Here is a 57,671-nt window from a genome sequence, read left to right as displayed (position 1 = left end):
CCAAGTCTTTCATCAAAAACAAAGTTTTTTCCGATGAATTTATTTTTAATGTCTTTTTCTTTAACCTGGCGTGCGTATTCAATAATGCCACCATTCAGTTGGTACACTTCTTTAAATCCCTTGTATTTCATGTAAGCTGATGCTTTTTCACACCGGATGCCACCGGTGCAATACATGATTACAGGTTTGTCTTTTTTTTCTGCCAGCATATCGGCTACTATAGGTAGGGATTCTCTAAAAGTAACCACATCAGGAGTAATTGCATTTTCAAATTTGCCGACCTCACTTTCATAATGATTGCGCATATCTACCACAATCACATCTTCCTTATCGGTCAATTTGTTAAATTCTTCTGCATTCAAGTGCACGCCGGAATCAGTAACATCGAAACTGTTGTCATCCAATCCATCAGCAACAATTTTAGGTCTAACTTTAATTTTAAGTTTGAAGAAACTTTTTCCATCATCATCGATGGCATAATTTAAACGTATGTCTTTTAGAAAAGTAATTTCTGCTATGGCAAATCTAAATTGATCTAATAATTCATTCGGGACAGAAATCTGGGCGTTGATACCTTCTTGAGCTATATAGATTCTGCCCAATACCTTTAATTCATCAAAAACTAAATACAAGTGATCCCTAAAGAGTGTAGGGTTTGCAATCTTTACATAATTATAAAAAGAAATTGTCGTCCTGAGTTCGCGACTTTCCTTCATTTTTTGAATCAGGATCTCACGATTTACTTTGTTGTGCAGTTGTATGGCCATACAAAAATCAGTTTTTCAAAAACAATCTGGAACTTCCGGTTTCCCTTATCTTTAATAAATAGATTCCTTTCGGAAGGTCGGTAATTGAAATAATGCCGGTGCTTTGGATGAGAAATTTCTCCAAAATAGCATGGCCAAGAAAATCATAAATTTGGATGGTGTGCTGCAGGTTATCATTGAACGCTATCTTAATAAAATCCTTCGCTGGATTAGGACTTAAGGTAAAACCGGTTTTAATTCTTTGTTCTTCATCTGTCTTCAGAAGGAGTGCCATTTTGACAGCTGCATCAGCCTGAATCTTACCGTAACCATAAACATGATTTGGTCGTGCGGAATTCAATAAACCTTCACAATCAATGATTGCATCATCAGGTCTCGCGCTCTGCTCAATGATGGTTTCAATTTTTTCCACTTGTCCGGCCAATGCAGGATGTGCACTGATGATCAACGCAACTAATCCGGCAACATGGGGTCCGGCCATACTGGTCCCGTTCCAGCCTTGCAATTCTCCTGAAAGTGTTCTTGAAATGACGTAGGAGCCCGGAGCAACGACATTAGGTTTAATGCGGCCACTGCTGTCAATTCTAACGGGTCCTGCGCTGCTGAAGCCGCTAATGGTGTCATTTGAAGCAAATGAACCCACCGTGAAGCTATTTTCAAACATGGCGGGTGGATTACTGATGGTTCCACAACCAACTCCATCATTTCCGGCGGAAACAACCACAACAATTCCTGCTTTTTTTAAATTGTTGATCACTTCTTCCATATAAATGTAATTGGATGCATTACAGCCTTCCCCCTGACTGCAATACCAGCTGTTGTTGATTGCATGAGGCGCAAGTTCTGGTTTTGGATTCATGCCATCCAGGTCAGTTGGAGCCAGAAAGAATTGGAAACACTCTATATAAGTGGAGGGAGCACCATTTCCTCTCTCCATGTTCCTGCATCCAATCCACTTAGCTTTCGGTGCCACTCCGTATAAATTATCGGCGGTACTCCCCACCATTGTACCGGCGGTGTGAGTGCCGTGTCCATTGTCATCACATGGTTCTTTCAGACTTAAACCACACGGATTAAGACTGTCTGCACTCAAAACACTGATACTGTGTATGGCGTCATGCCACTGATAGTTATGGTCTACTGAACTTCCATTCCAACCTCTGTATTTATCCTTAATGCCTTCCAAATCCCATTTGTAACCAGTATCTTCACCTGCCAGTGTTACCCCTTGGCCTTCGAAACCCATTTGCCAGACTTTATCTGCACCAATTCTGTTTAAACCCCAAGTAATTTCCGGGGCCCTCTCCTGAAGTTTTTTAAGGCTATTATCCTGTCCTAATTTTAATGAAAACGGAACATCGTAATAAATCGCTTTAACCTGAGGGGACAAGGCAATTTCTTCAAGATTGTTACGATCTACATTAACCTTGATTGCATTAAGGATCCAAAAGGGTTGATATTCAAGGCGTTTTTTAATAAAATAGTCAATGAGTGATTTTTGACTTTTATATGCCACCGTTGAGAGTTGTTGATACACATAAGTGGATTTTTTTTCTTTTGACCAGCTTTCCTGGTAAAGCGGAAAGCCAGGCTTTTCCTTTAATTCTACCAGAATGGTCACTTCAGATTGCTGTTGTAGCTTTTCATATACTGAAGGATGAATAAAACACTTCTGACCGTAAGTAGAAGAACAAAGAATAATTGCAACCAAAATCATTTGAAAACGCATGAGCCAAATTTTGTGCAAAGTTAAGAAAGTCAAAGGCTAAATTGAAAATAAGAAAGGCCTGAAAGTTTCTTCAGGCCTTTCTTAACGAGGGTTCTCTTGGTGTGATTGGTGCTACTTTTTAGTGTTGAATCCCATCGACAATCCAAATCTTGGGCTGTCTTTTCTTAAGACTACATAGGCATTTACAGGGAAGTTTACATGTCCGCTTCTAAAGGATTTGCCAAAGCCAATGGCTAGTCCGCCTTCCAGTTTTACTTGTCCACCTTGTGTAAGTGCCTCTCGGGAGTTGCTTAATTCTTCCGCAGTTAATGGTCTTTTAGGTTTGCTGAGGGAGGTCCATCCTTCATTGATGTAAACTCCCTCGGTTCTCCTGGTCGCATTAAACGAAGGGCCAATGGTGAATTCAAGACCCGTCTTATTGGATCTTATCCCATGGAGGAAGGTAAAACTGGGAATGAGGGAGCCATATTCAACTCCTGAAATCAAAGGAAGAAATTCAAACAGGCCCTGAATACTTCCCTGATTCAAGTATGAAATTTCAAACTGATAGCCAAAATGGGAAAGGATTGGTGAATTTCCCCAGCCTCCTTCTTTCTCAGGTCTTCTAAAGTCTTTTCCATCCTGGCCCGCAATAAATCCAAATCCAAATCGCGGACCACTTAGATTGAGCCGGTTTATTTTAGGATTATTTAAGGTGCTTTCAAGACTTTGTACGGAGGTGAGGGATTTCAGTTTTGCTTCATCTACTTCCAGACTGTGCATTTTTCTTAAAGTAATTTCGATCATCTGTGGCAGCCGATCCGGATAGGCTATGAATTCCTGGCTATAAGTCTTTTCGATATTTCCGCCTGAAGCATTTAGCAAACGAAAGGATATGTATATTTTTTCACCAAATTGTTCAATGCTCCCTCCGATCACTTTTTCCACACCTAAAACCTTACCGATTTGCGCCATACATTGTTTGCTCATGCAATTGGTAAGATCAATGTGATTTTCTTTTGCAGAGAACTCTACATCTTTTTGGTTGAGCACATCATAGATGTTTAATTTTTTCAATTCATACATACAGATATTGACTAGTTGATTGGAGTCATTTGGAAAACCTTTAATTTCTATTCCTGCCATCAGGATACCCGGCATTGCTTCGGAAGCCTTTAATTTTGAAAACAAACTTGTTGAGACCATCAACATAATTGTCATGATTAATTTTGAATTCATACTAGAATATTTTTAGTTGATTAATGAATCAAAATTAGATTGGCCACAAAGGATATAATTATCCAAATTTGACAAAAACATATGTAAATTTCTATAATATGTATAAATTTTGCAAAAAACAAAACATACAGTTTGAATAAGGGATTATGCAATCCTCAATTACAACGAGTTTGATCTGTGCACATAATTCTGCATGATTACTGGAGAATGGTAAGATTCTTATTAACGGATAAGAGTCAGATCTCCGGAAATGGTTTTTTGAAGTACTTGATATTTGGTGTCATATCCTGTGTAAGAAAACAAGTAAATATAGACTCCCGGAAGCACAGGCTGACCATTTGCAGTGCCATCCCAACCAATGGATGGATCTTCCGTACTGAAAAGAAGCTCTCCCCATCTGCTAAAGATCTGAAGTTTGTAATTGTTCAAATACACTGTCTTGGGTACAAAGAGGTCATTGATTCCATCACCATTCGGTGAGAATATATTCGGAAAAAAGTATTCTGCAGGGCAGCGCTCTTCGATAAGAATGGTATCATTTCCCACACATTGATATTCATTGGTTACCTGAATACTGTAAAGGCCACCTTTTTCAACAATAAATTCCTCCTTCATTGATCCATCCTGCCAAACCAATCCTGAAGTAAATGTTGTTTTTAGAATGACACTTTCCTTTTCAGGGCAGAAATAGAGATCTCTTCCAAGGTCAGGTATTGGATTTTCATAAACCTGGATAAATAATTCTTTTGGATAACTTTCACAGCCGTAATAATCACTCACAACAGAGTAAGTTCCCGACTGTTGAACATTTGTTATGATCAATTTTGGATGCTGATTGTCAGAACTAAAACCATTGGGTCCATTCCACAAATAGGTACTTTCATCCCGATCAAGGGCATGGAGGTTTATTACAGAACCTAAACAGGCTGTTGTATCCGGATAGGCAGTCAATCCTTGTCTAAGGCTTATAAGAATCTTTTTATCCAAAGTGTCAAATGTATTCCTGCATAAATCATGGACAAACAGCTGTACGGTGTAGTTTCCAAGAGCTTTGTAACGGTGTTTAAATTCGTGGAGATTTGATAAAGTGCCATCACCTAAATCCCAGGCAACATTAAAGCGGGAGGGGGGAAATCCGGATTTCAAAAGAAGGCTGTCAGTGAGACAGGATCCATCCGGAATGGGAATCTGATTTATTTTATAAAAATTGGCACCTCCTCCATATGCATAGGATTCTGCCTGTCCATAGCCATAGGCAACAGCGATGAGACCACATCCCTGTGAAATAAGCGTGTGTGGTCCGTCTTTTACTTCTAATTGGACAAAAGCAAACTGGTTTGAGTCGCCCACTGTAGAAAAGTTTGCTCCCCATTGTCGGATGGTTTTTCCATCTACTGTAAGCTTTGTACTGTCACGTGATTGGATGATGATGTTTATAAAATTGTTGATGATATTTTCATAGGGCGAATTGTACAATGTTACTGTATCTCTGTACTGTTCAATGCTGTTAAGCAATACCATGGAGGGGTCTCCCAGTCCATTCAGTCCATTGCAATTTCCGCCCACGAGAAACTGTGCCAACATGATCGGACGGGTACTTTTAATATAGGCAGATTGTTTATTCAGTCTGAATTCCCGCCATTGTCCTTTATTTAGATAAATGGTTTGTTTGGAAGGCGGCAGATAAGTTTGGACAACTATTTCGGTAGCATCTTCAGCAGCCAGCACTCTAAACAAATCATAATCCACAAACTTGGAAGGGACAGCTATAAATTCTTTACCCCATGTTTCAATTGGATACATTTGTTCCAAAGTATTGTCTCTATTCCCACAACCTGTCGGGATCTGTGTCCACCGGTTGCCACTAAAAACTGCAAAATTTTTATTTCCTTTAACAAAGGTGCCGCTCAAATCATCTGTCACTCTTGCAGCCTGAACTTGATAGGTTTCACCTTCATTCAGGATGATCTGTTGAGTGCTTAATTTTTTCTGGCCACCCCGGGTATCAGCAGAAAAGTAGAGATCAAGTACTGTTTGGTTTTGTGTGGCAACTATTACGAATTCAGATGGGTAGTGGTCATCATTATTTTGGTAACCGGAGTAGGTCATCACATAATATTCACTCCCCAATGAACTTACAGGCAATACCAGTGCAGCATCAGAGCGGAATTCATGATATTGGTGGATGTAAACCGAACTTGGTAATTTGGTTACTACCCGCACGCCTTTATTCGCTTTAAATTCAGAACCAAAATTTTCGGCTTCAGGAGGGACTGAGAGGGTAAGGATTGTGTTTGCCTGTAAATTGAAATTGACCGACCACCCAATCGCATCCAAACTTATAGTTCCGGAGGTGTTGTATTTTGAACTGATCATGCATAATCTGGCATTACCCCTGTCCCTGTGCTCAAGGAAGCTAAACCAAAACTCAGTCCCTTCGTTGGATTGAGAAAGAATCCGGGGAATGGTAATAGCCATTAACATCAAGACCAGCAGACTTTTAATCATATAGCGAGCAGTACAGGATGCAGCATAATTAGATTTCATAAGGAGAGATGTTACCATAACGGAACAGTTGAGAGGCAATTGTTCTCAACACAACTTATATAAACCCGATAAATAGTCATGGAAGATCGTTCAAAAGGTAAGATAGATATCCAATCCAAATTAATATAAAATTGTTCATTTTCATAAATAACTATAATTCAATTATTTATGTGAGCCATTAATTTAATTCTTGATGAATATTAAAAAAAATATGATTTTTTATAAAATTGGCAAGGTTTCTGTACTAGATTAATTGTCGGAGAAATCCGGCAAGTATCCAAGAAATTAGATACAACAATTTCTGAGGTCGGTTCGCTGGGGGGTATGAACCGATCTCTTTTTTTTTTACCCAATTTTAAATATTTCCACAGGTTATTTTGGGAACATTAATGATAAGCCTACCCATTAAATTATAATTTGACAGCACAATTTGACAGCATAAATGAAATCATTCATTTAGCAAGTCAAGGAACAATAATCCTGCTTTTAATGAATTAGTTTTGTGCTCCTCCCCAGGTCTGAAGGTTTGGACAAATCGCTTTTAAGTCAGGATCTACCTCAGCATATATTTTTGGAATCTTCTGTTCCATCCATTTTTTGAAGTGATCATTCTTTTTCATTTCCTTAGCGGCAGTTTGAATTTTTGCATAATCCGCTTCCAGGCTTGCCTTGTGGGGATTGGAGCGAGATTGTAATTTAAAAATTCTGAAATACTTTTTACCCTCCTGATCATTGGAGCCTACGGGTTTGGAAATCTCACCCACTTTAAGCGCATCTATTGCAAAATAAACATCAGGTTCCAGATCTGCGACTTCAAAATAGTTGTTTCCTGTTTTGGGGTTTATCAACTGACCCCCGTTGTTATAGGTCTCAGACTTTTTATCCGAAAATTGCCTTACTGCAAATTCGAAAGGCAGGGAATCCTTTATGATTATTGATCTGATACTGTCCAAGTATTTTTCAGATTTTTGATAATCCTCCTCTTTAATTTCGGGTTTGATAAGGATGTGACGTGTATTGATATTATTGCCTCTTCTCCCAAGGAGTTGAATGATGTGGTAACCAAATTCAGATTCTACAATCCCGGAAACAGAATCTTTTTCAAGATTAAAGGCCGCCGCCTCATATTCCGGAACGAGATTCCCTCTTTTCATCCAGCCAAGACTGCCGCCCGCTTTTGCAGAACCAGGATCATCGGAATAGGTTTGTGCCAATTTTTCAAAACTTTCTCCACCTTTAATTCTCAGTAAAAGTTTGTTCAGTTTCTCTTTTGCATTTTTTACCGCTTCATTATTTGGTTTTGGCTTGTAGAGGATTTCAGAAATTTCAACTTCTGAACTGAAGTAGGGAAGGCTGTCCTTTGGAATTCTTCTAAAAAACAAATCGGTTTCTTGCGGACTTACACTCACATTACCAATCACTTTATTTTGGAGTCTTTCTGTAAGAAGTTGATTTTTCAGATCCTCTCTGAATCTATTTCTTACCTGAGTTATGGTTTGGCCGTAATATTCTTCAAATTTTTTGGTGTCATTGTTCATGTATTGCAGAATTTGGTCAATTCTTGCATCAAGTTGTTGTTCAACTTCTTCATCTCTTACTTCAATGCTGTCTAATTTAGCCTGATGAATCATAAATTTCTGAAGAAACAAATTTTCTAAAATTGCGCAATCATCTTCTTCATTCAATGCACCGCCTTGTCTTTCCTTCACGTATGCTTTCTGATCCTGAAGATCAGAATAGAGAATAATTTCTCCACCAATTTTGGCAATGATGCGATCCACATACAAATTGGTCTGAGAAAAGACCGGTCCGTTAAACACATTCAATAGAATGAGACCGAGATATATTTTAATTTTCATAATTATTGGCTGTTGTATTATATAGGATGTATGATTAACGCAAGAGATTAGATTTAATTATTTTACAAAATTCTGGATGGACTTATTCTTCAGTTCTCTTTCGTAGAGCTTTGATTTGGTTTGTTCGATCAGTTTTTCCTTTCGATCGTGCAGGATGGACTTTGTAGCCTGAATTTTAAAAAAGGACAATGGTGGCGTTTCATTGGGTTTAACCAATTCACGGATTTTTAGGAAATAATTATATTTAAAGTCTGCGAATTCTCTGTTTAGGCCGCTTTGCAGCGTATTTAAATTGACAAACTTAGAAGGCATAATGTCCTTAATGTCATTCCATTTATTCCATTTATCCATTTGAAGCAGACTTACTTCAGCGTTATTTTGACAAAATTTCTGAAGCTGAAGTAAACGTGCACCATCTGGTTTTTCCCATAGAGGCATAAATATTTTCTGATCAAGATTTTGTTTTAAAATTTTAACATACATCATCCTCAGAATTGGGCTCTCTAATTTGTACTCAGCCTTCTTTTGGTTGTAGTAATTAAGATATTCCTGATCCGAAATACTGCTGTCTATTTTTTGATTGAAAATATTTTCTTCATATGCATCCAAAATGAGAGAACTTCTGTAATCATCAACAAGTCTTTCGATTTCCTCATTGCTCTTGATTTGCATTTTGGCTTCTTCCAGATAAACCTTATTTCGGATCCACTTATCGACCATTACGGAAATGAATTGAATGCTGTCTTCTGGAGACTGAAAGACCGGAAGCAGGGGCTCGATATCAGCTAATACGAGCTTCTCATTTTTATATTTAGCTAAAAGAAATTCTGTCGAAATATCCTGTGAAGCTTCTGGTTTTGTGTTTTTGCACCCAAACGAAAATAGCAAAATCGAGTACAGAAAAAGTACTTTTGCAAGATCGATGGGTTTCCGCATATGATTTATTTTTTAACAAGACTATTTAAGACATCCTGATTGATTTCTACCTTGTATTTTTGTTTAAGTTCGTCAATCCATAATGCTTCCAGGTGATCCTGATAGTCAGCAATAATAAAACCTCTCGCTTCATCAAGTGATTTATTATCAACCGGCAGGATTTGTTCAATTTTTCTAAATACATAACCTTTTCCATTTTCATTTTTAGTCAATGGAGTAGTGAATCCGGTTGTAAATTGAAGTCCTTCGTAAGATTCTGTATTTTTCTTTTCAGTTGTATTCTTTTGGAAGGCAATGAAGTCTTTTTTCTTGTCAAATTTATCTATGCCTTTGCTGACACTTTTCTTTGACATAAACTTATATATTTTATTGGCAAGTTTTATGTCAGAAGTATCAATGGACACATAATATATGAGTGCCCTTTCATCCCATTTGTATTTCGATTTATTTTTTTCATAGAACATTCTTAATCCGGTAGTGTCCTCAGAAGCCCTGTCCCAAACTACATTTTTGGTTGCTTCAAATAAAAGGATTCCTTCTCGATACTCTCTCATCAGGGCTTTGAATTCCGGATATTTATCTTCCAGCCTTGTTTCTTCATACTGCAGACATTTTTGGGCTACATAATCGTTGAACATATTTTGGATGGTTGCCCTTACTTTTTGATCTTCCGCGCCTTGAATTCTTTGTCTGGTATTTGATTTAACGAACTCGGCGAAATCCTGGCTTTTTAGTTTAATGTCACCAAGACTTCCCAACTCTTCATTTTCAGAAAATTCGGGAGACTTCCACTTATAAGTAAAAAAGTTCGTGTCCATTTTGGCTGCAAATCGATCAAGCGCTGCCGAGTTTTCCTTATACTTTGATTCGATTTTAATTTTTTCGATCAAGCTGCCTTGTGCTTCTTTGAATCGGCTATCTCTGGTAATTTCAGACTGAATTTTTTTCTTGGCTCTTTCGTAAGGAAGTTCTTCTTCTTTACGCAGTCTTTTGATGATGTGCCAGCCAATACTCGTTTCTACAGGTGCTGAAATGTCACCATCTTTAGCCAGGGAGAAAGCGGCATCTTCAAAATTAGACTCATACTGGTTGATGCCAAAAAAACCAACATTTCCACCAATCATGGCGGTGGTTTTATCTTCACTGACCAATCTTGCCTGATCTTCAAAGCTTGCACCTCCTTTGAGGAGTTTATAAATACTGTCCACTTTAGCCTGAGCCAAAATATCTGGTTTCCCTTTTACTCCTTTTCTAAATAAAATATGGGCTGCTTCAATTTTTCTCCTTGCCGGGCGGACATCATTTACTTTAAGTATATGGTATCCAAGTCTGGTTCTTAAAGGAGTAGAAATTTGTCCTTTTTTCAGATGATAAATTGCATTCTCAAATTGGTAAAATCCATCCGGTAGCATGGCGGTAAACCAACCAAGAAAGCCTGATTTTTGTGCAGTGCTGATGTCATTAGAATATTTTTTTGCCGCAGCATCGAAATCATTATTTTTTTGGATAGCACGATATGCCTCCATGGCTATATTGTAGGATTTCAAGGTGTCCTCCGGCAAAGCATTTGGGCTTAAACTAAAGAGAATATGACTCACAGAAATGTCTCTTGTCTGACGTTCGAAAACTTCTTTGGCCAATTTATCTGTAACTTCTTTGTCGTTGAGGTAATTGGTGGTTAATTGTTGTCTGTAACCTTCCAGTTCTTTTATCAGAGCTGGGATGGTATCCAGTTTCATATCACGTGCAGCCTGCACTTTTAATTTAAATCGGGTATAGAGATTGAGGTATTCATCAAGTGATGCTTTGGTAAAATTGGCATCCTTGCCGTTGTTCTTGTTGTAGATGTATTCAAATTCAGAAACTTTGACAGGATTTCCGTTCACTGAAAATAAAACAGGATCACTGGTTTGAGAATAAACTAATTGAATGAGTAGGATGAATACCGTACTTAATACAGAAATTTTCAGTTTCATATAAAATGGATTATAACGGGCAAAAATAGTCAATTATAGAAGTTTTGGTGCTAATAATTGGTTAATGTTCTGAGGCTTAGGTCTATACGGAAGAAAATTTTAGGGTCCAAACAAAATTGTCAACGGAGCCCTATAAAAAGGAAAGCCTCCAAACCGTGATATAGGTGTGGAGGCTTATTTTTTTAAGTAGACAGGGACTAGTTAAGTTTATCAGAAAGACCTTTTCCGGCTTTAAAGCGAACCACTTTTTTCTTAGGTATTTTAATGGTTTTACCGGTTGCAGGGTTTCGTCCTTCTCTAGCTTTTCTCAAAGAAACAGAGAAAGTACCAAATCCTACGAGAGTTACTCTATCTCCTTTCTTAAGACTTTTTCAATTGATTCTAAAACAGAATCAACAGCTGCAGCAGCTTGAACTTTAGTTACTTCAGCGGCCTTGGCTACATTGTTGATCAAATCACCTTTGTTCATTTTGATAAGTTTAAATTATAAAATAATGAGACAAAAATATATGTTTTTTTATAATATTCAACATATTTAAAAATAATTTATGTTTCAAGAGTCCACATATATAAGCATTTTTTGCGTTTAAGCTGGGAAAACAGTAGTAAAAACGTTAACTTTGCAATTGATAATCAATAAATTGCCCATTAAATGGATAGATTTAGCAAATTAGCCCGTTTCATTTTTGTTGGAGCCTTTCTTTCAACAGTCTGTATGTTTTCTTGCAACAGGGGTACCGGGTGCCCTGCTGAAGATGCAAATGTAAAAGTAGATAAACATGGAAACCCAAAGCGGAAAGCTTCCTCGGGGCTGTGGGACAGCAAAAAGAGGATGAATTCCAGTGGCTCTGTTAAAAAGTCTGATAAAAGAAAGCCAATCAAGAAAACGAATTAACTAAACTCAGACAACCCATAAGAATCTGCTAATCAGTTACTTTTGACAATTCAGTCTTAAGAAAGTCAATCACCTTAACTTCTATGGCGTCTACCTTGTTGAGATCGGCTAGATAAACGCTTGCGTAATCCAACAGATGTACCAAATAAAGGGATCGTTCTATCAAAGTTTGTCCTTTTGAATACAGTTCAACAGTAGTGCCTGCATAGTGGGAGACCACTTCTTTAGTTAATTCAATTCTCAGTTCATTCCGAGGATGATCATCGTTGTTTCTAAGGAAAATGACCGCAAGTGACGGATCCGCCTTTCTCCAACCGACCAGTTCATTGTGATTCATCTCAGGGATGACGTGATGCCAGCAAAGTCTTTTGGCATTTTCATTGATTTGCTGACGAAATCTGATGGCAACCGGTTCGATTCTATCAGAAGAGTAGATCACCGTATTTTTTTGATAAAGTGTATTAGCCAAATGTTTGGCTTTTTCCTGGATCTGCAGGGTGTCCTCTCGAAGAGATTTAATAGATCTGGTTAGCTCAGACTCAAAATCATGCGACCAGAGCCCGAGGTGTTTCAGAATATAGAGTTGGGCGACGGTTGAGTATCCCAAACAGGCCCTTGGAGAAGCCCAATTGTCAGGTACCTGAATGTAGTCAAACCCCTTTTCCTTGGCCAAAGCTATCAGTTTGCCACCGGACGCAACACAAATGATCCGTGCTCCGGTATTTAAAATCTGGTTAATGGCTGCAAGGGTTTCTTCTGTGTTTCCACTGTAGGAGGATGCGATTACAAGAGAATGGCGGTCTATGTAGGCAGGTGCCTCGTAAGACTTTCCCACCAGGTAAGGCAAGCTGGCCTGAGTGGAAATAAATGAAGCCACAAAATCTGCGCCTATCCCTGAACCACCCATTCCTGCGACATATACCAGTTTTGGTATAAAGTCCAATGGCGTGAGTTTTGCATTGGCGCCAATGCTCATTGCCTCTTCTAACTGAGCGGGAAAACGTTTTACCATGTCAAACATAGGACGGAAGGAATTAATTTTGAGTGGCTAAATTACAAATACTTGAGCAACCATCTTGATTTAGGTAAAAGGGGAGAGGAAATTGCCTCCAGTTTTCTTGTGGACCTCGGTTATGAAATTCTTGAAAGGAACTGGAGGTTCAGCAGAGCAGAAATTGACCTCATTGTGAAGGATGGAGCTGTATTGGTTTTTGTGGAAGTTAAAACCAGAAGTTATGATTTCTATGGCAGGCCTGAAGAGTTTGTTTCGGAACGCAAAAGACAGCTGATAGAAGATGCGGCTTCCCAATACATGATTAAATCAGGACATGAATGGGAAATTCGCTATGATGTGATTTCTGTGTTGCTTAGAAAAAATGGCAAGGAGGAGGTGGAACATTTTAAAGATGCGTGGTTTTAGGAGAAAGTGATAATGAGTTAATGTGATAATGAGTTAATGAGTTAATGTGATAATGAGTTAATTAGCTAATTTGTTAATGAGTTAATGTTGAAGTGGGCCTCATAAAATAGATTAGAATGCAAATTCAGGAGATAAATCAAAATGAAGGTTTTTCTGACAAATGAAGTTTAAAGGTTATTTGATGTATTTGGAATTAGCCTTTATATTTACCGCCAACTAAAGAACTTTTGATGAGTAATAAGATTATGGCGGTACTGGCAGGAATTATTGCCGGTAATGTGGGCGTAATGGCGCTTGAATGGTTGGGCATGAAATTGTTTCCAATACCGGAGACCATCAATGTCAGAACTCCTGAGGGATTAAAGGAATACATGGCACAGGCCCCGATTGGGTCTCTAATATTGGTGGTGATCGCCTGGGTGTCAGGAGCATTTTTGAGTGCGTTGGTATGCACCATTCTGGCTAAAAGTGATCAACTCAGGCTTGGATTAATATTGGGAGGATTGATGTTGTTGTTCACTTTAATCAATTTAATAGGATTTCCTCATCCCTGGTGGATGTGGGTTTCCGCCATCATTGGAATTATGCCTGCCGCTTATTTTGGTGTTAAAGCAGGCATGAAGAGAACAATTGAAAATTAATTCAAGCAAGAAAGTACATCAATAACCCTATTGAGGTTTTCTAGAATAAATTGGTCCATGAAATTCTGGCCTCAATAGTTTTAACCAGGTCATCTATGGAAATTCTTTCCTGTTGAAGGCTGTCCCGGTCTCTCAAGGTAACGGTTCCATCACTCAGGCTGTCAAAATCTACTGTGACACAACATGGGGTTCCAATTGCATCCTGCCTTCTGTACCTCCTCCCAATTGCATCTTTGTCATCGTACTGGCATTGAAATGAAGATTTCAGTTTTCCAAGAACTTGTTTGGAGAGATCAACCAATTCGGGTTTATTTTTAACTAAAGGCAAAACTGCACATTTAACCGGTGCAAGTGCAGGATGTAATTTCAGCACAATACGAGTGGCATCTTGTCCCTCAGCATCCGGTACTGTTTCTTCCTGGTAGGCCTGGGACAAAATAGCCAGAAACATTCGATCACAACCAATGGAGGTCTCTACTACATAAGGGACGTAGTTTTCATTTTCTTCCGGGTCAAAATATTGTAATTTTTTGCCGGACAATTCCTGGTGACTTTTCAAATCAAAATCAGTTCTTGAATGTATGCCTTCTAATTCTTTAAAGCCAAATGGAAAATCAAACTGAATGTCCACTGCTGCATTTGCATAATGGGCCAAATTTTCATGGTCGTGAAATCTTAATTTTGATGCAGGCGTGCCCAGGGCTAAATGCCATTTCATTCGGGTGGACTTCCAATGATTGTACCAGTTCATTTCTTCTCCCGGTTTTACAAAAAACTGCATCTCCATTTGTTCGAATTCGCGCATTCTGAAGATAAATTGACGGGCGACGATTTCATTTCTAAAAGCTTTTCCAATCTGTGCAATTCCAAATGGAATTTTTTGTCGGGTAGTTTTTTGGACATTTAAAAAATTCACAAAAATACCTTGAGCAGTTTCAGGTCGTAAATACAACTTTCCTTCCTCTCCGGCGATATTACCCAGCTGGGTATTGAACATTAGATTAAACTGCCTCACTTCAGTCCAATTCCGTGAACCGGAATCCGGGTCAGTGATTTCAAGTTCGTCGATGATGGTTTTAAGAGCGACCATGTCATTTTCTGTCATGGCTTTGTTAAGTCGATCATTGTACTCACTGCTTTTTTTCAGGTATTCGGATACGCGGGGGTTGGTTTCACGGTATAATTTTTCATCAAAGCTTTCTCCAAACCGACTGCGTGCTTTTTCAACTTCTTTTTCTGCCTTAGCGGTTATTTTATCAATGGCATCCTCTATCAACACATCAGCACGGAATCTTTTCTTAGAGTCTTTGTTGTCCACCAATGGATCATTAAAAGCGTCAACATGGCCGGAGGCTTTCCAGATTTTAGGGTGCATGAAAATGGCGGCATCCAGTCCAACAATGTTTTCATTCATCTGGACCATGCTCTTCCACCAATAAGTTTTGAGGTTGTTCTTAAGTTCAACACCATATGGTCCGTAATCATACACAGCACTTAGTCCATCATAGATTTCGGACGAAGGGTAAATAAAACCATATTCTTTGCAATGGCTTACCAGTTTTTTGAATACGTCTTCCAGAGAAATTGCCATGTTTTTACATTTTGGAGGGCAAAGATCGAATTAAGGTGAATATAAACCTATGGAACGTAGTAAAATCTTACATAAAAAAAATCCGCTCCATGAAGAACGGATTTTTAAAAATCAAAAATTATAAATTTAAGCGATCGAACTTTCGAAAAATCCAGTAGTAATTAATACATAAAGGGTCTTGTTTGATCTGAATCTCCGTAATTCAGCCTGAATAAATAGATTCCTTTAACTTGCTGATTCCATTCTACAGAAAAAACTTGTCGTGCATCAGATTTAAAAATTTCCTTTGAAGTTAAAATATTTCCATTCAAATCTAAAATCTGATATTGAATTTTTCCTGTCCATGAATGGTCGATCAATAGATTCAGTGAGTGGTTGTCACCGTCCGGGGAGACTGACCAAAGTATTGATTTCTTTTCATCTTTTGTATTTATAAGCGCACCAAATTCGTGACAACCTTTATCAGGCATATTGTCTCTGATTCTGCCTTCAATATCATATTTGTAAACATCCGGATGGGAGATTCCTCTGTTAACGCAAGGACTTGCAGCCTTTAATTTAAAATCGTCATTTAGTTCATCCACAAATAAAGGATCTTTTTCGGTATCATCATTTGGTCCATTTAAATTAAAAGTTTTGTCAGAGGCCAGATTTCCTCCAAGACTTTGAAAAATGGGATCTCCTCCTTCGACTTCATAATTATTTCCATTTGGGTTATAGAAAATATTATTTAATGCCTGAATTTTTAACTCTGCACTTCCATCCGTAAAGGGAGAGATGGCAGATCCTACAACTGCCTGATTGAGTGCAAAGGTGTTGTTGATGAATTTTACTGTGGTATTGTCACCATCGGCCACATTAATTGAAAATGCACCACCGGCTCCTGTACCCTCCAAAGCAAAATTATTGGCGAATAAGCAATTGTTGACATAAGAATCAGCATTCTGAAGATTAACTGCACCGGCCTGTTCCAGTCCACTGTTGTAGATAAAACTTGAGTTGGTCAGGGTAAGTTGGGTCAAATCCAATGAATCTTCTACAATGTACATTCCGCCTCCCACTGTGGCAGAGTTACCTTCAAATTTACATAGGTCTACCAGGCATTTCATACCCGCATTGATGCAAAAACCTCCTCCGTTATCCGAAGCATTGTTGGTAATAAAATCAGATTCAATAAGACTTACTTCCGTTTCATCATTTTGAGCAAAAACTCCTGCACCAAAGCGAGCGGTATTTTCCGTAAATGTGCAATTTTTAAAACTTGCCTTTACTCTAAATCCATTGGAGACTGCCCCCCCGGAAGTGGAAGCAGTATTCTTAAAAAAACTACAATTTTCGTATTCTACTTTAAGAGCCAGAGGTAGATTGGCGGATGAGTTGTAATTGGTAATCGCACCTCCAAAATTCGCACTGTTGTTGTCAAACTTGCATCCAATAAATTTAGTAGTCACACTTTCCCCATTCACATGAACTGCTCCACCCGAATTAGTAGCACGGTTATCCGTAAATTCACAATCAGAGATGGTGGTATTGCATGAATTCACAAATAATGCGCCTCCTCTGATGCCGGAGGAACCTGTAATGGTATTCCCGATGAATTTTACATTTACCAAACTTGAAGTAGATCCTGACATGTAAATACCTGCTCCTCCGGCATTGGTGGTGCCAGTCATCACATTGGATTCAAAAACAGAATTTTGGATAATGGTTCCTGAACTGGCTATATATATACCGGTGCCGTAAGATGCAGATTGATTTGCTTCAAAACGACAATTGTCAACCAGTCCACCTGGTGTTACAATGTACATACCCCCTCCAAAATCAGCTGTGTTATCTGTCAGCAAGCAATCTTTCAAAATAAAATTGGCTACGCCACCGCGAGGATAGAATCCTCCACCGTAATATCCATAATTATTTTTGAAGACGCAATTGGTAATCGCCACTGCACCGAAACAAAGAAATCCTCCGCCACGTCTATCGTCATTGACACCAGTGCTCCCGGCAGTAGATCCACCAGAAATGGTCAATCCATCAAGGGATGTGTTGATGACTGCGGATCCGGCATAGAAGGTGTGTTTGGCATTATCGGTGCGATTTTTTTTATTGTCGGCAGGATCGTCATCACCATTTTTATCACCACTGATCGTCGTCAGATTTTTATTTACATCTCTTTGATTTAAATTGGTTTCTGTGCCTGCAAAACCACCATAAAGACTCAGGTTACTTTTTAGGGTGAATCCATTGGTGATGGGCACCGCTCCGGAAGGACGGTAGGTTCCTTTGGCAATCCAAAGTTCTGATCCTTCTGCTGCGACATCAATGGCTGTCTGCAGGTCTGTAAAAGCATCTTTCCAACTTGAACCATCTTTGGTTCCTGTAGCGGAAACATTCACATATACTACGGACTGTGCATTTAATCCGATGATAAAAGTTGAGATTATTGAAATAAAGCAGGTAAAAATTTTCATAAGCCGAATTGTTAAGTAATTATTTGAAACAATACTACGAAAATTGATTGGATTTTCTGCCATGCTAAGTGTTAAAGTTTCTGGAGGGGGAGTTGGAAGATAATTTGCAAAAAAAATATGATAGAGTATAAATCGTCTGTGAATGCAACTTACCCAGGTTAATCATTTTAGTAATTCCTTTCCTTACTGCAAATTATGCTTCGTGCAGGCTAATAAAAATAAATGGGCACTCCAATTTCATTTAAGTAAATCAATCTTTACAAACGAAAACACAAGGAGAATGAAAAATAAAAATTGTGTATAAAAAAAAGTAAGAAATAAGAGTGCATCAGTCCGGCAATGCACCATTAAATAACCAGTCAATGTCCGTTTTACCTGTTTTCAGATTCAAATAAAACGGGCATCTATCTTCTTGAATAATTTGGCGATTCTTTGGTAATCGTGATGTTGTGTGGGTGAGATTCTGTGATGCCGCTGTTGGTAATGCGTACCATGTGGGCTTTCTGAAGATCGGGAATGGTTTTAGCGCCCACATAACCCATGCTTGCCTTAAGTCCACCGATGTATTGCACCATGACCTCGGAAACTTTTCCTTTGAAAGGGAGTCGACCTTCAATTCCCTCCGGTACTAATTTTTTGATGTCCTCTTCCACATCCTGGAAGTAGCGATCTTTGGAACCTTGTTGCATTGCTCCCAATGACCCCATCCCGCGGTAAACTTTGAATTTACGTCCTTCGAAGATGATGGTTTCCCCAGGGGCCTCTTCCGTTCCTGCAAATAAAGAACCACCCATTACAGTGCTGGCACCTGCAGCAATTGCTTTTGGAATGTCACCGGTATATCTTATCCCTCCATCACCTATGACAGGTATCCCTTTTTTCTTAAGCGCCTGCGAAGTAAGCGCGATGGCTGTGAGTTGCGGAACCCCGACACCTGCCACCACTCTGGTGGTACAAATACTGCCCGGACCAACTCCCACTTTCACTGCATTTACACCGGCTTGAACAAGTGCAAGTGCTCCTTCACCAGTGGCCACATTTCCACCAATGATCTGAAGATGTTTATAATGTTTCCGTACTTTTTTTACCATATCCAAGACTCCTTTGGAATGCCCGTGAGCAGTGTCGAGACAAATCACATCCACATCCATATGTACCAGGGCTTCCACCCGTTCCATGGTATCGGATGCAATACCGACGGCGGCACCCACAACAAGACGACCTAATTTATCCTTACAGGAGTTTGGAAAATTTTCCAGTTTCATGATGTCCTTGTAAGTGATCAGTCCTGCTAAAGTGCCATCCTTTTTGATGACCGGAAGTTTTTCAATTTTATATTGCTGGAGAATGGCTTTTGCCTGATTTAGTGTGGTGCCAAGGGGAGCGGTAATCAAATTTTCGGTGGTCATGATCTCATGAATTGGCCGATTGGGATGGGCTTCAAACCTGAGATCGCGATTGGTCAGAATGCCAACCAGTTTGTTGGATTTATCAACAATTGGTATTCCTCCAATGCTGTGTTGAGACATGAGTGTAATGGCTTCTTTAACTTTTGCAGAGGCCTCCAGCGTTACAGGGTCGATGATCATACCACTTTCAGACCGTTTCACACTGCGCACTTGAGAAGCTTGATCTTCAATACTCATATTTTTATGGATAATCCCGATTCCGCCGGCGCGGGACATGGCTATGGCCAGATCCTTTTCGGTCACTGTATCCATGGCTGCTGAAATAATGGGTACATTGATTCTGATGTCTGTGGTGAGGAAGGTGCTGATGTCTGTTTCCCGGGGAAGGACTTCAGAATAAGCTGGTACTAAAAGTACATCGTCGAAAGTCAGTGCTTCCTGACTTGGAAAGTGTTGTGAGAAGAAGTTTGATTCCATGTGCAAAGATATATCTTTACATGCTGATTGCAAAAAATCGAACCCGATGTTGAGTGTTTTTAGTGATGAATATTTTATGAAGCTAGCATTTGCGGAGGCAAGGAAAGCTTTGCTAGCCGGGGAGATTCCGATTGGGGCTGTATTGGTGCATAAAAACCAGATTCTTGCAAAGGCCCATAATCAAACTGAATTGTTGCACGATGTTACAGCCCATGCAGAAATGTTAGCCATCACCTCAGGCTCTGAATTTCTGGGAAGTAAATATTTAAAAAACTGCACTTTGTATGTTACCCTGGAACCCTGTGTAATGTGTGCCGGGGCACTTCGTTGGTCTCAGGTATCCAAAGTCGTATATGCTGCTGAGGATGAAAAGCTTGGTTTTATGCGATATGGCAAGGATCTGTTACACCCCAAGACTCAGGTTGAATTTGGACTTATGGGGGAAGAATCTGCGGAAATGTTGAAATCCTTTTTTCACAAGAAAAGGATCAAGTCAAGAAATTAGAAGCAGAACCCTAGGGTTTGAAATAAAATCATTTTAAATCACCATTTCTTAAAATTTGTTTCTCCTGACTTGGAGCATTTATTCTTAAATAAATACAAATTCCAAAATTGTCTTGATATGATGGCCCAACTACTATTTTCCCATCTTAATTGAACAAGATCGGGCTTTCGATCCTTTTAAAAAGGACCTGGTTTTGACTTTTTAGTTTTATTTTGGAAATATAATCCGTTATGGTAGGGTTGCATATTTGTTTGGACAGGTTGTCTCCATCCTTTACCTTTGCGATTTCAGTGAAACCTCATTATGAACTGGTTAATCAACTTCTTATTTAAGTCGTCCATTGGACAGAAGGTGGTCATGAGTCTTTCCGGACTCTTTCTCATCATTTTCTTAATTGTTCATTTGCTGGGTAATCTCCAGTTGTTGTCTGATGATGGAGGGATGTCCTTCAACACTTACACTTACTTCATGACCCATAATCCGGTGATCAAGTTAGTATCGTACCTTCTTTATCTGACCATTTTATTGCACACCATTCAAGGACTTAGTCTTTGGGTAAGAAACAGGAAGGCCAAGGGGCAGGGGTATGCAGTCACGACCAATACAGGCAGTAGTGCTTTTGCTCGTTACATGGCGGCATTTGGCATCATCATTTTTATCTTTCTGCTCATCCATATGTGGCAGTTTTGGTTCCAGATGAAATTTGGTAATCTGGACATGGTAAATTATCCTGGTAAAGAGCACAGCTATAAGGACTTGTATACACCGGTTAAAATTGCATTTGCTGAATTGCCATATGTAATTTTTTACGTCCTCAGCATGATTGTGGTTTCTTTTCACCTTATTCATGGCTTTCAGTCTGCCTTTCAGAGTCTTGGACTTAACCACAAAAAATATACTCCAGCCATTAAGGCGGTTGGATGGGTCTATGCCATTGTGGTACCTGCTGGTTTTGCCTTGCTTCCGATTTATATGTACATCATTCAAAATTCCTGATTCCTATGATTTCAATTAATGCAAATATACCCGAAGGGGCCCTTGCTGATAAATGGACTAAATACAAGTCCAAAGTGCCATTGGTATCACCGGCCAACAAGCGCAAGCTGGACGTTATTGTAGTTGGAACCGGACTCGCAGGAGCTTCGGCAGCAGCCAGTCTAGGAGAACTGGGTTATCATGTGCAATGCTTTACTTTTCATGACAGTCCCAGGAGGGCGCATAGCATAGCAGCCCAAGGTGGAATCAATGCCTCCAAGAATTACGCCAATGACGGGGACAGCGTCTACCGGTTATTTTATGATACCATTAAAGGTGGAGATTATCGTTCCCGGGAAGCAAATGTTTACCGACTGGCGGAAGTCAGTGGCAGTATAATTGACCAATCGGTAGCACAAGGAGTTCCATTTGCGAGAGAATATGGAGGCTTGTTGGAGAACAGGTCTTTTGGAGGCGTTCAGGTCAGTCGTACGTTTTATGCAAGAGGGCAGACCGGGCAACAATTACTAATTGGTGCTTATCAAGCGTTGAGCAGACAAATTTCTCTTGGCAATGTCAAGATGTACAATCGCCATGAAATGCTTGATTTGGTCATGGTTGACGGAAAAGCAAGGGGGATTATAGCCAGGAATCTATTGACCGGAAAGGTGGAACGATTTGGTGCACATGCGGTAGTTTTAGGAACCGGCGGTTATGGAAACGTCTTTTATCTTTCCACCAATGCAATGGGATGTAATGTTACCGCTGTATGGAAGGCAACCAAGCGAGGAGCCCTTATGGCAAATCCATGTTTTACCCAGATCCACCCGACCTGTATACCTGTGTCCGGTGATTATCAGTCCAAGCTTACATTGATGTCAGAGTCACTTAGGAATGACGGTAGAGTTTGGGTTCCGGCAAAGAAAGAAGATGCTGTGGCTATTCAGAAGGGTCAGAAGAAAGGAACAGATATTCCTGAAGCTGACAGAGATTATTTCCTTGAAAGGCGGTATCCGGCATTTGGAAATTTAGTTCCGCGGGATGTAGCTTCCAGAGCATCAAAGGTGGAATGTGATAAGGGTCATGGGGTCAGTCCTACCGGTTTGGCAGTTTACCTTGATTTTAGCGCAGCAATAGAAAGATATGGAAAGTCTAAAGCAAACACATTAGGGGTTCACGATCCTGATGCTGCTACCATTAGAAAATTCGGAGTGGAGGTGATTTCTGAAAAATACGGTAACCTCTTTGAGATGTATGAGAAAATTACCGGAGAAGACCCGTACGTATACCCCATGAAAATTTATCCTGCGGTTCATTATACCATGGGAGGACTGTGGGTAGATTACAACCTACAGACCAATATACCAGGATTGTTTGCCATGGGTGAGGCTAACTTTTCGGATCACGGGGCCAACAGGCTTGGGGCTTCTGCCCTGATGCAGGGACTGGCGGACGGTTATTTCGTTTTGCCATACACGATCGGAAGCTTTCTTGCCAACGAAATTCGGACACCAAAAATAAATACCTCGGCTCCGGAATTTGAAGAAGCTGAAAATAAAATTCGCTCTGAATTACAGAAGATTCTTGACATCAAGGGCAATCAATCCGTAGAATCCATCCACAGAAGGTTGGGAAAAATCATGTGGGACCATTGTGGCATGGCTAGAAATGCAGATGGTTTGACCAAGGCAAGAAAAATGATTCAGGATTTGAGAAAAGAATTTTGGTCCGATGTATTTGTTCCGGGTGAATTACATGAATTTAATCCTGAGTTGGAAAAAGCCATGCGCGTTGCTGATTTTCTTGAACTGGGAGAATTGATGGTAGTAGATGCATTGAACAGAAACGAATCTTGCGGAGGGCATTTCCGGGAAGAATATCAGACTGAAGAAGGTGAAGCGTTGAGAGATGATGAAAATTATTCCTACGTGGCAGCCTGGCATTGGACGGACCTGAATTCTGAACCAAGTCTTATAAAAGAACCTTTGGTTTACGAAGAAATAAAAATTGCTGCACGCTCTTACAAATAAGAGCAATACACGATACTAATTCAAAATGATTATAATCTCCATTTCAGGAGCCTGTATTGTCATTTCTGAAGCTAAGTTCAATTTTCTTTTTTGTTGGATGTATTGAGATGAAATATTGCATTGTTTATAACCTTCATTTTGATGAAAGGCTGGGCACCTGGTTCCCATCTGCATTTATAGTAGAACAGGATGAAGATGGCAAGTTGAGATATATGGACCGTGTGGCAAATATGGACACCCTCTCCACTTTTGGCAATGAATTGAATCAAACAGATCATGTAAAATTGATTGCGCTGTGTCAGGAATTGCAATATGAAAATATTGAATTAAAATTCACCAAGTCGTCCAAAAAGAAAACAACCTTGAAGGATTTGCTGGCAGATCAAAAATTAAAGATTCATATTTTCAAATGGCTGGATCAGAAAAAGGAAGAATTTTTCCGTAAACTCATTCAGGCTGATTTTATCCTTTGCAAAGAAATTAAAAGAAAAGTTCTGGTGGAAAATTTAAGATTGCATTCTCATCTTAAGCCGGTAGAACCAAAATTATTTTTCAAAAAAACAGCGGATGGTTTAGATTATAGTTTGCAGTTGGATTTCGAAGGAAAATATATTAATCCGATGGATTGTTCGATAGAATTATTGTCGAATGATCCGGGATGGATTTTAAGCAAAAATCATCTATACCGATTAGAAAAATTAAATGCATTAAAGCTTTTACCATTTCTCCAAAAACCGATCATTCAGATTCCAAAACATTTGACGAAAACATATTTTGAAAAATTTATTGTAGAGCTTATCGGGAAAGTAGATGCGGAGGTGGAAGGATTTGAAGTAATACAGGAGCATGAGATAAAAAAAGCATTTATTCAATCCTCTTATGATTTCATAAAGAGTGTATGGATGATGGAATTGTATTTTGATTATGGTGCGGTTGTTTTTAATTATGCGGACCCGAGAACCAAGCGGACCAAACTTAGCGTGGATGAATCAGGGGAGGTCAGTGTCCAGCAAAAAATTCGAATCCCTCATTCGGAGGATGCATTTGCAAAAATTTTGGTTGGCTTAGGTTTAGAGCTGGATTCGAACAAAAGGTTTTACATGGACGGAGGACCTTATGCTGTATTTGAATGGTTGATAAGGAATAAAACAGAACTCAGTGAAGAGATTGAAGTCCCTTCTCAGAAAGTGGATGAAATGGAATTGGTATTGGAGGAAGCAGGCATTGGTTTGTCCACTGAGCCAGGAAAAGATTGGTTTGATGTAAAAGGAGTCATCAGGATAGGTGAGGTAAGTATACCTTTTTCATCTCTTATAAAAAATATTCGTTCCGGTGAAAGATTTTATCCGATGAAGGATGGAAGGTTTTTTCTTATTCCTGAAGAATGGTTCAGCACCTATCATGATTTGGCAGTTTATGGAGAAGATGGTGATGATTATGTTCGCATGCCAAAGAGTCATTTCAATCGGTTTAGTGAAACAGAAGCAGAGCGGGTGGATGTTTCTGCTGTCAATCACGTTTCATCAAACAAGATCCAAACACTTCCGGCGGGACTTCAAGCAACTTTGCGTCCATACCAGATGGATGGCTACAGATGGTTGGTGGAGCACTATGAGCAAGGGCTTGGTGCCTGCCTTGCAGATGACATGGGTCTGGGTAAGACGCTTCAGACTTTGGCTGCTTTGTTTTATGCGCGTGAGCAATCGAAAAGCATAAAGAGGACAGAAAAAATAAAGGGGCAGCCGAGAGATTTATTTAATAATTTTTCAGAAGCTGAGGATGATCAAGATTTTTTGGCCCTTATCGTTTTACCTACTTCATTGGTTTTTAACTGGAAAAATGAAATTAAAAGATTTTGTCCAACCTTGAAAGTTCTTGAGTATATAGGAACTGACCGATTCCAAAGTGTCAAACATTTTTCACAGTACGATTTAATTTTGACAAGCTATGGAGTTGCGATCAGGGATTATAATTTATTGCAATCGATCCAATTTGATTATATAGTCCTTGATGAAAGTCAGAGGATTAAAAACCGAGGATCCAAAGCATTTAAATTATTATTTGGACTGCACACAAAAAATAAAATTTCATTAAGCGGCACTCCTATTGAAAATAGTTTGTCTGATCTTTGGTCGCAAATGGAATTTATCAATCCAAAAATTTTGGGTAGTTATGAATTCTTCAAGAAGAGATTTCTCAAACCGATGAAGGCAACAGGAAATGGAAGTTCCATTCATGAATTAAAAGAAATTATCCGTCCATTTATTTTAAGAAGGACAAAAGAGGAAGTTGCTTTGGATTTGCCGGAACTGACCGAGACTGTTTATTATTGTGACATGGAAGATGATCAACGGGCGATGTATGAGAAAGAAAAATCTGCTGCAAGAAATCTGATATTAAATATAGATGGTCAATCCATGCAGCAAAAATTTATGTTGTTGAGTTCGCTCACCAGATTGCGCCAAATTGCCAATCATCCAACGCTGGTAAATAGTGATGAAAATTTCACTTCTGGTAAATTTCAGGAAGTGACCGATTCTATTTTAACCATTGTGGGTAGTGGGCATAAGATTATTTTATTTTCCTCTTTTACCAAACATCTTGATTTATTTGAAGCATGGTTGGAGGAAAGTAAGATTTCATTTGTAAGCCTGACAGGTGAAACAAAAATGGAACAGCGTGAAAAAAATGTCAAAATTTTTCAAGAGGATGAGTCGGTAAAGATTTTTCTAATCTCCATTAAGGCAGGAGGAACAGGACTTAATTTGACTGCGGCGGATTATATATTTATACTGGATCCATGGTGGAATCCATTTGTGGAGAAGCAAGCCATAGCAAGGTCCCATAGGATTGGCAGACATAAACCTGTGCAAGTGTTGCGATTTATTGTCAAGGACAGTATTGAGCAGAAAATTCAGATTTTGCAAGAAGAAAAAAAGCAACTGTCAGAAGCATTGATTGATGAAAATGTAATGCCGGAATGGATCGGTGAATATCTACCGGAATTGTTGGCTTAAGTGATGCATTACACCTAATTATTCTCCATGATGAGATCTGCAACCTCTTGTCCTACCAAAGTACCAATGGCAACCCCCATTCCCCCCATTCTTACAGCCACCGCGACAGAGGGGCTGATCATTTCAATAATTGGGCTCTTTACAGGGCCAAGCCCCAGAATTCCGGTCCAATGATCTGTGACTTTGTAGGCAACATTCTGGAGTAGATGTTTCTCTGCAAAATCAATCAGATAATTTGTAATCGTAGTATTAAAATCCCAATCAAGGGTATTTTCACCAGCAGTATCCAAATGACGTCCACCTCCTATCAATAAGGAATCTCCTACATTTCTGAAATAGACATATCCTTTATGATAATGAAAGCAACCCTTGAGTTTTAAAGGAATCTCAGGTTTCAACATGAGTATCTGATTTCTGGCGGATTGAACTTCCAGTTGAGGCAATAACTGAGGAGCAAAACCATTTACTGCAAAAATCAATTTACTGCAATTGAATTTCAGATTTTCTTCCAGGGTTACACTGACCTGATGTCCCGAATCTTCCCAATGGGTTATGCAAGTAGAAAATAAAATCTTACCACCCAGGTTTAGAAAAATTTTAATTAACCCTGCAACCATTTTCATGGGATTCAGGGAGGATTCATGTGGAGTATAGATGAGCTGATCAAAGTTGGCCAGCCCGAAATTTTGAAGCAGGTCCGGCCTGAAGCTAAAGTAATCCTGCAGACCCGTATACCGGGCAATTTCTACATTCAGGTAATTGAGGTCTTTTTCGGAAATGGAGTTTTGTGTGTCGTTTGAATCAAAGACTTCGTATCCACCGTCCTCCATCAGATTTATGTCAATTCCGGCGGTTAGTTTAATCAGTGCCTTGATACCCTGGTATCTGCGGGCGAATAGACCAAAAACCTGTTCGGGCGACCTGTGTTCCAAATCATCTAAAAGTTCGGTAGGGCTCCCAAAGCATGCAAATCCAGCATTTTTTGTACTGGCCCCTTGCGGAAGTTTACCTTGGTCAATGATCAGAATTTTAAATGCAGGATTTTTTTCAAGGAGGTGAATTGCCGCATTGAGACCTACAATTCCACAACCCACCACCAGGATATCGAGATGGTTGAAATAATGGTCGCGTTCCCAAAAACTAAATGAAGGAGTTTTTGACGAGGAAGAACTGGTATCCATAAATTGATCAGCTTAGGATTTATTTTTTGCGATCGTAGTGGCAACAACTGTGGAGGGATTCATACGTCTCATCGTTGGCTCTGTACTTCGGTGTATCGTAGCCTGCAGCAGCAATTTGGAGTTGGATTTTATCAAGTCCTGTTTGCTTGGGATCAAAAGTAACGGACAATATTTTTGTTTTTTTATCCCACTTCGCCTTTTTAACTCCTTTGACGGCAGCAGCTTTTTCAATCGTTTTCTTGCACATGTTGCAATTACCCATGACTTCAAACCGAGCATTTTCCCAGGAAGTCTGTGCCATGAGGGAGAGGCTGAGAAAACAGCAAAACGAAACGAGTACTAAAAATTTCATCAGAAGATTTATGTAATAAACCTTTGAATGGTGGTTTGGGTTCAATTGCTTTTTTAAGTTGGGAGTAATTTATTTTAATTGAGGCAGTCACGTAAGTGATATTCAGCTAATTTTGTCCCTTATTCAAAATCTATGATTCAACGAATTCAAACCATCTGGTTGTTATTGTCAGCTGTGCTGTTTAGCCTTGCCCTGATGCCTTCCATATTTCTGGTCAGAACGGCCAGTCCCGGACCCGGTCCTTTTTCAGACAGCGTCCTTCAGTCTTTGGAGAGTCCAATCTTAACTTCCGGGGCGGTAGCATCTGCATTTTTGGCTTTGGTGGCCATATTTATGTTTAAGAACAGGACCAATCAGATTCTGGTGGCCAGTTTGGCAGGACTTACCCAGACTGGTTTGGTGCTGGTTTCATGCTTTTATATGCTGTACCGTTTAGGTAAATTTGAAGAAATGCGTATGGATGCCGGTATTTATTTTGGGCTTGCCGGTGTCTTATTTGTTTGGTTGGCCAGCAGAGCCATTCGGAAGGACGACGAAAAAGTAAAGTCCATGGACAGATTGAGGTAAATATTTTGAATAAATTCATTGAGAATTCAGCACAGACGATTATCTTTGCACTCCTTTAAATAAAATTCTTATGGCAAACCATAAATCTTCCTTAAAAAGAATCCGCCAGAACACGGTCACCAGAATGGCAAACCGTTATTATAAGAAATCTACGCGTACAGCGATCCTGAAATTCAGAGAGTTAACGGATGCGGCAGAGTCTAAAAAGTTCCTACCAAAAGTAGTGAGCATGATCGATAGACTTGCGAAGAAGAACACCTGGCACAAAAACAAAGCAAGCAACCTCAAAAGCAGTTTGATGAGGCATGTAGCCAAAATCGCTTAAGATTTAGTCTTAAACTTATATTAAATCGTGCAAGAATGAACTTCTTGCACGATTTTTTTTTGTTATTGTGGTCTGGGTCAAAATTTAAATTTATAAAATGAGGGTCGCAATTTTCAGAAAAGGGCATTTCAATGCAGCACACCGGCTTTTTAATCCCGCCTGGGATGATGAAAAGAACAGAGAGGTGTTTGGGATATGCAGTAATTCCAATTTTCATGGGCATAATTATGACCTTGAGGTTAAAATAATGGGAGAGTTAAATCAGGAGACAGGGATACTCATGCATCTGAAGCAACTTAAAGAAATTATAGAAACTAAGGTAGAGGTACGTTTTGACCACAAGAATTTAAATCTGGATTGTCCGGAGTTTATAGATAAGATACCTACTGCAGAAAATATATGCATTGAGATTTATAATATCATGCGAAAAGAAATAGCGCCGGAACTTGATGTGCAGATCAGGTTGTACGAGACTGCCAGAAACTATGTAGAGTACCCTGTTTAGCATGGATACTGCCAGGGTTTGTTATGAATTCTAAATTAAAGCGGCTGCACTACTAAGAGCGCAAAGATCTTTTCTGAAGTCTGAGCGTTTTGATCGTTTGGTTGTTGGATCCAATCAGTTTCACCATGTACATCCCATCCTCCAAAAAGCTGATGTCATAGCTTTTAAAATGCTGGGCAGAATAGCTGGTCACTTTTTTGCCCAAGATGGTATATAGTTCGACTCTTGACAGGCCGGTATTGAAATCAATTGTGAAAGAGTTGTAAGCAGGATTTGGGTACATTTTAATGACCTGATTGCTTACAAACCCTTTTGTACTCAAGGTTTTGTTAAACAAGTAATCAATTTTTAATTTCTTGGTGGTGTCTTCTTTTTCAAAAACCCAAAGAACCACATGGGCTTCTCCCTGCATCCCGCCATCAGCTATGTGCACATCAAGTATGATATTGGAATCCACCAAAAGTTTATTGTAGTTGTCTTCCGGGCATTTGGTCACAAAACTGGAATAACATTGTTCGCTGTCACAAATGTAGGTTTCCCATCCGGCAGGAACCAATAGATCTTCTCTTTCCCAGAGAATATTTAGGGTTTTTCTAGTTCTGTTGAAGAGCCTGTTGTGGCAATTTTGATCCGGAACCATGGGGTCGGCAATATATTGCAGCTTACAAGGGTTCATTTCGGCTTCAAATCTGGCTTGTCCATAAAGACTTCCAAAGCAAAATAGAAAGGCAACAAAGTATAAATTTTTCATAGTCGGCAATTACGTCCTTAATCAGGCAAATATAAAGCTAAAATCACGATTTGAGATTTTTTACGTGGAATTTAACATTTTGAAATAAAAAAGCCCCCTTGAGTGAACAAGGAGGCTATTAATTATTTAACGTATTTTCTTAGAATACAGTGATTTTCTGAGTTTGAATGCCTTTGGCAGTTCTCACTTCCAATTGGTATAAGCCTGATTCAAGATTTACCGGGAAGGAGAGCGTATTGAAACCTGAATTGAGGTTTTTCTCAGATCCAAGTACTGCAACACGTTTGCCGTTCATGTCATAAAGGCTGATCGCAGCTTTTGCAGACTCGGCCATTCTCAATTCAAGATTAATCTGGTCATTCACAGGATTAGGAAATACATTCATGGAAGAAATGATACCGGGATCCTGAACGTTAACGCCAGAAGCATTTTTCACATTTACGTCATCCAGGAAATATCCCCAACCACCACCGGCAGTACCTTTAAACCTGATCATTAATTCAGGGGTACCGTCGAAAGCAGAAAGATCCAATTTTTCCTGTTTCCATTGGTCAGGAAGTGGCAACCAAAATCCAGGAATGTGGCTGTTAACGATGTCAACAGACGGAACAGAAGCTAAGTCTTCTCCGGATTTGGAGTAAACAACCGACCAGCTGTCTCCGCAGTCAGGAGAAACTGAGATTTCCATATTATCGGTACTTCCAACACCATCTTTTACTGCATAAGCATAATTCCATTCCATCTGGGTTTTTACACCACCTGAAAGGTCTAACTTATCGATCACCAAACTGGCATTAGGTCCTACTCCACCGTCAGAGAATGCGAAGAATACGTTCCATATGGATTGTCCAAACCCACCCAATGGAGTAGGGAAGTTATTCCCCTGAGCAGCGCTGGCTCTGAAAATTCTCAGACCATTGGCAATAAAATAAGTAGTTGGAGACGCAGTTGTACCTGTACCTGTCTCAAACGATTGAGAAAGTGTAGTTCCAATGGTACCTGCTGGGAATGTCAGGAAAGAAGTCTGATCTTTAAAATTGTTGATCACATTCACATCCTTCAAAGCACCATTGTTGATTTTGTCAATATACATATTGAATGTAGCTGCACCGAATGCAATGGCTAAGTTATTGATGGTGTGTACTACTTTTTGGCCAGGCAATAGTATTCCGTTCCAGGTCACTTTAGGACGGGCAGCACCTGAATTCAATTGGATGAAATCTATTGACTTAATGGTATCCGTACCGGTAGAAAGATTTTCGATGGTCATTTCATAAGAAATCGTTGCATCGCAATTGGAAACTCTGTTTTTAACATTGGTCAGGGTCATGGCCACATCGTAATAAGGAGTTCCTTTTGGTTCAACGGCAAAGCTTTCAGCAGCCTGGATCACAGATTTTGCATCAGCACCAGAGGTGGCATTGTTTTGAACAAAAGCAACCACACCCAATTGATTTAAGGAGTAGATGTAGGCTGGTTTTGCAACTTTGAAAGTGATGGTTTTGGTTGCACCCGGCGCAATCGGATCCACCAATTTTGTTCCGGAAGCATTTGGTACCATTTTCCTCATTACGTTGGTAAATTCAGTTTCACCATTGGTAGCAGCTTGTTTTGGAAATCTAACGTCCTTTTCGGTAATGGCTACCTGAAGGAAATAATTAGTTCCGGTAAAATCAACAGCACTTACATTTTTAATGTTAACCGTGATTTCCAGCGTGTCTTTACCATTGTCGAGTGTAAGAGAATGCGCTACGCTCATTTCAATCGGTGAGGTTACAGCCAATCGGTTGTTGATAGGAGTAGGGTCCTGTACGAACAGAATCGGATGTCCATTTCCGTTGGTTTTACCATCTATGCGGCTGGAAGGTGCAGAATTGATTCCGTAGTAAGTATGTCTTGCCTGAGATTCAGTGGTATTGGCGGCATACATCGGATCTCCTGTAACAGGGATGTAAGACTGATACTTCAGTACCACTACTTTTTCACCAAATGATTCAAGGAGGGGGTCAAAAAGTGGATTGGTGGTTGCGCAGGGTGGGCAGGTTGCCGAAGTCCATTCTTCGATCAGGACCTTTCTGACAGCCTGAGCATTTACGTTGGTATTCATGGATATAAACACCAGAAAGAGAAATGCGGTAAAAATTCTATTCATATTGATTTGTTTTGAAGGTAAAAATTTAAGAAAAACTCTGCAATGATAGAAAGATTTAAAATTAAATGCAAGGAATTTAACAGTTTGGAAGAATAATTCTAAAGTTCAAACAGGCATAATAATATATGATAAATTAAACATATGTAATTAATTAAAAATTAATTTAATATAAAATATGTTTTTAACATATTTAAAGATTTTTACCCAAGCAATCAAGGACATACTTCCGGGATCAGAGAATGTTTGACAGAGAAGCTTTTCTAAAATTTTAAAATAATTGAAAAAAGAATCAATGGGCTTATCTCAATTATAAAGTTATTTTTGATCCTTATGTCGATTACAAGATGTCGAAGATTGCAATAATCGGAAACGGTATTTCCGGAGTTACCGCAGCGAGGTTTATCAGAAAAAATTCAATGCATGAGGTAGTCCTGATTTCAGAAGAGTCTGAATATTTTTTTAGTCGTACTGCCCTGATGTATGTGTACATGGGACACATGCGGTGGAAAGACATACAACCTTATGAGCGAGGTTTTTGGAAAAAAAATAAAATTGATTTGATTCAAGCTCGTGCGGAAAGTATCCAATTTGATAAAAAGTGCATCCAGCTAAATAATGGATCCACTGTGAATTATGATTATCTCATCCTGGCTACCGGCTCAAAGTCTAATAAGTACGGATGGCCTGGTCAGGACTTGTCGGGCGTGCGTGGCTTGTATCATAAGCAGGATTTGGAATATCTGGAGCGTTGTTCTTCCGGGATCCGGCGTGCGGTCATCGTGGGAGGAGGATTGATTGGGATTGAGTTGGCCGAAATGTTTCAGTCCAGGAATATTCCGGTGAGCTTTCTTGTGAGGGAGCCACAATTCTGGTCCATGATTTTACCCGAGGAAGAATCTAAGATGATCAGCCGGCACATTCTGCAGCATGGAATAGATCTTAGATTAAATAGTCAGTTGAAAGAAATAAATGGAGACGAAGCAGGAAAAGTCCACTCCGTTACACTTGATTCGGGGGAAGAAATCAAATGCGATTACGTGGGACTTACGGCTGGAGTGAGTCCCAATATCAAATTTATTGAGTCTTCTGAAATAGAAACTGACCGCGGAATTTTAGTAGATGAATACCTCCGAACAAACATCCCGGACGTATTTGCGATAGGAGATTGTGCACAACTTCGGAATCCACGCAGAGGAAGAAGAGATGTAGAGGCGGTCTGGTACACCGGACGCATGATGGGAGAGTGTGTTGCACAAACTATTTGTGGAGAGCAAAAAATTTATGATCCCGGCATTTGGTTTAATTCTGCAAAGTTTTTTGACATAGAGTACCAGGTTTATGGTCAGGTGCCATCAAAGATGACAGATGATTTGGAAAGTTTTTACTGGGCGCATGAAAATGGGAAAAAATCCATCAGAATCGTGTATGAAAAAATACAACAAACGGTCGTTGGATTTAACCTGATGGGCATTCGGTTCAGACACGAAGTGTGCGAACAATGGATACTGCGGAAATCAACTCTGGATAAGGTTTTGGAAGAAATCAGGCTGGCATTTTTTGATCCTGAATTTTATGAAGATTGCAGTGCAGCAATACTGGAAAACTATTGTAAAAAATTCGGAAAAAAAATAGAGGCCACAGCCGGCTGGCGTTTGGATGAGGCCAATCTTTTTTTAAATAAAAATAATCAAAAAACATGAGCACTTTTGGAATTAAAATTTTGCAAAAAGGGCGAAACAAAATGTGGTCAGTAGTGATTGGATTTTCCGGATTCCTCATGCTTGTTGCTGCAACATACGATCTGCTTCCTGTTGGTTTGTTTATTTTAGTCATCAGTCTTACTTTGATTTCATGTGGGATTATACTGTATGCTTATGAGGCATATCGTGACGTTCCGGAAGGGATAAAAAATAACCATAATTTTTTCAATTCTTTAAGTTCGAGAGGATGGCTTGGATGGCTTACAGGAATGGTGCTTACCGGATTTTATATTTTACTTTATTGGTTTCCGGAATATCTGGGTCAGGGAGACAAAAGTAATACCGGCCTGGTGGCATTCTTTGATCCACTGAGTCAGTTGTTAAAGAAGCAAAATGCCAGTCAGTGGTTTGTATATGGAGTATTGTACACCCTGGCTATCTTGATTATGGGTGTAAAATTTATTTGGAAATACAAACATTCCAAATACCAATTGATAAGGACTTTGTCTGTTATTTTTTTTCAACTGGCCTTTGCCTTTCTCATTCCTGAATTTATGCTAAGGCTTAACATGCCTTACAACGATTTTAAAAACATGTGGCCATTGAATTATTATTTTTTTGATGGCTGGCACTTGCAGGAAATGATGCAGAATGGCAACATAGGTTGGCTGATGTTGATTTGGGGAGTATTGATGATTGTAGTGGTGTCACCGGTCCTCACTTATTTTTTTGGCAAGAGATGGTATTGCAGCTGGGTCTGCGGATGTGGGGGACTTGCTGAAACGGCAGGAGATCCTTTCAGACATTTGTCGGATAAATCGATTGCTGCTTGGAAAGTAGAGAGGTATTTAATTTATTCTGTACTGGTTTTTTCAGTAGTCATGACTGCTGGGGTTCTTTACAGTTTTTATTCCGGAATATCAAGCATAGCCGGAGTCAATACAGCTTCTTTGAGATCCATTTATGGATTTTTAATTGGGTCTGCATTTTCGGGCGTGATAGGAGTAGGATTTTATCCTTTACTGGGCAGCAGGGTGTGGTGTCGTTTTGGATGCCCCATGGCGGCCATTTTGGGTATTCAGCAGAAGTTTTTTTCCAGATTCAGGATCACCACCAACGGCGGTCAGTGCATTTCCTGTGGAAATTGTTCTACCTACTGTGAGATGGGCATTGATGTAAGAGCTTATGCGCAGAAAGGTCAGGACATTGTTCGGGCTTCCTGTGTGGGTTGTGGAGTTTGTTCGGCCGTTTGTCCAAGGGGAGTGTTGCGATTGGAGAATGGCAGTATTGATATTTTTGACAGGGGGAAGAAGGGAAGAAACTTTAGTCAATAGCCATACTGAGCGAAGGAGTTCAATTTATTTAACCTTCTTAAAATTTAAAAAGGCAGTCAATTTTTATTGATGATATGGAGGAGCTTTTGAGACATCAGGATATTTTTTTTAAAGTTGGGATACATTATCCATTTTCCTACACTTTTCTAAGGTCTTCGGATTATATTTGCGCCAAATCTGGCCAAACAATTGACTTATGAACCACATGCCTTTTGATTACCTGCCGATTCTCCTTCAGTTTTTAGTAGCAGCCGCATTTGTGGTAGTGGTTCTGGTGGCCACTCACCTGTTGGGTCCTAAATCCAGCGGGGTCCGGCACGACAATTCCTTTGAGTGTGGTCTGGACAGTGTGGGCAATGCCAGGAGTCCTTTCTCAGTAAAGTATTTTATGACCGCCATCTTGTTTGTATTGTTTGATGTGGAGATCATTTTTTTGTACCCATGGGCGGTCAATTTTAAAAAACTGGGGTGGTTTGGATTTGCGGAAATCCTAGTGTTTTTAACCCTTTTGATGGCCGGTTTTTACTATGTCATTTTTAAGGGGGTGCTTAAGTGGGAGACCAAAGAAGAAAGAGAATAGAACAGAAACCTTTGAAATAAAAAATCATGAGTGCCGAAATAAAAATGGCTGAAGCGCCACCGGGAATTGAAGGGCAGGGATTTTTTGCCACCTCACTTGACAGTGTGGTGGGATTGGCCAGAAAGAACAGTATTTGGCCGCTTCCGTTTGCTACCTCCTGTTGTGGGATCGAATTCATGGCGACCATGGCTTCGCACTATGACCTGGCGAGGTTTGGTTCCGAAAGATTGAGCTTTACCCCCAGACAAGCGGATCTGCTTATGGTCATGGGTACCATTGCCAAAAAAATGGGACCTGTATTGCGTCAGGTTTATGAGCAAATGAATGAACCACGATGGGTTATTGCAGTAGGGGCCTGTGCGTCCAGTGGAGGCATATTTGACACCTATTCCGTACTCCAGGGTATTGATCGTATTATACCTGTGGACGTCTACGTGCCAGGTTGCCCGCCAAGACCTGAACAGATCATTGAAGGCGTCATGCGAATTCAGGATCTCATCGGAAAGGAAAGTATCCGCAGAAGGAATTCTGAGGAATACAAAAAATTAATGGACTCCTATTTTATCAAATAATGAGCGGAATTAGCCACGAACAGATTTCCAGTCATGTGACTACCCAACTTGGGGACGTCTTAACCATGATCCCGGATGAATATGGAATATTTACAGCCGAGGTTCCTTTAAATCAGCTATACCGGGTCGTGCATTTTTTGTTTAAAGATCCGGCCCTGGAATTTAACTTTCTCACAGACATCTGTGGGGTGCATTATCCTGATGATGCGGACAGGGAGCTTGCCGTTGTTTACCATATCCAAAGTATGAGGCACAACACCCGGATGCGTTTAAAAGTTTTTGTCCCGATCACCAAACCGGAAGTGCCAAGCCTCACCGGAATTTATGCCTCTGCCAACTGGATGGAGCGCGAGACTTATGACTTTTATGGAGTGCAGTTTTTGGGACATCCTGATTTGAGGAGAATACTCAATATGGACGAAATGGTTGATTTTCCATTGAGGAAAGAATTTCCGTTGGAAGATCCGCTTAGGGAGGATAAAAAAGATTATCATTTTGGCAGATAGACCAGTCAGAACATGAAGACCAATCTTGAATTTACAGCAGAATTTCATCAACCGGATATTCCGGATATTCCATACAACACCCTGAATCTGGGTCCTACCCATCCGGCAACGCACGGAATTTTTCAGAATGTGCTTAAGCTGGACGGGGAACGAATAGTGAGTGGAGAACAAACCATCGGATACATTCACCGGGCATTTGAAAAAATAGCAGAAAGAAGACCTTTTTACCAGATTACCCCGCTGACAGATCGTTTGAATTATTGCTCAGCGCCCATAAACAATACCGGTTGGTATTTGACTGTAGAAAAGTTGTTGGGCCTGAAAGTTCCCAAGCGGGTGGATTATATGAGGGTTATGGTCATGGAACTGGCGAGAGTTGCCGACCACCTGATTTGCAACAGTATTCTTGGTGTGGATACCGGAGCCCTTACAGGTTTTACCTATGTGTACCAATACCGAGAAAAAATATACGAGATCTACGAGGAAATTTGTGGTGCCCGTCTGACTACCAACATGGGGCGTATTGGCGGTTTTGAGCGTGATTTCAATCCAAAAGTTTTTGAACTGACCCGAAAGTTTTTGCAGGAGTTTCCCCCTGTTTGGCGTGAATTTGAAAATCTGTTGTCCAGAAACAGAATTTTTATGGACCGCACCATCGGCACTGGTGGCCTGGGTGTTGAAAGGGCTTTAAATTATGGTTTCACAGGTCCTAATCTGAGGGCATGCGGCATCGACTATGACCTGCGCACTGCTGAACCATACTGTTCTTATGAAGATTTCAAATTTGACGTACCGGTAGGCACTACCGGAGATACCTACGACAGATACGTAGTTCGGAACGAAGAGATCTGGCAAAGTTTGAGCCTGATTGAACAAGCCATCAAAAAAATAGAAGCTGAACCTCCCGGCGTGTATCACGCAGACGCTGACCATTATTATCTACCTCCAAAACAGGAAGTATATAAAAATATGGAAGCGTTGATCTATCACTTCAAGATCATCATGGGTGAAATTGATGCACCTGTCGGAGAAGTATATCAGGCTGTGGAAGGTGCTAACGGTGAATTGGGATTTTACCTGATCAGTGACGGCGGAAGGACTCCGTACCGTCTTCATTTCAGAAGGCCTTGCTTCATATATTATCAGGCCTATCCTGAAATGGTGAAGGGACAGATGTTGTCGGATGCCATTGTGGTGATGAGTAGTTTGAATGTGATTGCGGGGGAGCTGGATGCTTGAGGTAATTAGTTAATGAGCTAATTAGCTAATGAGTTAATTAGAGAATTAGGGATGACTGAACGATCTCTGCTGTAAGCAGAGTATCGTGCGACAGCACGATAAGTGAAGGAACCCTGCCTGACTGCGTCGGCAGGCAGGCGCGAAAGCGGCTAACGAGAGAATTAGTTAATGAGGGAATGGCGAATGAGGAGGAGTAGGATTGTAAAAAATAAAGTCTGAAGGGACTTCAAAGAAATAAAAAAAACAGATCATGGTTTTTAGTGAATCAAGATTAAAAGAGATCGAGGAAATTAAGCATCGTTATCCGGAGGGAAGGCACAAGTCTGCTCTGCTGCCTGTGCTGCATCTGGCGCAGGAGGACCACGGGTGGTTACCTGTGGACGTGATGGATGAGGTTGCCAAAGTATTGGATCTGCATCCAATTGAAGTGTACGAGGTGGCTACCTTCTATACTATGTTTCATGTAAAACCGGTGGGGAAATACGTTTTGGAGGTTTGCAGGACGGGACCTTGCTGTAATGTAGGCGCCGAGGAATTGATTGTATACCTGGAAGAAAAATTGGGAATTCATTCAGGGGAGACTACAAAAGATGGTTTGTTTACCATCAAGCCGGTGGAATGTCTGGCGGCTTGTGGCACCGGTCCGGTTCTTCAGATAGGTCCGGAATATCACTACCATGAACACCTTACTAAGGAGAAGATTGATCAACTCATTGATGATTTAAGAGCTAAAGCCTGATATGGGAATTTTAATGCCACATATTTCTGAGTGTAAAATTGAAAACTATAAGAAGTTAGATACTTTTATTCTAAAGGATATTGGTAGAATAAATTTAATTACTGGGGATAATAATATTGGCAAAACAACATTGCTTGAATCACTTTTGGTAAATGATAACCTTTTGTATTCAATAAATTTCATTCATAAAATGTTATGCGAAAGAGGTATACACGCACATTTGCCAGTAACTTCTAAGAAATCTGACCTATTAATACCAGATTATTTTAAAAAATATATTCTTAATAACAGCGCGGCTCCACTTATTATTAATTACAAATTGAAAGATGGTAGCCGAGATGATATTACAATTTTTTCAAAAAAATTATCAGAATTATCAGAAATTGAATCACGTCAAATACGAAAGTTCGACTATGACAAATTAAAGGATGTACCGTATTATTTTGTTCAATACATAAACAACACCCTTAAAGAAGTGCAACCTTACTACCTTGATGATTTGGAGAGAAAGCACAATGACTTTTTGCTTTATTGGCCATTCATTTGGCCCAATACAGAGTATTCTCCCGATTTGCATGAGTTTTATCTAAAAGTACAATTAGATAATAAATTTAGTAATCTTAATATTGACAAACGGGATTTGTTAATTGAGTATTTGCAATTGTTTGATAATAGGATTGAGAAAGTTGAATTAATCAAGTTTGAAGAGAATTCAATCCTTGGGGTTTTAACAAGAGGCAATAAAAACTTTTTTCCAATCACTAGAATGGGAAGTGGATTTATACGATATTTCAGGATAGTTCTAGAATTATTGTATATAGATTCTAAAGATGGATTGGAAACCAGATTTTTTATTGATGAAATTGATAATGGAATTCATTTTACCAAAATGAAGGGTTTATGGAAATCAATTTTTGAATTAGTCTTGCGGACAAATATTCAACTTTTTGTTACCACTCATAGTTTAGAATGTCTGGAAAGTTATGCTATTGTTGCTAATGAATTTGAAGATTTGAAATCTCATATTCGACAAATTGAATTAGAAGAGATTATTCAAGATGGCAAAAGTAGGTTAATCTCTTCAACTTATTCTTTAGATTTGATACAGAGTGGTTTAGACTCTGGAATAAACTTAAGAGGTGGAGATTTATGGAGAAATTGACAGCTGACCAATTAAGTAAAGTTGCAATTTATGTTGAGGGTGAAACCGACCAAAGTTTTATTAATTTTGTATTGTACAAATTATATGGGCTGCAACTTGAGCCAAACCAAATGAAGGATTTAATTATAAATGTTAATGGAAAGGACAGACTTGAGACCTTTTTAGAGTTAGATAGAGGAAGAAAAAGAAAAGCTTTAATATTGTTTGATGCTGATTACGAACATAATGGGGGCAAAGCATTAAATTTTAAAAAATATAAAGCTCTATTAGAAAAATATGAAATTCAAGGGGAGATTTTCTTATTTACTGAAAGAAACTCGGATGAAGGCGAGCTAGAACACACAATAATTAGTTGTTTTAAAAAAAACTTTAGTTTCTTTGAACTGTGTTGGGAAAATATGCTAAAATGTTTTCACCAAAATGCCAATAAAATTAATTTGAATTTACCTGGGCTCAAAGGTAAAGTCTATTCATATAATGATTTGTTTAACCCCAAAAAAAGTAAATCAAAAACACTTAATTATGTTGATGGTAAATTATGGGATTTCGATTTCGAGAATAACTGGTATTTAAGTAATATTAAACATTTTTTAGATCGAAATTTAATGACGAGTTAACTGATATGGGAAAGAAAATATTACTAGAGCATGTAGCAGTACCGGGCATCAATACCCTGGAGGTTTATCGCAAGATGGGAGGCTACGAATCGGTCCGTAAAGCCTTAAAGGAGATGACTCCGGATGGCGTGGTCGAGGAGGTCAAGAAGTCCGGACTGAGGGGAAGAGGAGGCGCAGGCTTTCCGACCGGCATGAAGTGGTCCTTTTTGGATAAAAAGTCTGATAAGCCAAGATATTTGGTTTGTAATGCCGATGAATCTGAGCCGGGGACCTTTAAAGACAGGTACCTGATGGAAAGGATTCCTCACCTGTTGATTGAAGGAATGATTACATCCTCTTTTGCCTTAGGGGCGAGGACTTCTTACATCTATGTGCGCGGAGAGATGATGTACGTAATTCGCATTCTGGAGAAAGCCATCGCAGAAGCTTATGCAGCCGGATTTTTAGGAAGAAATATTCTGGGCTCTGACTATTCTTTGGACCTCCATGTGCAACCAGGGGGTGGGGCCTATATATGTGGTGAGGAAACAGCCTTATTGGAATCACTGGAAGGAAAGAGAGGGAATCCACGCAACAAGCCACCTTTTCCGGCGGTCTGGGGATTGTACGGAAGTCCTACGGTAGTGAATAATGTTGAAACCATTGCAGACGTTCCCTGGATCGTTAACAATGGTGGAGACGCCTATGCCGCTATTGGCATTGGAAAAAGTACAGGAACAAAGCTTATTTCTGCCTGTGGGAATATTAGCAAGCCGGGAGTATATGAAATTGAATTAGGACTTTCGGTGGAGGAATTTCTTAACAGTGAGGAATATTGTGGAGGTATAGCCAATGGGCGTGCGCTTAAAGCCGTGGTAGCGGGTGGAAGTTCGGTGCCGATATTGCCTGCAGAATTGATTCTTACTACGGCCAATAACGAAAAGAGATTGATGACTTATGAATCACTGAGTGATGGAGGATTTGTAACGGGTACCATGCTTGGATCAGGAGGATTTATTGTGTTTGACGATCAACAATGCATCGTTAGAAATCTTTGGAATTTTACTCGTTTTTATCACCACGAATCCTGTGGCCAGTGCAGCCCTTGTCGTGAAGGAACCGGGTGGATGGAAAAAGTATTGCACAGGATCGAACACGGCCATGGCAAAATGTCCGATATTGATCTACTCGTGGATGTTGCGAAGAAGATTGAAGGAAAAACCATCTGTCCGCTTGGAGAAGCTGCTGCCTGGCCTGTTGCCAGTGCAATCAGACACTTCAGGGCAGAATTTGAAGAGCATGTGCGCAATCCTGATTCATGTGTAAAAAAACATTTGCATCGGGAGTTGGTGCATGCCCATTAAATAAAAAAAAATGAAATCGCTCATTCAAAGGAAAAGGCGATTCAATCAATTTGGAAATAAGTAATAGTTTATAAAATTTTGTTGGCAGGAGCCGGCAGAAGAAAAAAGCTAAGAAGCTAAAGATATGAGCGATTTATTGAAAGTAACGATAGATGGTCGCAGTATAGAAGTTCCTAAGGGCACAACTATATTACAAGCTGCGCGCATGATAGGAGAGCATTATCCTCCTGCAATGTGTTATTATACACCCCTCAAAAACACGGGTGGAAAATGCAGGGTTTGCCTTGTCAAGGTGGCACAGGGTTCTGAAGCCAATCCGAGGCCGATGCCTAAGCTCATGGCCAGCTGTCTAACGCAGGTGGAGCATGGTATGGTGGTGGAAAATGAGACCTCCCCGGAAGTGATGGAAGCCCGAAACGGCATTGTTGAATTTTTATTGATCAATCATCCACTTGATTGTCCGGTATGTGATCAGGCAGGAGAGTGTGATTTACAAAATCTTTCATACGAACATGGAAGGGAACAAACCAGGTATGAAGAAGGAAGAAGAGAATTCAATAAGATAGACATTGGACCTTATGTACAGCTTCACATGACTCGATGCATACTCTGTTATCGTTGTGTTTATGCTGCGGAGCAATTGACAGACACCAGGGTGCACGGTGTGCTTAACCGTGGAGATGTATCAGAGATCAGCACCTATATACAAAATGCAATAGACAAGGATTTTTCCGGAAACATCATCGATGTTTGTCCGGTAGGCGCATTAACTGATAAGACTTACCGCTTCAAACAGAGGGTGTGGTTTTCTAAACCATTCAATGCCCATCGTTCCTGCACCAAATGTTCCGGCAAGACAGTTTTGTGGATGAAGGGAGATGATATCATCAGAACTACTGCGAGAAAGGATAAATTTGGAGAGGTAGAGGAGTTTATTTGCAATGAATGTAGGTTTGATCATAAACATGCAAGTGATTGGGTCATTGAAGGACCGAGAGACATGAGTGACAAATCTGTAATTTCAGCCAACAAATATGAATTACCGGTAATTTCACCCGCTGTAAACGTGGACGCTAAATTTGTATCAGAATGAGCCTAGTAATTTTTAAACTGATCTTCATTGCCGTTGTATTTGGGTTGTCGCTTTTTATTGCGATGTATTCTACTTATGCAGAGCGCAAAGTGGCGGCTTTTCTGCAGGACAGATTGGGCCCAAATCGTGCGGGACCTTTTGGACTTTTGCAACCATTGGCGGATGGGGTAAAATTATTTTTCAAGGAAGAGTTTATTCCATTAAAAGCAGACAAATGGTTGTTTCTGATGGGCCCCGGTTTCTTTATGTTGACTGCCTTGATGACCAGTGTAGTGATTCCATTTGGACCTGATATAACTATAGACGGACAGACATATGCCTTACAGGGCACAGATTTGAATGTGGGCTTATTGTATATTTTTGGGGTGGTTTCACTGGGTGTTTATGGAATTTTGATTGGAGGCTGGGCCTCGAACAACAAATTTTCGCTTTTAGGAGCCATTAGAGCTGCTTCACAGAACATCAGTTATGAACTGGCGATGGGATTGTCGATCATTGCGTTGGTGATGACCTCGTCCAGTCTTTCTTTGCGCTCGATTGTCGATCAACAAGCAGGATGGCATTGGAATGTTTTGTACCAGCCATTGGGTTTTTTAATTTTCATAATTTGTGCTTTTGCTGAAACCAACAGGGCTCCATTTGATCTACCAGAATGTGAGACAGAATTGGTGGGCGGATATCATACCGAATTTTCTTCCATGAAGCTCGGTTTTTATCTATTTGCTGAATACACCAATATGTTTATATCCAGTGCGATATTGGCTACTTTGTATTTTGGTGGATACCACTTTCCATTTGAATCTCATTTTGATCCGGGGATATTGAAGACCTTGCTTTCGGTAGCAGTTTTATTTGGAAAAATATTCTTTTTCATTTTTCTTTTTATGTGGATCAGGTGGACGCTTCCCCGATTCCGATATGATCAATTAATGAATCTGGGGTGGAAAGCACTTATTCCACTTGCCGTAATAAATATCGTCTTAACCGGAGCCATAATGCTTTTAAAATGATAAAATCCTTATGAGTGTAATCAAGTTAACAAACAGAATAAAAGTCATGGAAAGAAAGCCTATGACTTTTATGGAAAAAATATATCTCCCTGCAATTCTGAAGGGAATGTCTATTACCATCAGTCATCTTTTTAAGCGTAAGGCCACCATTCAATATCCGGAACAAAAGAGACCGATGAGTGAGGTTTTTAGAGGTCTTCATATTCTGAAAAGAGATGAAAAAGGAGCTGAGCGATGTACCGCATGTGGATTGTGTGCATTGGCCTGTCCTGCGGAAGCAATTACCATGACCGCAGCAGAAAGAAAGCCGGAAGAAAAGAATTTGTATCGCGAGGAAAAGTATGCTTCGGTATATGAAATAAATATGCTGAGGTGTATTTTTTGTGGACTGTGTGAAGAGGCCTGTCCCAAAGCGGCTATTTTTCTGCAGAATGACAAGACCGCCCCTGCGAGTTATGAGCGAGAAGATTTTATTTTTGGAAAAGATCGATTAGTTGAACCCTTTCTTCAAAGCAAATCATGATTGACAAAATATTTTTTATCCTGTCCGCTTTAACCATTATCAGTGCGACGATGGTGGTAGTTTCAAAGCATCCGATCAGAAGTGTACTTTTTCTGGTGTTGACCTTTTTCTTGATTTCCGCACATTATGTTTTACTGAATGCACAGTTTCTGGCTTTGGTGAATATTGTTGTTTATGCCGGTGCGATCATGGTATTATTTTTATTTGTGATCATGTTTTTAAATCTCAACAAAGAGATTGAAACAGTCAAAGGATACTTTCCGTGGTTTGCAGCAGTTATTTCAGGAGGATGCCTGATGCTCATTGTAATATCTGCCCTGGAGAAATCAAATATAAGACCTAAGAGTACTGTTTCAGATTATTCCATCGGTATGGTGGAAAATTTGGGTATGGTATTGTATAGAGACTACCTGGTTCCCATGGAGCTAAGCGCTGTTTTATTTTTTGTGGCCATGGCGGGAGTCGTATTGTTGAATAGAAAAGAAAGAATTGTTTCATCCAATTGAAATCAAACTTATGAACAACCAGGTACCTGAAATCTTTACCGTCATTCCAATAACGCATTATCTTTTATTGGGTACAATATTATTTGTTGTGGGAATGATAGGTGTGATGGTAAGGAAAAATGTCATCATCGTTTTTATGTGCATTGAGATCATGCTCAATGCAGTGAATCTTATGTTGACTTCAACTTCCGCCTATTTTTCCAATTCTTCCGGTCAGATCATGGTGTTTTTTACAATGGCAGTTGCGGCGGCAGAAGTGTCAGTTGGATTAGCCATTATAGTGATGATTTATAAAAATCTTCACACGACCAATATTGATTTATTCAATAAGCTGAAAGGATAGTTTATTCGCCAAATTTTCAAAAAGAAAAAATGAGTTCAATCAATCTGATACACTTCATCATCTGGCCTCCACTGATTGGATTTTTGGTCAATGGAATTTTTGGACATTTGCTTCCGAAAAAATTAACGGGCAGTCTCGCATGTCTGGGACCGTTGATCAGTTTTATTGCCTCCGTATTGATGTATGTTGGATTTACCGCACCGGTTAGCATTTCATATTACACCTGGTTTAATATTGGAGGACAGACATCTGTTGATTTTAGTTTTTATGTCGATCAGCTTACCCTTTTGATGCTGATGATAGTGACCGGAGTAGGAACTTTGATTCATGTTTATTCCATGGGATACATGGATCACGATAAAGGATACACCAGATTTTTTGCCTACCTGAATTTGTTTCTCTTCTCCATGTTATTGCTGGTGATGGGATCAAACCTCATCATGTTGTTTGCAGGATGGGAAGGTGTTGGACTTTGTTCATTTTTATTGATTGGTTTTTGGTTTGGGAATACGGAATACAATAAAGCTGCGAGGAAAGCTTTTGTGATGAACAGGATAGGGGATCTTGGATTTATTCTGGGCATTTTTTTATTGGGAATTAAATTTAAATCGCTCGATATACAGACTATTCTTGGAAGTTTGGGATCAATTTCTATTGGAGATCCAGCAATTGTATTAATCACCTTATTGCTTTTTGTGGGTGTTACCGGAAAGTCAGCACAAATTCCGTTATTTACCTGGTTACCTGATGCGATGGCTGGTCCTACTCCCGTTTCTGCTTTGATCCATGCAGCCACGATGGTGACTGCCGGAATTTATCTGGTTGCAAGAATGAGTGGACTATTCAATCTTGCACCTTTTACTTTAACCGTGATTACGATAACCGGACTGGCAACGGCATTTATTGCTGCAACGATCGCTTTAAAGCAAAATGATATTAAGAAAGTGTTGGCTTATTCTACTGTTAGCCAATTGGGATATATGGTGGTGGCTCTGGGATGTGCGGCGTATGGCACGGCTATTTTTCACGTGATGACGCATGCTTTTTTCAAGGCCTTATTATTCCTTAGTGCGGGCAGTGTTATTCACGGCTTGCATGGGGAGCAAGACATTACAAATATGGGGGGACTTAAGAATTCAATGAAGTGGACCCATTTGGTATTTCTTGTTGGAACACTGGCATTGGTTGGATGTCCACCTTTAGCGGGCTTCTTTTCTAAGGACGAAATTTTGGCTGCCGTGTACAGTCATAGTTTATTGTATTTTGTCATCCTGGCATTTACTTCTGTGTTTACGGCCTGGTACATGTTCAGGATTTATTTTGCGACCTTCCATGGAGAATATCGAGGTGATCAGGAGACAAAATCAAAAATTCATGAATCACCTGCAATTATGTTGTTGCCATTGGTCGTTCTTGCCCTACTTTCGGTAGTTGGCGGTTTTGCAGGAATTCCGGAAATACTTTTTCCCACGCATTATGTAACTGAATTTTTAAGTCCGGTTCTTAAAAGCGAGGCGCATCATGTCTCTCATTTTTTTGAGTATTGTTTGTGGGGCGTAACCGTATTGGCGCTGGTGGTAATTGCTTATATTACTTCCAAACGATATGGCACTTCAGACAAATCTGTTTTCAATAAAGCACCTAATAGTGCAGCGTTGATTTTAAAGAAAAAATATTATCTCGATGAGCTTTATGATTTTGTATTAGTTGCACCGCTTAAAGCATTGGGTAGTTTTTTTAAGAATGTATTTGACAAAGTTGGTATTGATGGCATCGTGCGTTTTCCTGATACCGTGTTCAGAAATGCAAGTATTGGACTTAAGCCTTTGAGCTCCGGAATTATAAGTTGGTATGTCATCAGTATGGTGCTTGGACTTCTTTGCTTCTTATTGTTGTTTATGATTTAATTCTATTGGTATGAATTCAGTTTTGCTGTTGATACTTTTTCCGTTGATCTCTGCTGTTCTGGTTTTTTTTGCCGGTAGAAAATTTGCAGGAAAAATTGCACTTACTGCGAGTGTATTGAGTCTATTTAATTTTTTATATCTGATGAGTTCATTTCATCCTCATCAGGGAGTGGCGGGTAGTCTGATGTTCAATTGGATACCGGGAATCAATGCTGAATTTAACATGGGCCTCGATGCACAGAGTTTGATATTGATGTTACTCACCTCTCTTGTGGTACCAATAGGAATTACGGCTTCTTTACCTAAGGCCGAAGAAAAGGGTGCTACTTATTATGGCTTGCTGCTTTTGGGTTTGTCCGCACTTTTGGGATTTTTTGCTGCTCAGAATGCGGTTACATTTTATGTATTTTTTGAAGCTGCACTCATTCCATTTTACCTCATCGTGCTGATGCATGGTGGGCCAGATCGAAAGAAGGCAGTTTTTAAATTTTTCCTGTACACTGTTTTTGGAAGTTTGCTGATGCTGGGCGCAATCATTTATTTTTATTCACTGATAGGGGTTAATAAGGCAGGAGATTGGTCCACTATGTATTTGATTGACTTACCACTTCATGCACAAATGTGGATATTGGGGGCGTTGTTTATTGCATTCGCGATTAAATCTCCGTTATTTCCATTTCACACCTGGCAGGCAGATTTATATACTCAAGCAGACCGGCCTACTGTAATTATCATAGCTGCTGTTCTATCCAAAATGGGTGTTTTCGGAATGTTGAGATTTTATAATGTGGTGCCTGAGGCTATTGATTCAATGAGGTTTGTGTTGGTAGGTCTGTGTTTGATTGGTGTAATATATGGCGCCTTGGTTGCCTGGCGTCAATCGGAAATGACCAGAATAGTTGCGTACTCTTCTTTGTCACACATGGGTATGATTGCAGCTGCTTTGTTTTCAGGAACGGTTTCCGGATTGGAAGGTAGTTTGTTTCAAATGTTTACCCATGGAATATTAGCGGCGGCATTATTTTTTGTAATTGATGTCTTGATGCAGCGCAGTAATCATCCAAGCGTATATGGATACACAGGATTGGCGAAGTCTCAGCCACGACTTGCAGTCTATTTTTTCGTAATTGTACTTGCATCGGTAGGACTTCCTTTGACCAATGGTTTTATAGGGGAGTTGTATATGTTGTGGGGAATAACAGAATATAATTTATGGTTGGGTGCCATCGCAGGAGTCAGCATTATTCTTGGTGCAGTTTACATGTTGCGCTTTTTTCAAAAATCCATGATGGGAGAATCGGTAGAAGAAAACAAATCGTTCATTCCACTTAGGATACAAGAGGATTATATTTTTATCATATTGATGTTTATTATTTTGAGTTTTGGTTTATTTCCAAAAGCCTGGCTCGAACTATCAGAATATGCAGTTGCTCAATTTGCTCATTTTAAAATCTAAGGTTTAAGCTCATGTTGCCATTGATTATACTTACCATAATAGGCGTGTTGATTTTGTTTCTTGGGTTTTCCGGAAGAACAAGACTAATTGTCCCCATTGCAATTTTGGGAATACTTGGCGCCTTAGCAGCTTATTTTTCAGGAGCCAAAATGTACAGTGATTGGATGATTGGTATGATGAGTCTGCACGGCACTCCGCTCATTTTTATTTATTTGATATTAGTGGTCGCATTGTTTATTCTGCCATTTATAAACGTTTTCAGCAGGAGGGGATCAGAAGAAGTGGCAGATTTTACGGGGCTGATTTTATTTGCATTGATCGGTGGCATCATGATGGTTTCCCATCTTGATCTTATTGTTTTATTTCTGGGGATTGAGATTTTATCCATTGCCATGTACATCCTGGCAGGGGCTGACAGGAGGATTTTACAATCAAATGAAGCCTCACTAAAATATTTTATCTTAGGTGCATTTTCAAGTGCTATTTTGCTCTTTGGTATTGCATTGTTTTATGCCTCTACAGGTACTTTAAAAATATACGACCTCAATGTTGGAGATTCTCCCATATTTCAATTAAGTGTTTTAATTATTTTTTGTGCATTTGCTTTTAAAGTCGCACTCGTTCCATTTCATTTTTGGGCACCGGATGTTTATCAGGGTTCACCAACAATTTTTACTGCCACCATGGCAACAATCGTTAAAGTTGCTGCTTTTGGAGCCTTGTTTCAATTTCTCCGTTATCTTGGAAGTAATGTTGGAGAGTGGATGTTTTGGTTGATGAGTATTGTTGCTTTATCAAGTCTGGTATTGGGAAATGTCATGGCTTATACGCAGACCAGTACAAAGCGCTTGTTGTCGTATTCAAGTATTGTTCAGGCAGGATTTATCCTCATTGGTTTTCTGCAACTTAAGCAGGAAGATTCCTGGCCTATCATATATTATTTAATTGCGTATTGTTTGGCTTCATTGATTTGTTTCTTTGTTTGTTATTTTGTTGAAAACCAAAATGGTTCTGACCATATTGATGAGTTTGAGGGATTGTTTTTCTCCAATCCGGTTTTGGCTGTAGTGATGACCATTGCACTTATTTCTCTAGGCGGCGGACCTCTTACCGCCGGATTTATGGCCAAGCTTTTTGTGTTGAATCACGCGGCTTCAGTTGGATCCATTGCTTTGGTTGTAATGGCATTGGTTTTGGCTGTGGTGTCCATGTATTATTATTTTAAGATTATAAACCGAATGTTCACAAAAAAATCTGCCTCAACTGTTTGGTCAGTTTCATGGACCTATCAGAGTGTGCTGATAATTTTGTCTATTCTGACTTTTGTAGCAGGGATTCTACCTTTTTGGGTTGTCAATTTATTTAAATAAACCGGTTGACTTATTCTTTTAAAAAATAATTGCAATTCAAAATCGAAGACTTTGGTTGTCCTCCATATGTTTTAATGTTTGAAGTTTTCCCTTTAAAATATTTTCCTGTTTGTGCTTCGAATTGAATTCCACTATCTTCGTTGTTTCAATCAAAGCATAGATGTTATTTGGAGAACAAGAAATTGCTGTTGTAAACCATCCTAAATTTTTATGGTCCGATGAATTGGTTGGCCAGCTTGGGTTAATGGCGCATGTAAAGGAAGTCTTAGCTCAGGACAGATTCCCACATTGTAGTTTGATCAGTGGTACTCCCGGAAGCGGTCAATTGGTTTTTGCTTTGTATATCATACAGACTATGTTATGTGAAGCGGAGGAAAAACCGTGTGGTGTCTGCTCTGGTTGTTACAAAGTAGGAGGTTTAATTCATCCTGACGTGCATTATTCTTTTCCGCTGGTCGGTTCAGGAGAATTGTGTAAAGAACATTACGGTGAATTCAGGAATGCTGTAAAGCAAAATCCTTACATGAGTATTCAAAACTGGTTAAGCTATGCTGATAAAGAAAATAAGCAAGCCAACATAGGAGCCAAAGAATCCAGGTCAATAATTGAAAGATTGTCTCTGAGGCCTTTTGAATCTGATCGTAACATCATGTTGTTGTGGTTGCCGGAATATCTTGGAAAGGAGTCAAATATCTTACTGAAGTTACTGGAGGAGCCTCCCGGACATTCCTATATAATCTTGGTTACAGAAGATTCTAAATCCTTATTGTCTACAGTGATTTCCAGAACGCAGGAATTCAGATTAGGGCCTTTGGACGATTTTATAATTGCCGGACAATTAGAAAAGAGTTTGAAGCTGAGTCCGGATTTAGCCCTTGGATTTGCGATGGCCTCAGAGGGCAATTATGCGCAAAGTATTGAGTGGGCAAAAGACCCGCAAATGAATTCACTTCAACTTTCTCAAAGTTTACTCCAACTGGCTTTCAAAAAGGAGCCTGTTGAAATGATGAATTGGATTGACACATTTGCTCAATTGAATCGGGATGGGCAGAGGCAATTTCTGGCTTTCTTAAATCAATTATTAAGTTTGAGCTTACGGCTTAAATTTGGCATTATTAGTCAAAATGACCTTTCAAACCCAATTTTGAGTTATGCGGCAAAAATTTCCAGTAACTTAACTCCGGGGCAGGTGGAAGCAATCGCCTATCTCTCAGATGAGTGTTCTTACGGTATTCAGAGGAATGCAAATATTCGTATCTTGCTGCTTGATTTCCTGATAAAATTGTCGGGAATTTTACGTAACAAGCAGACATAAAGACAGTTAGCTATCATGGGATGTTCTGGATGTAAGACAGGTCAAAACGGAATGCCTGCAGGGTGTGGAGACAAAGGACATTGTTCCTCGGGTGGTTGTAACAAGCTCAACACCTTTGACTGGTTGACAGCAATGGATCTGGAAGATCCAACCGCGTGTGATTTTGCTGAAATCAGTTTTAAGAACGGGGCACGCAAGACTTTTTTCAAAATGAGTAATTATTACCGATACACCACCGGTGATTTAGTGGTTGTAGATGCCGGACACGGGGGATTTGACGTCGGCAGGGTAAGTCTGATGGGAGATCTTGTGAAGTTGCAAATGAAGAAAAAGAACTTCAAAGAAGATCGCATAGCTTCTGAAGTTTTAAGAAAGGCCAATCCAAGAGATATTGAGCGCATGACAGAGGCAAGGAATTTGGAGAAGCCAGCTCTGGTAAAAGCGCGTGTGATCGCCCGTAATTTGGGTCTTGACATGAAAATTGGTGACATAGAGTATCAGGCTGATTTGAAAAAAGCAACCTTTTATTATACCGCTGACGGCTGGATTGATTTTAGAGAATTGGTTAAGCAATATGTAAAAGAATTCAGGATTAAGGTTGAAATGCGGCAGATAGGTTCCAGACAGGAATCTGCCAGAATTGGTGGTATTGGATCCTGTGGCCGGGAATTGTGTTGCTCTACCTGGTTAACCGATTTTAAATCGGTCAATACTACAGCTGCCAGATATCAAAACATTGCCATTAACCAATCCAAATTATCCGGACAATGTGGAAGATTGAAGTGTTGTTTGAATTACGAGTTGGATTTGTATGTGGATGAATTGGAAAAATATCCTTCCAATGTAGAGCGCCTAAAAGCGAAAAATGGCCAGGCCAGTCTGGTGAAAATAGATATTTTCAAGGGTATGCTCTATTATCTTTATGAGCCTATTAAAGGTCGCACCACCGTGATGCCCCTTGCACCAGATGAAGTGCGAAGGATTAAAGCAATGAACGAGCGGGGCGAATACCCGGAAGATATAGTAGCTGCTGAAGAAGCAACACCTGCTGTAAATCCTGATGACCAATTTGTCGATGTAACGGGTGCTGTGGAGTTGCCTGCTGAAAAGCGAAAGAAAAAGAAGAAAAAGAAGAAGAGTGGAAATCCGGAAGGTCAGACCAATATGCAACGACCACCTTCTAATGGTCCACGACCTCCAAGAGAGGGCCAAGCTCCTCCAAATGCTGACCAGGAAAACAAACCTCAGGACAATTCCAGAAAGCAGGGTAATAGGGACCAAAACAGGCCGTTTAATAAGAATAGGAACCGACCACCATCAGATAGACCTCAAAGAGACCGACCACCAATGGATCGGCCTCAAAGAGACCGACCACAGGCCGATCAACCACCGTCTGATAAGCCACCAGCTGAATCTTAACTGTTTTATTCTTGCAAAAGTGAATTCCATCAAAACCTACCTGCGTTTGGATGGTTAATCTCCTAATAAATTTTATGTATGACCGATCTTGCAATAATTGGGTCCGGACCCGGAGGTTACGTTGCGGCTATTCGTGCAGCACAATTGGGTTTTCAGGTTACTTTGATTGAAAAATATCCAACATTGGGTGGTACCTGCCTGAATGTGGGATGTATTCCATCCAAAGCTCTATTGGACAGCAGTGAACTTTTTTACCAGGCGAAAAAGACTTTCATTTCCCATGGCATCAAACTTGAAAATCTGGAAGTTGAGGTATCACAAATGTTTAAACGGAAAGAGGAGGTAGTTTCCCAAAATACCAAAGGGATTGAGTTTCTGATGAAAAAGAATAAAATTACCGTGATCAATGGGATGGCTTCTTTCTCCGGTCCTCAGGAATTGAGTATTGATGCAGGAAATGGGAAAGTTGAAAAGCTTGAATTTAAAAAATGTATCATCGCTACAGGTTCCAAACCGAATATTCCGACTGCGTTTAACTATGATAAAAAAAGAGTAATCAGTTCGACGGAAGCCCTTTCGTTAAAAGAAATTCCAAAGTCTATGGTGATCATAGGGGCAGGAGTCATTGGACTGGAATTAGGGTCTGTATACGCGAGGCTGGGAACTAAGGTGAGTATACTTGAATTTATGGATAGGATTTTACCCGGGATGGATCTCGATTGTGCAAAAGAATTGCAAAAGAGCTTACAATCAACCGGCATCAAATTCCATCTGTCACAATCTGTTGAAAGTGTTCAAGTCCAGGAAAATAAAGCCTTGGTAAAATATCGTCCAAAATCGGGTGGAGATGTTATGGAAATTGAGGCAGACTATTGTTTGGTTTGCATAGGCAGAAAGCCTTATACTGATGGATTGAAAGCTGATCTTGCAGGAGTAGAAATAGATGAAAAAGGAAGAATTAAAGTGGATGATTTTCTAAGGACAAAGAACCCCCATATTTATGCTATTGGGGATGTGGTAAATGGAGCGATGTTGGCACATAAGGCAGAGGAGGAAGGTGTATTTGTTGCTGAAGTTTTGGCCGGGCAAAAGCCCCATATTGATTACAATCTGATTCCCGGCGTGGTATACACGTGGCCTGAAATGGCCTCTGTTGGTAAAACTGAGGAACAATTAAAACTAGATGGAAGATTGTACAAAACCGGTAAATTCCCTTATAAAGCCTTGGGACGAGCCCGTGCAAGTATGGATTTAGATGGACTGGTCAAGGTGATTGCAGATGAGAAGACAGATGAAGTGCTGGGTGTCCATCTGGTAGGTGCAAGAGCTGCAGATATGATCATGGAGGCAGTGGCATTGATGGAATTCAGAGGTTCTGCAGAAGACATGGCAAGAATCTGTCACCCCCATCCAACCTATACAGAGGCATTAAAAGAAGCGGCATTGGATGCGACTGCTAAGCGGTCGATTCATTCGTAACTTGAATGGCTATTCTGGTTGATTGGTAAGAGTAATACGAAAGATTTTACCTTGAATCTGAATTCCACAGTTCAAAATATAATTAATGAAATTCCAATGGGTTCTGGAAAGATTAATTTGGTTACGCGCGGTTAAGAATACCTGCCTGAGATTTACTGGATAAAATATCCAAATTAGCAAATTGGTATCCCTGCTCTGAATAATAATTTAATACTTTAGGAAGAACGTATTTAAGTTTTTCAAAGGATTTTATACTGTCGTGAAAAACGATGATGGATCCGGCGACTGTATTTTTCAAAACGTTCTGCAAACATTGTTCCGCACTGATATTTGGATCAAAATCACCACTCAATACATCCCACATCACTATCTGATAATGGTGTTTCAGAAAGCGGGTTTGAGAAGGTCGGATTTTTCCGTAGGGTGGTCTAAAGATATTTGATTCACAAATTTTAGAGGCCTTCCTCACATTGAGCATATAATCGAGATTGTCGGAAGCCCAGCCAGAGATGTGATTGTATGTATGACTTCCTATAGTATGTCCGTCGGCCTTTACATGTTCAAAGATTCCGGGATGTTTTTCTACATTTTGACCTACGCAAAAGAAGGTAGCTTTTGCATTGAACTTATCCAGTTGATTCAAAACCCATGGTGTAACTTCAGGTATGGGTCCATCATCAAAAGTCAGATAGACCTTTTTATCCTCAGTTCCCATCCTCCATATCAGGCCTGGTAACAATTGCTGAAGAAATTTTGGGGTAAAGCTTAGATACATGAAGTTGTTAATGCTGGAGGAATGAGTATTTTTGCGCTGAGCCTAAATAATAAATACAAATTTCTCATTTAAAGGTTTAGTTTCGTGTTAAATGGTGCCTAATAATTACTAATAATTGACTAAATAAATTTTCCAATGAATCCGGTAAGAGTACGATTTGCTCCCAGCCCAACGGGAGCGCTGCATATAGGTGGTATCCGAACTGCTCTCTATAATTACCTGTTTGCAAAGCAGCATCAAGGAACATTTATTCTAAGAATAGAGGATACAGACCAAACCAGATATGTGGCGGGGGCAGAAGAATACATACTGGAAAGTCTGCGTTGGACGGGATTAATACCAGATGAGGGATTGGGTTTTGGTGGTCCTTATGGACCATACAGGCAATCTGAGCGGCAGGAAATTTATTTAGATTATGCAAAAAAATTGATCAATCTTGGATTTGCCTATTATGCATTTGACACTTCGGAGGAGATTGAAGAAATGAAAAAGCGCCATGCCTCTGAATCCAACCCGATGCCAAAGTATGATTTCAATACCAGGGCAGAAATGAAAAACAGCCTTACTTTGAGCACCGAAGCAGTCGAGGATTGTTTTAAGACAAATACTCCATGGGTGATTCGATTAAAAGTACCGGCATCGGAAACGGTCAGCATTACGGACAAAATCAGAGGAGAAGTAAATTTTAATTCTGATGAATTGGATGACAAAGTCTTGATTAAATCAGATGGAATGCCTACGTATCATATGGCTAATGTGATTGATGACCGGTTGATGAAAATCACCCATGTAATTCGTGGGGAAGAGTGGCTTAGCAGTACCGCGCACCATGTGTTGTTGTATCGATATTTTGGATGGGAATCTGAGATGCCGGAATTTGCGCATCTTCCATTGATATTGAAGCCAAACGGGCAGGGAAAATTATCGAAGAGAGATGGTGCACAATTTGGTTTTCCGGTTTTCCCAATAGACTGGAAAGCAGAGGATGGAGAAATTTTTTCAGGGTTCAGAGAGGCTGGATTTCTACCGGGAGCGCTGATCAATTTTTTAGTGCTGCTTGGATGGAATCCGGGAACGGAACAGGAGATATTTTCCAAAGAAGAATTAATTCAGTTATTTTCACTTGACAAGATTGTCAAATCCGGTGCGCGATTTGATTACAATAAAGCCAAATGGTTTAATTCAAATTATTTACAAAAAGAAAATGTAGAAATCATATTGGATCACGTCAATGCCATTTTTGTAAAACATGAAATTAAAGCCGGAGCGGATCAGGTTAACACAATTTATCAATTGTATAAAGATCGTGCTGTATTGTTGAACGATTTTTTTAATATGGGAAAATATATTGTCGTCGAACCTGCGGATCCGGATGAAGAATTTAAGTCAAAGAAATGGAAAAAAGAATGGGCTGATTCATTTATTAGTTTAGCAAATGCATTTGGTGAAATAAAAGAATGGAATCATGTAAATTTGGAAGAAAAGATAAAAGAGTTCATGATCATGCATCAATTGAAAATGGGGGAAGTGTTGCCATCCATAAGAGTGATGCTGTCAGGAACGCCAATGGGGCCCGATGTTTATCAGATGCTAATGGCCGTTGGTAAAGAAAAATCTGTAGAAAGAATGTATTCAGGAGTGAAAAAGTTGAACAGTTAAGTGCCTCAATTAAAGATAAAAAATGAAAATTAAATTTTGTGGAGCTGCGAAAGAAGTGACTGGAAGTTGTCATTTACTTATGTTGGAAAATGGATTAAGAATTCTTCTTGATTGTGGTTTGTTTCAGGGGAGGGTGGAAAATATAGATCAGTTGAATCAAGAATGGTTGTTTGATCCTAAGGAGATTGATTTGTTGATCTTGTCGCATGCGCATATAGATCATTGTGGAAGAATTCCCAAGCTGGTGAAAGATGGATTCAAGGGAGATATTTTCTGTACCCATGCTACCAGAGATTTGGTTTCCATTATGTTGATGGATGCGGCGCATATTCAGGAGCGGGATGTAGAATTTTACAACAAGCGACTTGCAGAAAAGAAACGCAAGAATCCAAGATACAAGGGACAACACAGAGAGCCATTGTATTCTGCCAAAGATGTTGCGAATGCGATGACACTTTTTGTAGGTATGTCTTATGACCGGTTGATTGAAATTTCACCGGGAGTTCATTTAATTTTTACGGATGCGGGTCATATACTTGGTTCTGCAAGTGTCAATTTAAGGATCAAGACGCAAGGGGATGATTTGCGTTTTGCATTCAGTGGAGATATTGGAAGACCTGACAGACCAATATTGAATGATCCTCATTTTATGCTTCCATCAGATTTTATCATTACGGAATCAACCTATGGAGATAAGCTTCATTTGGAGAAGCCCGCCGAGAAAAATCATT

Annotated in this window: 49 protein-coding genes and 1 pseudogene (2 of these 50 only partly in view); 33 read left to right on the top strand and 17 right to left on the bottom strand. The window is 39.8% G+C overall.

The genetic code is table 11. From position 1 onward, the window contains the following. The 8 genes and pseudogenes from IPJ53_16995 to IPJ53_16960 form a co-directional block, all read right to left on the bottom strand. Window positions 1–761, bottom strand: partial view of a rhodanese-related sulfurtransferase gene (locus IPJ53_16995; GenBank protein ID MBK7800799.1) — the 5' portion only. 283 nt of this gene lie to the left of the window's left edge; 761 of the gene's 1,044 nt are visible here — the first part of the coding sequence; the start codon lies at window positions 759–761; its stop codon lies off the left edge, out of view. Between the two features lie 13 nt (window positions 762–774). Then, the gene (locus IPJ53_16990; GenBank protein ID MBK7800798.1) at window positions 775–2,496 is read right to left on the bottom strand and encodes a S8 family peptidase; all 1,722 of its coding nucleotides are present in this window, start codon (window positions 2,494–2,496) and stop codon (window positions 775–777) included. Window positions 2,497–2,607: 111 nt separating this feature from the next. Next, the gene (locus IPJ53_16985; protein ID MBK7800797.1) at window positions 2,608–3,714 is read right to left on the bottom strand and encodes a hypothetical protein; all 1,107 of its coding nucleotides are present in this window, start codon (window positions 3,712–3,714) and stop codon (window positions 2,608–2,610) included. Between the two features lie 222 nt (window positions 3,715–3,936). After that, window positions 3,937–6,261, bottom strand: coding sequence for a gliding motility-associated C-terminal domain-containing protein (locus IPJ53_16980; protein MBK7800796.1), 2,325 nt, complete (start codon window positions 6,259–6,261; stop codon window positions 3,937–3,939). 494 nt (window positions 6,262–6,755) lie between these two features. Further along, window positions 6,756–8,120, bottom strand: a complete 1,365-nt coding sequence (locus IPJ53_16975; GenBank protein ID MBK7800795.1) for a peptidylprolyl isomerase — start codon at window positions 8,118–8,120, stop codon at window positions 6,756–6,758. Window positions 8,121–8,177: 57 nt separating this feature from the next. Continuing rightward, on the bottom strand, window positions 8,178–9,056 hold the full coding sequence (locus IPJ53_16970) for a hypothetical protein (protein MBK7800794.1): 879 nt from the start codon (window positions 9,054–9,056) through the stop codon (window positions 8,178–8,180). A gap of 5 nt (window positions 9,057–9,061) precedes the next feature. After that, window positions 9,062–11,032 carry a peptidylprolyl isomerase gene (locus tag IPJ53_16965; GenBank protein ID MBK7800793.1) on the bottom strand — a complete coding sequence of 657 codons (1,971 nt, stop codon included), beginning with the start codon at window positions 11,030–11,032 and terminating at the stop codon, window positions 9,062–9,064. A gap of 197 nt (window positions 11,033–11,229) precedes the next feature. Next, a pseudogene (locus tag IPJ53_16960) lies at window positions 11,230–11,501 on the bottom strand (HU family DNA-binding protein). Between the two features lie 183 nt (window positions 11,502–11,684). Here IPJ53_16960 and IPJ53_16955 point away from each other — a divergent pair. After that, window positions 11,685–11,927: a hypothetical protein gene (locus IPJ53_16955; GenBank protein ID MBK7800792.1), complete on the top strand. Its 243-nt coding sequence runs from the start codon at window positions 11,685–11,687 to the stop codon at window positions 11,925–11,927. Between the two features lie 28 nt (window positions 11,928–11,955). Here the strand turns inward: IPJ53_16955 and IPJ53_16950 are convergent, their stop codons facing one another. Beyond that, window positions 11,956–12,939 (bottom strand): bifunctional phosphoglucose/phosphomannose isomerase, encoded by a 984-nt coding sequence (locus IPJ53_16950; protein ID MBK7800791.1) that lies wholly within the window; start codon window positions 12,937–12,939, stop codon window positions 11,956–11,958. 51 nt (window positions 12,940–12,990) lie between these two features. Here IPJ53_16950 and IPJ53_16945 point away from each other — a divergent pair, with 51 nt between their 5' ends. Both IPJ53_16945 and IPJ53_16940 read left to right on the top strand, forming a co-directional pair. After that, entirely contained in the window at window positions 12,991–13,347 is a 357-nt protein-coding gene (locus tag IPJ53_16945) for a YraN family protein (protein MBK7800790.1), read from the top strand. A 230-nt stretch (window positions 13,348–13,577) separates the two neighbouring features. After that, complete coding sequence (locus IPJ53_16940) at window positions 13,578–13,988, top strand: hypothetical protein (GenBank protein MBK7800789.1); 411 nt, start codon at window positions 13,578–13,580, stop codon at window positions 13,986–13,988. Window positions 13,989–14,028: 40 nt separating this feature from the next. On the opposite strand, the gene IPJ53_16935 is transcribed toward IPJ53_16940, so the two are convergent. The 3 genes from IPJ53_16935 to guaB form a co-directional block, all read right to left on the bottom strand. Then, window positions 14,029–15,579 (bottom strand): glycine--tRNA ligase, encoded by a 1,551-nt coding sequence (locus IPJ53_16935; GenBank protein MBK7800788.1) that lies wholly within the window; start codon window positions 15,577–15,579, stop codon window positions 14,029–14,031. Window positions 15,580–15,740: 161 nt separating this feature from the next. Then, complete coding sequence (locus IPJ53_16930; protein ID MBK7800787.1) at window positions 15,741–18,047, bottom strand: hypothetical protein; 2,307 nt, start codon at window positions 18,045–18,047, stop codon at window positions 15,741–15,743. 404 nt (window positions 18,048–18,451) lie between these two features. After that, on the bottom strand, window positions 18,452–19,933 hold the full coding sequence (gene guaB, locus IPJ53_16925) for an IMP dehydrogenase (protein ID MBK7800786.1): 1,482 nt from the start codon (window positions 19,931–19,933) through the stop codon (window positions 18,452–18,454). 46 nt (window positions 19,934–19,979) lie between these two features. On the opposite strand from guaB, the gene IPJ53_16920 reads away from it, so the two are divergent. The 4 genes from IPJ53_16920 to IPJ53_16905 all read left to right on the top strand — a co-directional run bounded on the left by IPJ53_16920 (window position 19,980) and on the right by IPJ53_16905 (window position 26,460). Next, on the top strand, window positions 19,980–20,438 hold the full coding sequence (locus tag IPJ53_16920; GenBank protein ID MBK7800785.1) for a nucleoside deaminase: 459 nt from the start codon (window positions 19,980–19,982) through the stop codon (window positions 20,436–20,438). Between the two features lie 303 nt (window positions 20,439–20,741). Then, window positions 20,742–21,434: a succinate dehydrogenase cytochrome b subunit gene (locus IPJ53_16915; GenBank protein ID MBK7800784.1), complete on the top strand. Its 693-nt coding sequence runs from the start codon at window positions 20,742–20,744 to the stop codon at window positions 21,432–21,434. 5 nt (window positions 21,435–21,439) lie between these two features. After that, a complete protein-coding gene (locus IPJ53_16910) occupies window positions 21,440–23,443 on the top strand; it encodes a fumarate reductase/succinate dehydrogenase flavoprotein subunit (GenBank protein ID MBK7800783.1) in 2,004 nt (667 codons plus the stop codon). 107 nt (window positions 23,444–23,550) lie between these two features. Then, window positions 23,551–26,460, top strand: a complete 2,910-nt coding sequence (locus tag IPJ53_16905) for an ATP-dependent helicase (protein MBK7800782.1) — start codon at window positions 23,551–23,553, stop codon at window positions 26,458–26,460. A 14-nt stretch (window positions 26,461–26,474) separates the two neighbouring features. Here the strand turns inward: IPJ53_16905 and IPJ53_16900 are convergent, their stop codons facing one another. Beyond that, complete coding sequence (locus IPJ53_16900; protein MBK7800781.1) at window positions 26,475–27,641, bottom strand: FAD-binding oxidoreductase; 1,167 nt, start codon at window positions 27,639–27,641, stop codon at window positions 26,475–26,477. Between the two features lie 19 nt (window positions 27,642–27,660). Then, window positions 27,661–27,993, bottom strand: a complete 333-nt coding sequence (locus tag IPJ53_16895; GenBank protein ID MBK7800780.1) for a cation transporter — start codon at window positions 27,991–27,993, stop codon at window positions 27,661–27,663. 132 nt (window positions 27,994–28,125) lie between these two features. Between IPJ53_16895 and IPJ53_16890 the strand changes: the two genes are divergently transcribed. From IPJ53_16890 to IPJ53_16880, 3 genes are all read left to right on the top strand, one after another. Then, the gene (locus IPJ53_16890; protein MBK7800779.1) at window positions 28,126–28,560 is read left to right on the top strand and encodes a DUF4293 domain-containing protein; all 435 of its coding nucleotides are present in this window, start codon (window positions 28,126–28,128) and stop codon (window positions 28,558–28,560) included. A 70-nt stretch (window positions 28,561–28,630) separates the two neighbouring features. Then, the gene (locus IPJ53_16885; GenBank protein ID MBK7800778.1) at window positions 28,631–28,885 is read left to right on the top strand and encodes a 30S ribosomal protein S20; all 255 of its coding nucleotides are present in this window, start codon (window positions 28,631–28,633) and stop codon (window positions 28,883–28,885) included. 97 nt (window positions 28,886–28,982) lie between these two features. Continuing rightward, the gene (locus IPJ53_16880) at window positions 28,983–29,390 is read left to right on the top strand and encodes a 6-carboxytetrahydropterin synthase (protein MBK7800777.1); all 408 of its coding nucleotides are present in this window, start codon (window positions 28,983–28,985) and stop codon (window positions 29,388–29,390) included. 52 nt (window positions 29,391–29,442) lie between these two features. On the opposite strand, the gene IPJ53_16875 is transcribed toward IPJ53_16880, so the two are convergent. Beyond that, the gene (locus IPJ53_16875) at window positions 29,443–30,141 is read right to left on the bottom strand and encodes a T9SS type A sorting domain-containing protein (protein MBK7800776.1); all 699 of its coding nucleotides are present in this window, start codon (window positions 30,139–30,141) and stop codon (window positions 29,443–29,445) included. A gap of 139 nt (window positions 30,142–30,280) precedes the next feature. Next, window positions 30,281–32,293: a T9SS type A sorting domain-containing protein gene (locus tag IPJ53_16870; GenBank protein MBK7800775.1), complete on the bottom strand. Its 2,013-nt coding sequence runs from the start codon at window positions 32,291–32,293 to the stop codon at window positions 30,281–30,283. A 344-nt stretch (window positions 32,294–32,637) separates the two neighbouring features. Between IPJ53_16870 and IPJ53_16865 the strand changes: the two genes are divergently transcribed. The 21 genes from IPJ53_16865 (at window position 32,638) to lpdA (ending at window position 54,506) form a co-directional block, all read left to right on the top strand. Further along, on the top strand, window positions 32,638–33,993 hold the full coding sequence (locus IPJ53_16865; protein MBK7800774.1) for an NAD(P)/FAD-dependent oxidoreductase: 1,356 nt from the start codon (window positions 32,638–32,640) through the stop codon (window positions 33,991–33,993). Continuing rightward, window positions 33,990–35,327: a 4Fe-4S binding protein gene (locus IPJ53_16860; protein ID MBK7800773.1), complete on the top strand. Its 1,338-nt coding sequence runs from the start codon at window positions 33,990–33,992 to the stop codon at window positions 35,325–35,327. Before IPJ53_16865 ends, IPJ53_16860 begins: the two co-directional genes overlap by 4 nt. A gap of 196 nt (window positions 35,328–35,523) precedes the next feature. Then, window positions 35,524–35,907: an NADH-quinone oxidoreductase subunit A gene (locus IPJ53_16855; protein ID MBK7800772.1), complete on the top strand. Its 384-nt coding sequence runs from the start codon at window positions 35,524–35,526 to the stop codon at window positions 35,905–35,907. Between the two features lie 26 nt (window positions 35,908–35,933). Further along, the gene (locus tag IPJ53_16850) at window positions 35,934–36,479 is read left to right on the top strand and encodes an NADH-quinone oxidoreductase subunit B (GenBank protein MBK7800771.1); all 546 of its coding nucleotides are present in this window, start codon (window positions 35,934–35,936) and stop codon (window positions 36,477–36,479) included. After that, a complete protein-coding gene (locus tag IPJ53_16845) occupies window positions 36,479–36,985 on the top strand; it encodes an NADH-quinone oxidoreductase subunit C (GenBank protein MBK7800770.1) in 507 nt (168 codons plus the stop codon). Before IPJ53_16850 ends, IPJ53_16845 begins: the two co-directional genes overlap by 1 nt. 12 nt (window positions 36,986–36,997) lie before the next feature. Beyond that, the gene (locus IPJ53_16840; protein ID MBK7800769.1) at window positions 36,998–38,224 is read left to right on the top strand and encodes an NADH-quinone oxidoreductase subunit D; all 1,227 of its coding nucleotides are present in this window, start codon (window positions 36,998–37,000) and stop codon (window positions 38,222–38,224) included. A gap of 250 nt (window positions 38,225–38,474) precedes the next feature. Then, on the top strand, window positions 38,475–38,963 hold the full coding sequence (locus IPJ53_16835) for an NAD(P)H-dependent oxidoreductase subunit E (GenBank protein ID MBK7800768.1): 489 nt from the start codon (window positions 38,475–38,477) through the stop codon (window positions 38,961–38,963). Between the two features lies 1 nt (window position 38,964). Next, window positions 38,965–40,125 carry an AAA family ATPase gene (locus IPJ53_16830; protein ID MBK7800767.1) on the top strand — a complete coding sequence of 387 codons (1,161 nt, stop codon included), beginning with the start codon at window positions 38,965–38,967 and terminating at the stop codon, window positions 40,123–40,125. Beyond that, on the top strand, window positions 40,113–40,742 hold the full coding sequence (locus IPJ53_16825; GenBank protein ID MBK7800766.1) for a hypothetical protein: 630 nt from the start codon (window positions 40,113–40,115) through the stop codon (window positions 40,740–40,742). The genes IPJ53_16830 and IPJ53_16825 overlap by 13 nt, the downstream gene beginning before the upstream one ends. A gap of 5 nt (window positions 40,743–40,747) precedes the next feature. Next, window positions 40,748–42,085, top strand: coding sequence for an NADH-quinone oxidoreductase subunit NuoF (gene nuoF, locus IPJ53_16820; protein MBK7800765.1), 1,338 nt, complete (start codon window positions 40,748–40,750; stop codon window positions 42,083–42,085). Window positions 42,086–42,209: 124 nt separating this feature from the next. Beyond that, the gene (locus IPJ53_16815; GenBank protein ID MBK7800764.1) at window positions 42,210–43,178 is read left to right on the top strand and encodes a (2Fe-2S)-binding protein; all 969 of its coding nucleotides are present in this window, start codon (window positions 42,210–42,212) and stop codon (window positions 43,176–43,178) included. Then, window positions 43,169–44,188 carry an NADH-quinone oxidoreductase subunit NuoH gene (gene nuoH, locus IPJ53_16810; protein MBK7800763.1) on the top strand — a complete coding sequence of 340 codons (1,020 nt, stop codon included), beginning with the start codon at window positions 43,169–43,171 and terminating at the stop codon, window positions 44,186–44,188. The genes IPJ53_16815 and nuoH overlap by 10 nt, the downstream gene beginning before the upstream one ends. 61 nt (window positions 44,189–44,249) lie before the next feature. Next, complete coding sequence (gene nuoI / locus IPJ53_16805; GenBank protein ID MBK7800762.1) at window positions 44,250–44,711, top strand: NADH-quinone oxidoreductase subunit NuoI; 462 nt, start codon at window positions 44,250–44,252, stop codon at window positions 44,709–44,711. Continuing rightward, window positions 44,708–45,217, top strand: coding sequence for an NADH-quinone oxidoreductase subunit J (locus IPJ53_16800; protein ID MBK7800761.1), 510 nt, complete (start codon window positions 44,708–44,710; stop codon window positions 45,215–45,217). The genes nuoI and IPJ53_16800 overlap by 4 nt, the downstream gene beginning before the upstream one ends. Window positions 45,218–45,227: 10 nt before the next feature. Continuing rightward, entirely contained in the window at window positions 45,228–45,560 is a 333-nt protein-coding gene (gene nuoK / locus IPJ53_16795) for an NADH-quinone oxidoreductase subunit NuoK (protein MBK7800760.1), read from the top strand. 29 nt (window positions 45,561–45,589) lie between these two features. Continuing rightward, window positions 45,590–47,467: an NADH-quinone oxidoreductase subunit L gene (nuoL, locus tag IPJ53_16790; protein ID MBK7800759.1), complete on the top strand. Its 1,878-nt coding sequence runs from the start codon at window positions 45,590–45,592 to the stop codon at window positions 47,465–47,467. Window positions 47,468–47,477: 10 nt separating this feature from the next. Next, on the top strand, window positions 47,478–48,923 hold the full coding sequence (locus IPJ53_16785) for an NADH-quinone oxidoreductase subunit M (protein ID MBK7800758.1): 1,446 nt from the start codon (window positions 47,478–47,480) through the stop codon (window positions 48,921–48,923). An 11-nt stretch (window positions 48,924–48,934) separates the two neighbouring features. Beyond that, window positions 48,935–50,293 carry an NADH-quinone oxidoreductase subunit N gene (locus IPJ53_16780; GenBank protein MBK7800757.1) on the top strand — a complete coding sequence of 453 codons (1,359 nt, stop codon included), beginning with the start codon at window positions 48,935–48,937 and terminating at the stop codon, window positions 50,291–50,293. Between the two features lie 160 nt (window positions 50,294–50,453). Continuing rightward, the gene (locus IPJ53_16775; GenBank protein ID MBK7800756.1) at window positions 50,454–51,608 is read left to right on the top strand and encodes a hypothetical protein; all 1,155 of its coding nucleotides are present in this window, start codon (window positions 50,454–50,456) and stop codon (window positions 51,606–51,608) included. A 15-nt stretch (window positions 51,609–51,623) separates the two neighbouring features. Next, window positions 51,624–53,027: a hypothetical protein gene (locus IPJ53_16770; protein MBK7800755.1), complete on the top strand. Its 1,404-nt coding sequence runs from the start codon at window positions 51,624–51,626 to the stop codon at window positions 53,025–53,027. A gap of 78 nt (window positions 53,028–53,105) precedes the next feature. Further along, complete coding sequence (gene lpdA, locus IPJ53_16765; GenBank protein ID MBK7800754.1) at window positions 53,106–54,506, top strand: dihydrolipoyl dehydrogenase; 1,401 nt, start codon at window positions 53,106–53,108, stop codon at window positions 54,504–54,506. 121 nt (window positions 54,507–54,627) lie between these two features. Here the strand turns inward: lpdA and IPJ53_16760 are convergent, their stop codons facing one another. Then, on the bottom strand, window positions 54,628–55,281 hold the full coding sequence (locus IPJ53_16760; GenBank protein MBK7800753.1) for a polysaccharide deacetylase family protein: 654 nt from the start codon (window positions 55,279–55,281) through the stop codon (window positions 54,628–54,630). 135 nt (window positions 55,282–55,416) lie between these two features. On the opposite strand from IPJ53_16760, the gene IPJ53_16755 reads away from it, so the two are divergent. Then, window positions 55,417–56,940, top strand: coding sequence for a glutamate--tRNA ligase (locus IPJ53_16755; GenBank protein ID MBK7800752.1), 1,524 nt, complete (start codon window positions 55,417–55,419; stop codon window positions 56,938–56,940). 22 nt (window positions 56,941–56,962) lie between these two features. Continuing rightward, window positions 56,963–57,671: the beginning of an MBL fold metallo-hydrolase gene (locus IPJ53_16750; GenBank protein ID MBK7800751.1), read on the top strand. The gene runs 710 nt beyond the window's last position; only the first 709 of its 1,419 coding nucleotides appear in the window; it begins with the start codon at window positions 56,963–56,965; its stop codon lies off the right edge, out of view.

It is taken from the genome of Candidatus Vicinibacter affinis (genome assembly GCA_016714365.1).
In the GTDB taxonomy this organism is placed as follows: domain Bacteria; phylum Bacteroidota; class Bacteroidia; order Chitinophagales; family Saprospiraceae; genus Vicinibacter; species Vicinibacter affinis.
This window is presented reverse-complemented; position numbering and strand designations above follow the sequence as displayed.

Coding starts and splice junctions, on each gene's coding strand:
- IPJ53_16990 (MBK7800798.1), bottom strand. CDS start 2,496: ATGCGTTTTCAAATGATTTTGGTTGCAATTATTCTTTGTTCTTCTACT.
- IPJ53_16985 (MBK7800797.1), bottom strand. CDS start 3,714: ATGAATTCAAAATTAATCATGACAATTATGTTGATGGTCTCAACAAGT.
- IPJ53_16980 (MBK7800796.1), bottom strand. CDS start 6,261: ATGAAATCTAATTATGCTGCATCCTGTACTGCTCGCTATATGATTAAA.
- IPJ53_16975 (MBK7800795.1), bottom strand. CDS start 8,120: ATGAAAATTAAAATATATCTCGGTCTCATTCTATTGAATGTGTTTAAC.
- IPJ53_16970 (MBK7800794.1), bottom strand. CDS start 9,056: ATGCGGAAACCCATCGATCTTGCAAAAGTACTTTTTCTGTACTCGATT.
- IPJ53_16965 (MBK7800793.1), bottom strand. CDS start 11,032: ATGAAACTGAAAATTTCTGTATTAAGTACGGTATTCATCCTACTCATT.
- IPJ53_16955 (MBK7800792.1), top strand. CDS start 11,685: ATGGATAGATTTAGCAAATTAGCCCGTTTCATTTTTGTTGGAGCCTTT.
- IPJ53_16950 (MBK7800791.1), bottom strand. CDS start 12,939: ATGGTAAAACGTTTTCCCGCTCAGTTAGAAGAGGCAATGAGCATTGGC.
- IPJ53_16940 (MBK7800789.1), top strand. CDS start 13,578: ATGAGTAATAAGATTATGGCGGTACTGGCAGGAATTATTGCCGGTAAT.
- IPJ53_16935 (MBK7800788.1), bottom strand. CDS start 15,579: ATGGCAATTTCTCTGGAAGACGTATTCAAAAAACTGGTAAGCCATTGC.
- IPJ53_16930 (MBK7800787.1), bottom strand. CDS start 18,047: ATGAAAATTTTTACCTGCTTTATTTCAATAATCTCAACTTTTATCATC.
- guaB (MBK7800786.1), bottom strand. CDS start 19,933: ATGGAATCAAACTTCTTCTCACAACACTTTCCAAGTCAGGAAGCACTG.
- IPJ53_16920 (MBK7800785.1), top strand. CDS start 19,980: ATGTTGAGTGTTTTTAGTGATGAATATTTTATGAAGCTAGCATTTGCG.
- IPJ53_16915 (MBK7800784.1), top strand. CDS start 20,742: ATGAACTGGTTAATCAACTTCTTATTTAAGTCGTCCATTGGACAGAAG.
- IPJ53_16910 (MBK7800783.1), top strand. CDS start 21,440: ATGATTTCAATTAATGCAAATATACCCGAAGGGGCCCTTGCTGATAAA.
- IPJ53_16905 (MBK7800782.1), top strand. CDS start 23,551: ATGAAATATTGCATTGTTTATAACCTTCATTTTGATGAAAGGCTGGGC.
- IPJ53_16900 (MBK7800781.1), bottom strand. CDS start 27,641: ATGGATACCAGTTCTTCCTCGTCAAAAACTCCTTCATTTAGTTTTTGG.
- IPJ53_16895 (MBK7800780.1), bottom strand. CDS start 27,993: ATGAAATTTTTAGTACTCGTTTCGTTTTGCTGTTTTCTCAGCCTCTCC.
- IPJ53_16890 (MBK7800779.1), top strand. CDS start 28,126: ATGATTCAACGAATTCAAACCATCTGGTTGTTATTGTCAGCTGTGCTG.
- IPJ53_16885 (MBK7800778.1), top strand. CDS start 28,631: ATGGCAAACCATAAATCTTCCTTAAAAAGAATCCGCCAGAACACGGTC.
- IPJ53_16880 (MBK7800777.1), top strand. CDS start 28,983: ATGAGGGTCGCAATTTTCAGAAAAGGGCATTTCAATGCAGCACACCGG.
- IPJ53_16875 (MBK7800776.1), bottom strand. CDS start 30,141: ATGAAAAATTTATACTTTGTTGCCTTTCTATTTTGCTTTGGAAGTCTT.
- IPJ53_16870 (MBK7800775.1), bottom strand. CDS start 32,293: ATGAATAGAATTTTTACCGCATTTCTCTTTCTGGTGTTTATATCCATG.
- IPJ53_16865 (MBK7800774.1), top strand. CDS start 32,638: ATGTCGAAGATTGCAATAATCGGAAACGGTATTTCCGGAGTTACCGCA.
- IPJ53_16860 (MBK7800773.1), top strand. CDS start 33,990: ATGAGCACTTTTGGAATTAAAATTTTGCAAAAAGGGCGAAACAAAATG.
- IPJ53_16855 (MBK7800772.1), top strand. CDS start 35,524: ATGAACCACATGCCTTTTGATTACCTGCCGATTCTCCTTCAGTTTTTA.
- IPJ53_16850 (MBK7800771.1), top strand. CDS start 35,934: ATGAGTGCCGAAATAAAAATGGCTGAAGCGCCACCGGGAATTGAAGGG.
- IPJ53_16845 (MBK7800770.1), top strand. CDS start 36,479: ATGAGCGGAATTAGCCACGAACAGATTTCCAGTCATGTGACTACCCAA.
- IPJ53_16840 (MBK7800769.1), top strand. CDS start 36,998: ATGAAGACCAATCTTGAATTTACAGCAGAATTTCATCAACCGGATATT.
- IPJ53_16835 (MBK7800768.1), top strand. CDS start 38,475: ATGGTTTTTAGTGAATCAAGATTAAAAGAGATCGAGGAAATTAAGCAT.
- IPJ53_16830 (MBK7800767.1), top strand. CDS start 38,965: ATGGGAATTTTAATGCCACATATTTCTGAGTGTAAAATTGAAAACTAT.
- IPJ53_16825 (MBK7800766.1), top strand. CDS start 40,113: ATGGAGAAATTGACAGCTGACCAATTAAGTAAAGTTGCAATTTATGTT.
- nuoF (MBK7800765.1), top strand. CDS start 40,748: ATGGGAAAGAAAATATTACTAGAGCATGTAGCAGTACCGGGCATCAAT.
- IPJ53_16815 (MBK7800764.1), top strand. CDS start 42,210: ATGAGCGATTTATTGAAAGTAACGATAGATGGTCGCAGTATAGAAGTT.
- nuoI (MBK7800762.1), top strand. CDS start 44,250: ATGACTTTTATGGAAAAAATATATCTCCCTGCAATTCTGAAGGGAATG.
- IPJ53_16800 (MBK7800761.1), top strand. CDS start 44,708: ATGATTGACAAAATATTTTTTATCCTGTCCGCTTTAACCATTATCAGT.
- nuoK (MBK7800760.1), top strand. CDS start 45,228: ATGAACAACCAGGTACCTGAAATCTTTACCGTCATTCCAATAACGCAT.
- nuoL (MBK7800759.1), top strand. CDS start 45,590: ATGAGTTCAATCAATCTGATACACTTCATCATCTGGCCTCCACTGATT.
- IPJ53_16785 (MBK7800758.1), top strand. CDS start 47,478: ATGAATTCAGTTTTGCTGTTGATACTTTTTCCGTTGATCTCTGCTGTT.
- IPJ53_16780 (MBK7800757.1), top strand. CDS start 48,935: ATGTTGCCATTGATTATACTTACCATAATAGGCGTGTTGATTTTGTTT.
- IPJ53_16775 (MBK7800756.1), top strand. CDS start 50,454: ATGTTATTTGGAGAACAAGAAATTGCTGTTGTAAACCATCCTAAATTT.
- IPJ53_16770 (MBK7800755.1), top strand. CDS start 51,624: ATGGGATGTTCTGGATGTAAGACAGGTCAAAACGGAATGCCTGCAGGG.
- lpdA (MBK7800754.1), top strand. CDS start 53,106: ATGACCGATCTTGCAATAATTGGGTCCGGACCCGGAGGTTACGTTGCG.
- IPJ53_16760 (MBK7800753.1), bottom strand. CDS start 55,281: ATGTATCTAAGCTTTACCCCAAAATTTCTTCAGCAATTGTTACCAGGC.
- IPJ53_16755 (MBK7800752.1), top strand. CDS start 55,417: ATGAATCCGGTAAGAGTACGATTTGCTCCCAGCCCAACGGGAGCGCTG.